Genomic DNA, 56,981 nt, shown 5'->3' with positions numbered 1-56,981 from the left:
TTCATGGCGCCATGTACGCCGGAGCAACGGGTGGCGATGCCGGCGTTGTGCACCGATGCCGATGGTGTTGACCGTGAGGACATTCACCGCAACCTGATTTCCGAAGCCGGGCGTTTCTTCGCCCAAACCCTGAGCAAGCCAAGTCGGGCCGGGATGCAGACGGCTGACCAGACTTTGCCGTAGACGCCAGGATCTTACGACGGGCTGAGTGCTGAGCGACGTTTCAGGAGCAGCGTCAGCCCCAGTCCGGTGATCGACAGCAGCGCCGCACAGAAGAAAATCCACGAGTACCCCAGATTCAGCGCCACCGCGCCCATCAATGGCCCGGCAATCGCCAGCGCCAGATCGAAAAACACCGCGTAGGCACTCAAACCGGCGCCTCGACTGGTACTTGGCACTTGCTTGATCGCCTCGACACCCAATGCTGGATAAACCAGCGACAGACCGAACCCGGTCAGCCCCGCACCAATCAACGCCACTGCCGTCGTAGGTGCCAGCCACAACAGGCCCAGCCCCAGGGTTTCGATGCTCATGCAGGCGATCGCCGAGCTGAACCCCCCAAAACGGTTGATGCTGGAGATGAACAGCAGGCGCGCGAGGATGAAGCAGATGCCAAAGACCGTCAGGCACCAGGCCGCGCCGGTCCAACCGCGACTGATATAGAACAAGGTAATAAAGGTCGTCAGTGTGCCGTAGCCAATCGAGGCCAGGCTCAGGCTCGCGCCAAACGGCGCGATGCGCCCGAACACCGCCCAAAACGGCAATCGCTCACCACGAATGACCGGCACCGAAGGTTTGTTGCGAATCAGCAGCAATGCCGCCAGCGCCAACACCGAGAGCGCAATCCCAAGACTCACAAACCCCAACTCACCGACCATCACCACACCCAGTGGTGCGCCAATGGCAATCGCGCCATACGAGGCAATGCCGTTCCAGGAAATCGAGCGGGCGGTGTGCTCGGCACCCACCTGGCCCATACACCAACTGATGGTGCCGACACCGATCAAGCCTTGGGCGATCCCCAACAACAATCGACCGCCGATCAGAATCATCAGGCTCAGCAATGGCAGGTTCTGCAACAAGGTCGACAGCAACGTCAGCACGCCACTGAGCACGATCCCCAGCAAGCCATACACAATCGCCCGTTTGGTGCCGATGCTGTCAGACATACGGCCCGCCATAGGGCGGCTGAGCAGGGTGGCGAGGTACTGCGAACCGATGGTCAGGCCGGCAACGATGGCGCTGAAACCCAGTTGTTCATGCACATAGCCCGGCAATACTGCAATCGGCAGGCCGATGCAGAGGAAGGCAACAAAGGTATAAAAAACGATGGAGACGATCTGCAGGGTGATCGCCATGGAGCTGACGGGAGGCGTTTGTTGCGCAGACATGAGGGCTCGTTCGCGGGCGGGCGGCAGGAGAGCTGCATCATGGCGCGGGTCTGAAATAAAAGGAAGCAGGCTAACGGTTGTTTACAGGTGGTGGGCGCCCGTAAGACCGCCTTCGCGAGCAAGCTCGCTCCCACATGGGTTCTATGTTGATCACAACAGTGTGGTCAGACACAGATCCAGTGTGGGAGCGAGCTTGCTCGCGAAGGCGTCAGTTCAGGCAACGTTGAAACAACGGTTAATTCAGACCCAACTTGCCACGCAGGGTCGACAGGTCTTCAGCCAGGGTGTTGACCGGCCCGACCAATGCCTTGCGGTCGTTTTCCTTGACCTTGTCGTAGGTCTCGAAACCACCGTCGGCGGTTTTGTACTTGGCCAGAATCTTGTTCACGCTGGCGAAGTTCTTGTCGACTTTGGCAACGAAAACCTTGTCCTGCTTCTCAAGCTGCGGACGGAACAGGTCGACGATTTTCTTCGCACCGTCGATGTTGCCCTGGAAGTCATACAGGTCGGTGTGGCTGTAGCGGTCTTCCTCACCGGAGATCTTGGTGGCAGCGACTTCTTCGAGCAAGGTAGCGGCGCCACCGACAACTTTTTCTGGCGGGAAGGTCAGGCCGGCAACGCGGGTTTTCAGTTCTTTGACATTGTTATTCAGACCATCGGCCAGATCACCGAGGCCCTCGGTAGTCTTCTCGGAGAACAGCGTGTACTCAATGCGGTGGAAACCGGTGAAGTCTTCAGCCTTGACACCTTTTTCGTGGTCGTTGACGCGCGAGTCGATGGACGCATCCAGGTCACTGAACAGCTCGGCCATCGGCTCGATCGACTCGTAGTACACACGGGTCGGCGCATAAAGCTTCTGAGCGGTAGCCAGGTCGCCTTTTTTCACTGCGTCGGTGAATTGCTGGGTGTGGCTGGCAAACCCGTCGAGCTGTTCGGTGACGTAGATTTTGTAATCCGAAATCGGTCCCACCAGATCCAGCGGCGCTGTGGCAGCGAAAGCCGAAAGTGGGGGGTGGAGCAAGCCAAGGGCAACCAGCAAAGCGAGAGGCGACTTTTTCATGGGACGTTTCCGTGGGTTTGTTGTGATTAGGGGTCAAGCCGTGGTTTTCGGTTGAGTGGCATTGAGCAATGAACGACCGATGAAGTCCTTGTCGCCGGTAACACCTGGCAAGGTGAAGAAATAGCCGCCGCCGATAGGCTTGAGGTATTCCTCCAGCGGCTCGCCGTTGAGTCGGGTTTGCACGGTGATGAAACCGTTGTGCAGATCGGCCTGGTAGCAGATGAACAGCAAGCCCATTTCCAGCTGACCGTTTTTGCTCACGCCGTTGGAGTAGTTGAACGGTCGACGCAGGATCAGGTTGGCCTGGGTCGCGGCAGTGCGCGGGTTGGCCAGGCGGATGTGCGCGTCCATTTTGGTCAGCTTGCCGTGCGGATCCTTGGCGTAGTCCGGGACCTGGCTTTCATGGCTGCCGCCCATGGGCGCGCCGGTACTTTTGACCCGACCGAGAATGCTTTCCTGTTCTTGCAGCGGCGTGCGATCCCAGCGCTCGACAAGGTTGCGGATAATCCGCACCGCCTGATAACTGCCATTGGCCGCCCAGGCCGGCTCATCGCTGCCCGGTTGCACCCAGACAATCTGTTCCATGGTTTTGTTGTCGTTGGAATCGGGGTTGGCCGAGCCGTCACGAAAACCGAGGAAGTTGCGCGCGCTCTGCGCAGGTGTTCCAGGCTTGGCCGGCGCTTGCGGCGGCACGCTGCCTTCCTGTTTCCAGCGCACCAGCAGCAAGTCCGGCAGGTTCTTCACGATGTCGCGCAAGGCGTGAATATTGGTGTCCGCGGTGTTGGAGCAGAACTGCAGGCTCAGGTCGCCGTGGCAGAGCTCGGGTTGCAGCGCATCGTTGGGGAAGCCGACCATGCGGATCAACCGCTTGGGCTTGGCGCTGGCCAGGCCGAAACGCTCGTCGAACAGCGATTCACCCACCGACACGGTGATGGTCAGGTTGTCGGGTGTTACCACCGGGCCGAGAATCCCTGAGTCCATGGGTGGTAATTTCGGGTCGACTTGAGCCACCGGGCCGCCGGTCATCAGGAACGCAATGCGCTGGTTCAGCGTGCGAAACAACCGCTCCAGGTCTTCGCGATCGGTAGCCAGTACGTCGAACGACACCAACATGCCGCACGCCGGGCGCGGCGTGACGATGCCGGTCTGGTGCGGGCCATGGAAGTCATGGCGATCCTGGGTTTTGTCGCTGTTCGGTGCTTCAGTGACTTGTGCCGGGCTGGCGGCCATGGCCGGGCAGCTCAAGGTGCTGCCTGCCAACGCGACGCCGGCGGCGCCCATGCCCAATAAGACGCGGCGACGCTGGGCATTGATCTGATCTAAATCGTTCATCTGATTTTTTGTCTTCTGCTTACAGGCCGGAAAGGCCAAGGGCGGGATCGATTCCATCGAGTGCATCGGCCAGAGCCTTGGCCTTGTCGGCGAGTCGTGCGCGTTGATCGGCGCCGACGCTGTCGTAACTGCTGTAGCCGTCCTGCACTCGCAAGCCATTGAGTTCGGCATCGAGAGCGTGGGTGGCCGTGTCCAATCGGGTCAGCAATGCTGCGGCGGACTTGCTCAGTAACGGACGCAACAGATCGAGCACTTTGCGGGTGACCTCAAGGTTGCCGGCAAATCCGTTGAGGTCCGTGTGGCTGTAGCGTTCTTCTTCGCCGCTGTTGGCTCGAACATCGGCCATGTTGCGGATGTTGCGTGTGACGATGCTCACCAGTTGCTCCGGCGGCAGCGACTGAGCCAGCAGTTGTTGCTTGAGCTGGGTGACATCGGCCAGCAGGCGCTGAGCGATCGGCGCCAGACCTTCGATTTTTCGTTGCTGGAACAGCGCGTATTCGAGGCGATGGAAGCCGACGAAATCCGGATCCTGCTCGCGCTTTTCAAAGTAATCGGCGCGAGCATTGATGACCTTATCCAGTTCCGCCAGACGTTGAGCCGCCGGCGCGATACGTTGATAGGCAACGCGGGCCGGCACGTAGAGCGCCTGGGCCTGGCTCAGGTCACCGGCGTCGATAGCCTGTTGCAACGCGGTGACAGCGTTAATCAGTGCAGTGCCTTGACTGCTCAGGTAAACGCGAAACTCCGACAACGGGCCGATAAACGCCACCATCGACGGCCGTGCCTTGGCCGCAGCATCGGATGCCGCGGTGGGCGTGACGTGCAGGGTGCCGCGTGGGTTACTGAGCAGACCGCAGGTAATCGCGTAGTCTCCCGGCAACAGGTTGGCGGTGATCACCTGGCTCAGGCCGGGGGCGATGTTTTCCCGCTCTACAAGCACCAGCACGCCGTCGAGGACTTCCCATTCAACGGCACGATCCGAGCGGTTGACGATGCGGAAACTGCTGTGACCCGCCGGGACGCTCAGAGCATTTGGCTCGCAACTGTGCGGGTTAATAGTGACGGTGATCTCGTCGTGGTTGATCTGGCGCTTGGCCGCGGCCATTTGCGACGCGTAGTAGAACAACCCGCCAGCAGCGATCATCACGATCACCGAACCGGCCACCGCCCAACGCAGGGCGCGGGGAGGCGAGGTCTGAAGAGGGGCCTGGTTTGACATGAATGCCCTTAATGGCTGGAAACGGAAGAAGGTGGCGTGGTGGCCGGTTTGGCAGGCGCGCTACCCGGAAGGAAGAACATCACCAGCGCGACCACCAGATAAATCAGGTACGCGCCCAGGGTGCTGACGGTCGGTGCATCCTGATAACCGAACATGCCGGCCAGCACTGATCCGAGCGGGCCATCCATCGGCAGGGTTGCGCTGAAGTCGAACAAGACCGTTTGCAGGTGATTCCACAGTCCGGCTTCGTGCAGTGCCCGCACCGAGCTTGCGAGAATGCCGGCCGCCACTACCAGAATGAACAACCCGGTCCAGCGAAAGAACACGGCCAGGTTCAGGCGCATGCTGCCGCTGTAGATGAGGAAACCGATGACAATCGACAGCGCCAGGCCGAGCAGGGCACCGACAGGCGCTCCCGGACCTTCGCTTTGCTGGAATACCGCGAGCAGGAAGAACACGGTTTCCAGACTTTCCCGGGCGACGGCGAAGAACACCATGGCAATCAGTGCAGTGACCTGGTGTTTGGAACCGGCCATCGCGTGATCGAGTGAAGCGTGCAGCGAGTGTTTGATCGAGCGCGCCACTTTGCGCATCCAGAACACCATGGAGCTCAGAATACCGACCGCCAGCAGGCCGATCACGCCTTCGAAGAGTTCCTGTTGTTTTTGCGGGAACTCGGCGCTGACCAACTCCAAGCCACCACCCACCAGCAGGGCCAGCGCGACGGCGAGGAAAACTCCGATCCACATCGCAGGCATCCATTGGCCGCGTCCGGTTTGCTTGAGGTAACTGGCAATAATGCCGACGATTAACGCCGCTTCAACGCCTTCGCGCAGCATGATCAAAAAGGGAACCAGCATTCAGCACCGCGTTGGCTATAGAGTGGAAGCTAATTTGTAACATAATGATACTCATTACTAAATAGAGATGATTGGCATTTATCTGAACGGTGACTGAACAACATAAAAGATCGCAGCCCAACGTAGGAGCTGCCGCAGGCTGCGATCTTTTGATCTTAAGAAATCAACGCCTGCGCTAAGATGGCCGACCAACAAAAAAGGGTTCACCACGCTCAATGTCGGAAAAAGACACCATCTCCATTCACCTGGTGCGCGAAGCACTGTTGCAAAGCTGCGAGCCGGGCGTGGTCAGTGACGAGATCTTGCTCAAGGTCGGGATTGAGCCACGCTTGCTTGACGTGGCTGACGCTCGTGTTCCGGCCACGGCCTATGCACGGCTCTGGCGGTTACTGGCGCGACGCATGGACGACGAGTTCTTTGGCATGGACCCGCGCCAGCTGAAATCCGGCAGTCTGGAATTTCTTTGCCGTTGCGCCATCGCGCAGCCGACGCTGGCAGCAGGGTTGACGTCTGGTCTGGGGTTTCTGTCGTTGATGCTTGAACGCATGCCGGCGCAGTTGGTTCATCAGCAAAGCCTGGCGGAAATCGTCCTGCTCGAAGACGACCAGGACCCGCGTCGCGCCTTCACTTATTTCACCTACTGGATGATCGTCCATGGCGTTGCCTGCTGGCTGGCAGGGCGACGGATACCGATTCTGGCGATCGAACTGCGCTGCGCGGAACCGGACTTCTGTGATGACTATAAAGTGATGTTCTCCGAGAACCTGCGTTTCGACCGACCGCGCACCCGGATGATCTTCTCGGCGGAGTGCCTGGATCTGCCGATCAAGCGCAGCAGCGACGAGCTCAAGCGTTTTTTGGCCCATGCGCCAGCCAATATCCTGGTCAAGTACCGCGATCCGCAAAGCCTCGCCAGCCGGATCAAACACGACTTGCGGCAACTGCCCGCCGAACAGTGGCCGGAAACCGACAGCCTGGCGCAGCGCCTGTGCATGTCCGCATCGACATTGCGTCGACGGTTGGCGGAAGAAGGGCAGACCTATCAAGGCTTGAAGGACAGCGTGCGCAAGGAGCTGGCGATTGTCTGGCTGGCCGAACCTTCGATCAGCTTCGCCGAGATCGCCACGCGGCTCGGGTTCGCCGATGCCAGTTCGTTCTACAAGGCGTTTCGCAAATGGTCGGGGTCCAATCCCGGGCATTACCGCAGTTTGATCCTCAACGAAGCCCATTGATCCAGACCCTGCGTTGATACGGCCGGCCTCATCGCGAGCAAGCTCGCTCCCACAGGGGAACGCATTCCAAAGGTGGGAGCGAGCTTGCTCGCGATGAGGCCATCCCTGACGCTACATCTCCCAAATCTTGGCCAAACCAGTCACGCAACTTGAAAGCTTTGACCATTGTCCCGCGTCGCCCGCGGAGCGAGTATTTCCTGGATTTTTACGGTTCCCCCAACCCAATAAAAATACAGAGGGATTCTGGCAATGCGCGATTACCTGTCTGCGACTTCACAGTTCAACTATCAGCACACCGTCGAGGCGGCGCTCAAAGGCTCGTTGACGGCCCTCAACGCCTGCGTTGAATGCTGCGACCGCCATGCGTTGCCCGGGCGCATCGCCTTGTTCTGGGAGGGCCGCGACGGTGCCAGCGCCACATACACCTTCAGCGACTTGCAGGACAAAGCTGCGCGTTTTGCCAATTTCCTGCTGGCTCAAGGTGTGAAGAAGGGCGACAAGGTCGCGGGTCTGCTGCCACGCAATGTCGAATTGCTGATTGCGGTTTTCGCCACCTGGCGTATCGGCGCGGTCTACCAGCCGCTGTTTACCGCCTTCGGCCCGAAAGCCATCGAACACCGCCTCAACAGTTCCGGCGCCGCCGTGGTGGTGACCGATGCGGTCAATCGCCCAAAGCTCAGTGAAGTTGCCGACTGCCCGACCATCGTCACCGTTGGTGGCCCGAAAGGTCAGGGCATCGTGCGCGGTGATTTCAGTTTCTGGGCCGAACTGCCCAACTATTCCGCTCAGTGCGAACCGCTGCTGCTGAGCGGTGAAGACCCATTCCTGCTGATGTTCACTTCGGGCACCACCGGCCCGTCGAAAGCCCTGTCGGTGCCACTCAAGGCGATTGTCGCGTTCCAGAGCTACACCCGTGACGCGGTGGACCTGCGCCCTGAAGATGCTTTCTGGAACGTTGCCGATCCGGGTTGGGCTTATGGCATCTACTTTGGTGTGACCGGACCGTTGTCCATGGGCCATCCGATCACCTTTTACGATGGTCCGTTTACGCTCGAAAGCACCTGCCGGGTGATCAATAAGTACGGCATCACCAACCTCACCGGTTCACCGACCGCCTACCGTTTACTGATCGCTGGCGGCGATGAGTTCGCCCGTTCGATCAAAGGCAAACTGCGCATCGTCAGCAGCGCCGGCGAACCGTTGAACCCGGAAGTGATCCGCTGGTTCGCCGACAACCTCGACGTGGTGATCCACGACCACTACGGCCAGACCGAACTCGGCATGGTGCTGTGCAATCACCATGGCCTTGAGCATCCGGTGCATGTCGGTGCGGCCGGGTTTGCCTCGCCCGGTCACCGGATCGTGGTGCTGGATGAGGCCTGCAACGAATTGTCGGTCGGTCAGCCGGGGATCCTCGCCATCGACCGCACGCAATCGCCGATGTGCTGGTTTGCCGGTTACGAAGGCGCGCCAACCAAGGCCTTCGTCGGTAACTATTACCTGAGTGGCGATACCGTCGAACTGAACCCGGACGGCAGCATCAGCTTCGTTGGCCGCAGCGATGATGTGATTACCACTTCCGGCTACCGGGTTGGCCCGTTCGACGTGGAAAGTGCGTTGATCGAGCACCCGGCAGTCGTCGAGGCGGCCGTGATCGGCAAGCCGGATCCGGAGCGCACCGAGCTGGTGAAAGCCTTCGTCGTGCTCAGCGCGCAATACCGTGCTTCGCCCGAGCTTGTCGAGGAGCTGCGCCAGCATGTGCGCAAGCGCTTGGCGGCGCACTCATACCCGCGTGAAATCGAATTTGTCAGCGAGTTGCCGAAAACCCCAAGCGGCAAATTGCAGCGCTTTATCTTGCGCAACCAGGAAATCGCCAAGGCTCAAGAGGCCACGGCGAAGAACGTTTCAGCTTGAATCCAAGGAAACAATGATGCAGATCGAAAACAAGGTTTTTCTCGTCACCGGCGGTGCGTCGGGCCTGGGCGCGGCCACGGCTGAAATGCTGGTGGGCGCCGGTGCCAAAGTCATGCTGGTGGACTTGAACGCCGAAGCCGTCGCCGCTCAGGCAAAACGGCTCGGCGCGCATTGCGTCGTGGCGGACATCAGCCAGGAAGCGGCAGCAGAAGCGGCGGTGCAGGCAGCGGTTGCAGCCTTTGGCGGCCTGCACGGGCTGGTCAACTGCGCCGGTGTGGTCCGTGGCGAGAAGATCCTCGGCAAGAACGGCCCGCATGCGCTGGCCAGTTTCAGCCAGGTGATCAACGTCAACCTGATCGGCAGCTTCAACATGCTGCGCCTGGCGGCTGCGGCGATTGCCGAAACCGAAGCCAATGAAGACGGCGAGCGTGGAGTGATCATCAACACCGCCTCGGTGGCGGCTTTCGACGGCCAGATCGGCCAGGCTGCTTACGCGGCGTCCAAAGGCGCGATTGCCAGCCTGACCTTACCCGCCGCGCGTGAACTGGCGCGCCTCGGTATCCGCGTGATGACCATCGCTCCGGGCATCTTCGAGACACCGATGATGGCCGGTATGACCCAGGAAGTTCGCGACTCGCTGGCCGCTGGTGTGCCGTTCCCGCCGCGCCTTGGTAAACCGGTTGAGTACGCCGCGCTGGTCAGGCATATCATAGAAAATAGCATGCTCAACGGCGAGGTGATCCGTCTCGACGGTGCCTTGCGTATGGCCGCCAAATAAGGAGTATTTGTCATGACTATGTCCCACGATCCAATCGTTATTGTCAGCGCCGTCCGCACCCCGATGGGCGGTTTTCAAGGTGAACTGAAAAGCCTCAGCGCGCCACAACTCGGCGCTGCCGCGATTCGCGCTGCCGTCGAACGCGCCGGCGTGGCTGCCGATGCAGTAGAAGAAGTGCTGTTTGGTTGTGTGCTGTCTGCCGGCCTCGGTCAGGCCCCGGCACGCCAGGCTGCGCTGGGCGCCGGGTTGGACAAGTCGACCCGTTGCACCACCCTGAACAAAATGTGCGGCTCGGGCATGGAGGCCGCCATTCTGGCCCACGACATGCTGCTGGCCGGCAGCGCCGACGTGGTGGTCGCTGGCGGGATGGAAAGCATGTCCAACGCACCGTATCTGCTGGACCGCGCCCGCAGCGGTTACCGCATGGGCCATGGCAAAGTGCTCGACCACATGTTCCTCGACGGTCTGGAAGACGCCTACGACAAGGGCCGCCTGATGGGCACCTTCGCCGAAGACTGCGCCGAGGCCAACGGCTTCACGCGTGAAGCGCAGGATGAGTTCGCAATCGCTTCGACCACCCGCGCACAGCAGGCGATCAAGGACGGCAGTTTCAACGCCGAAATCGTCCCGTTGCAGGTCATGGTCGGCAAAGAGCAAAAGCTCATCACCGATGATGAACAACCACCGAAAGCCAAACTGGACAAGATCGCCAGCCTGAAACCGGCGTTCCGCGACGGCGGTACGGTGACGGCGGCCAACTCCAGTTCGATTTCCGACGGCGCGGCGGCATTGCTGCTGATGCGTCGTTCGGAGGCTGAAAAACGTGGCCTGAAACCGCTGGCGGTGATCCACGGTCACGCGGCCTTCGCTGATACGCCAGGACTGTTCCCGGTGGCACCGGTGGGCGCGATCAAGAAACTGCTGAAGAAAACCGGCTGGTCGCTGGATGAAGTCGAACTGTTCGAAGTCAACGAAGCCTTCGCGGTGGTCAGCCTGGTGACGATGACCAAGCTGGAAATCCCCCACAGCAAGGTCAACGTCCACGGCGGCGCCTGTGCGCTGGGCCACCCGATCGGTGCTTCTGGCGCGCGGATTCTGGTGACCTTGCTCTCGGCCTTGCGCCAGAAAGGCCTGAAACGCGGCGTTGCAGCCATCTGTATCGGCGGCGGTGAAGCCACGGCCATGGCCGTTGAATGCCTGTACTAAGGCCAACGCCAATCCCTGTGGGAGCGAGCTTGCTCGCGATGGCTGACTCACATTCAACATTCCTGCTGAATGACACACCGCCATCGCGAGCAAGCTCGCTCCCACAGGTTCTCGCATTCAGGTTTGATTTTTAAGGAATTGGCATGATTCCCAATGACGAACAACTACAGATCAGCGATGCGGCCCGGCAATTCGCCCAGGAGCGGCTCAAGCCGTTCGCCGCCGAGTGGGATCGCGAGCATCGCTTTCCCAAGGAGGCCATCGGCGAGATGGCCGAACTGGGCTTCTTCGGCATGCTGGTGCCGGAGCAGTGGGGCGGTTGCGACACCGGTTACCTGGCGTACGCCATGGCCCTGGAAGAAATCGCCGCCGGCGATGGCGCCTGCTCGACCATCATGAGCGTGCACAACTCGGTGGGTTGCGTGCCGATTCTCAAGTTCGGCAACGACGATCAGAAAGAGCGCTTCCTCAAACCCTTGGCCAGCGGTGCGATGCTCGGGGCGTTCGCGCTGACCGAGCCGCAGGCCGGTTCCGACGCCAGCAGCCTGAAAACCCGTGCCCGGCTGAACGGCGATCACTACGTGCTCAACGGCTGCAAGCAGTTCATCACTTCCGGGCAAAACGCCGGGGTGGTGATTGTCTTCGCGGTCACCGACCCGAGTGCCGGCAAACGCGGAATCAGCGCTTTCATCGTGCCCACCGATTCACCGGGCTACAAGGTTGCACGCGTTGAAGACAAGCTCGGCCAGCACGCCTCGGACACCTGCCAGATCCTTTTCGAGGACGTGAAGGTGCCAGTGGCCAATCGGCTGGGCGAGGAGGGCGAAGGCTACAAAATCGCCTTGGCCAACCTTGAAGGTGGACGTGTCGGAATTGCCTCGCAATCGGTCGGCATGGCCCGCGCCGCATTCGAAGCCGCTCGCGATTACGCCCGTGAGCGTGAGAGTTTCGGCAAAGCGATCATCGAGCATCAGGCAGTAGCCTTTCGACTGGCGGACATGGCCACGCAAATCGCCGTCGCCCGGCAGATGGTGCATTACGCTGCCGCCCTGCGTGACAGCGGCAAACCAGCGCTGGTGGAAGCCTCGATGGCCAAGCTGTTCGCCTCGGAAATGGCCGAAAAGGTCTGTTCGATGGCGTTGCAAACCCTCGGTGGTTACGGTTACCTGAGCGACTTCCCGCTGGAGCGCATCTACCGCGACGTGCGGGTTTGTCAGATCTATGAAGGCACCAGCGATATTCAGCGCATGGTCATTTCGCGCAATCTTTGAGAAGGAACGCTTGCATGAGCTACGAAACGATTTTGTTGGAAGTCCAGGGCCGCGTGGGGCTGATTACCCTCAACCGCCCACAAGCCCTGAATGCCTTGAACGCGCAGATCGTCAGCGAGTTGAACCATGCGCTGGACGGTCTGGAAGCCAATCCGGAAATCGGCTGCATCGTGCTGACTGGCTCGAAAAAAGCCTTTGCCGCTGGCGCCGACATCAAGGAAATGGCCGAGCTGACCTATCCGCAGATCTACCTCGACGACCTGTTCAGCGACAGCGATCGGGTTGCCAACCGACGTAAGCCGATCATTGCGGCTGTCGCCGGTTTTGCCCTGGGCGGCGGTTGTGAGCTGGCACTGATGTGCGATTTCATTCTGGCCGGTGATAACGCCAAATTCGGTCAACCGGAAATCAACCTCGGCGTGCTGCCGGGCATGGGCGGCACCCAGCGCCTGACCCGAGCGGTGGGCAAGGCCAAAGCCATGGAAATGTGCCTCAGTGGCCGCTTGATCGATGCGGTGGAAGCGGAGCGCTGCGGCATCGTTGCGCGCATCGTGCCGGTGGATGAGCTGTTGGATGAAGCGCTGAAGGTTGCAGCGCTGATCGCCAAAAAATCCTTGCCGATTGCGATGATGGTCAAGGAAAGCGTTAACCGCGCCTTTGAAGTCAGCCTGTCCGAAGGTGTGCGCTTTGAACGTCGGGTATTCCATGCGGCGTTCGCCACACAGGATCAGAAGGAAGGCATGGCGGCGTTTATTGCCAAGCGTGAGGCCGAGTTCGTCGGTAAGTAATGCAGCGTCCTCACTGACGTCATCGCGAGCAAGCTCGCTCCCACATTGGATCTCCGGTACTCAGAGGTCCTTGTGGGAGCGAGCTTGCTCGCGATGCTTTTAGGCTTTACACCAGATAGTTCTTCAACTCCCGCGCAATCACCATCCGCTGAATCTCGCTCGAGCCTTCGTAAATCTGCGTGATCCGCGCATCGCGGTAGTAGCGCTCCACCGGATAATCTTCCAGATAACCGTAGCCGCCGTGAATCTGTATGGCGGACGAGCAGACCTTCTCGGCCATCTCCGAGGCAAACAGCTTGGCCTGCGAGGCTTCCGACAGGCAGGGCTTGCCGGCGCTGCGCAACCGTGCGGCGTGGAGGATCAGCAAGCGCGCGGCGTTCAGTTGCATGTGCATGTCGGCCAGCATGTTGGCGATGCTTTGGTGTTCGATGATCGGCTTGTCGAACTGCACCCGGTCACGGGCGTAGGCCAGCGCTGCTTCGAAGGCTGCACGGGCGATGCCCAGTGCCTGCGCGGCGATGCCGATGCGACCGCCTTCGAGGTTGGACAAGGCAATCGCCAAACCCTTGCCGCGTTCCCCCAGCAGGTTGGCTTCGGGGATAGTGCAGTTGTTCAGCGTTACCGCGCAGGTGTCGGAAGCGCGGATGCCCATCTTGTGTTCGCTGCGGTCGACGATAAACCCCGGGGTGTTGGTCGGCACCAGAAACGCTGACAAACCTTTCTTGCCCAGGTCCGGGTCGGTCACCGCAAACACAATCGCCAGTTTCGCCCGTTTGCCGTTGCTGACGAACTGCTTGGCGCCATTGATCACCCACTGGCCGTCGCGCAGTTCGGCGCGGGTGCGCAGGTTGTGCGCTTCGGAACCGGCCTGCGGCTCGGTCAGGCAGAAACAGCCGATGGCCTGACCGCTGGCCAGATCCGCCAGCCAGGTCTGTTTCTGTTCTTCAGTGCCGTAGTTGAGGACCGGCCCGCAGCCCACCGAGTTGTGAATACTCATCAAGGCGCCGGTGGCGCCGTCGCCGGCAGAAATCTCTTCCACCGCCAGCGCGTAGGCCACGTAGTCGACGTAAGTACCGCCCCATTCTTCGGGGACCACCATGCCGAGCAAACCCAGCTCGCCCATTTTTGCCACCAGCGCGTCGTCGATCCAGCCGGCTTTTTCCCAGGTCTGGGCGTGGGGGGCGATTTCGCCGCGGGCAAAATCCCGGGCCATGTCGCGGATCATCACTTGTTCTTCGGTCAGTTCGATATCGTGCATGGCTCAGCTCCCGCTCTGGTCAAAACCGCTGAAGAAACTCGCAACCTGTCTGGCGTCCAGCGCCTGCACGGTCGGAGGATTCCAGCGTGGGCTCTTGTCTTTGTCGATCAGCAAGGCGCGGACGCCTTCGATCAGGTCGCCGCGTTCGAACCACTGTCGGTCCAGATGCAGTTCGAGGGCGAAGCAATTTTCCAGGCTCAGCTGACGACCGCGCCGCAACATCTCCAACGTTACACCCATGGCGAGCGGTGAACGACTGTCGAGCAGGTCGGCAGTGGTGATTGCCCAGTCGTGACTGTCGGCAATCGTAACGGTGCGCAGTTGCTCAACGATGCTCGGCACATCCGGCAGGGCGAAGAAGTGGTCGATGGCTGGTCGCAGTGCCTGCAAGGGGGCGTCGGGCAGTTGCTGTACCGCGAGTTTGGCCAGCAGACCTTGCAGGTCCTTGAGCGGGGTGTCGTGCCACTTGAGGCTGTCGAGGCGTTGATCCAGTTCGGCGAGTTTTTCGCTTTCCAGATACCAGTCGGCCAACCCGCAATACAGCGCATCGGCGGCGCGAATCTGCACACCACTGACGCCAAGGTAGATACCCAGCTCGCCGGGAATCCGTGGCAGGAAGTAGCTGCCACCGACGTCCGGGAAGTAACCGATGGCCACTTCCGGCATCGCCAGACGGCTGCGTTCGGTGACCACCCGCAGGTCTGCGCCTTGCACCAGGCCCATGCCGCCGCCGAGGACAAAACCGTCCATCAACGCCAGTACCGGTTTGCGGTAATGGTGGATCGCCAGGTCGAGGGCGTATTCCTCGACGAAGAAGTCTTCATGCAGGGTGCCGCCGCTTTTGAAACTGTCGTACAGCGAGCGGATATCGCCGCCGGCGCAGAAGGCTTTCTCGCCAGCACCGCGCAGCACCACGGCGTGGATGTGCGGGTCACGGGACCAGGCATCGAGCTGTTGGTGCAGGCTGCGGACCATGTCCAGGGTAATGGCATTGAGGCCGGCGGGGCGATTGAGGGTCAGGTGGCCAATGTGGTTGCGGACCTCGGCCAGCACTTCGTTGGCGGTGGCATCAATGCCTCGTGTCGCCTGGGATGAAACCTGAGCAGTCATCACTAACTCCCTGCTTTTATTGTTCTTTATAGAAGTGTTCGCGCGCGAACGATGCCGGATCGTAGCAGTGCAAATTTGCGATGTACAACCCGGATAGATGCAGGTCCGGTCTGCATTTTTGCAATACCCGCAGGCTCATCCATCGCATAAATACCCTAATAGGGCATTCACGACAGAATCGGCTGTGAAAATGCCGACATCAGCACAAGCGAGCTGTCTGCGACGGCCCTTTCGACACCTCGACACAATCGTCTGTTGGCATTCTGGCCTTCCATTCGAAGCCGTCTGCGCCAAGGGTTTCAGGGTGGGGTGTGGCCGGCCTTTGGCGGTGCACCGAACACAAACAATAAGAACGCTGCTGCGGCAGATGCCGCATCGACTCTCTGTTCCTGCCCATAAAGGCGTCCAGGCCTGCGTGCCCGGTCGCGATAATTCCAAACAAATCGGGACTTACGAAGATGAAAACCCAATGGCTGACTTTGCCTGTACTCGCGTTGCTGTTCTGCTCGGCCGGCGCTAGCGCCAAGGAGTGGACCGAGCTGCGCTTCGGCACCAACCCAAGCTACCCGCCGTTTGAGTCGACCACCGCCGACGGTGGCGTGCAAGGCTTTGGCGTGGACCTGGGCAACGCGATCTGCGCCGAACTGAAGCTCAAATGTGTGTGGGTCAGCAATGACTTCGACGGGCTGATTCCTGCGCTCAAGGCCGGCAAGTTCGACGCCATCGAGTCGTCGATGACCGTCACTGACGCACGCCGCAAGCAGATCGACTTCACCGACCGCCTGTACGCCGGGCCGACCGCCATCGTCACCCGCAAGGATTCCGGCCTTGAGCCGACCGCCGAGTCGCTCAAGGGCAAGACCATCGGCTTCATGCAAGGCACCATTCAGGAAACCTACGCCAGGGCCAAACTGGCGCCGGGCGGGGTGAAACTGCGCGCCTATCAGAACCAGGATCAGGTCTACGCCGACCTGGTTTACGGCCGCCTCGATGCTTCGATTCAGGACAAGCTGCAAGCGCAGATGAGCTTCCTTACATCGCCACAAGGCGCCGGGTTCAAGAACAGTGAAGGCATCAGTGATCCGCTGGTGCCGGCGGACATTGCCATCGGTGTGCGCAAGGACAACGACGAGCTCAAAGGCATGCTCAATACCGCCATCAAGGCCCTGCACGAGAAGGGCATCTACGCGCAGATCCAGAAGAAATACTTCGGCGATCTGGACCTTTACAACAACTGATCAGCGCACCTGAGGCATTGGGCCGTGGTTCACGACCCAATGCCTCGCTGTGGTGCTTCAAGACAGGTGACTTGCGTGAATACCTTCCTCAATGCTCTGGGTCTGGATTTCTCGGCCCTGCAAGGCTATGGCCCACTGTTGCTGCACGGTACCTGGGTGACCCTGAAACTCTCGGCGCTGTCGCTGGTGGTCAGCATGCTGCTGGGCCTGCTTGGTGCGGCGGCCAAGCTCTCGCCATTGCGGCTGCTGAACCTGCCGGCAACCTTTTACACCACGTTGATTCGCGGTGTACCGGACCTGGTGTTGATGCTGCTGATCTTCTACAGCCTGCAAGGCTGGCTGAGCAGCCTGACCGAATTCATGGGATGGCCGTACATGGAAATCGACCCGTTCGTGGCCGGTATCGTCACCCTCGGGTTCATCTACGGCGCTTATTTCACCGAGACCTTTCGTGGCGCGATCCTCAGTGTCCCTCGGGGACAACAGGAGGCCGGTGCGTCGTTTGGCCTGAGCCGCTGGCAGCGTTTTCGCTATGTGGTGTTCCCGCAAATGATGCGCTTCGCCTTGCCGAGCCTGGGCAACAACTGGCTGGTGCTGCTCAAGGCCACGGCGCTGGTGTCGATCATCGGCTTGTCGGACCTGGTCAAAGTTGCGCAGGAGGCCGGCAAAAGTACCTTCAATATGCTGGACTTTTTGTTACTGGCGGCAGCGCTGTACCTGCTGATCACCAGCGCCTCGAACTATGTTTTGCGCGTCCTTGAACGGCGCTACAACCAGGGCGTACGGGGGATGACGCGATGATTGAATTGATCTCTGAATACTGGAAACCGTTCCTGTTCAGCGATGGCTACACCTTCACCGGTTTGGCCATGACCTTATGGCTGCTGGTGGTGAGCATCGTGCTCGGGTTCTGTCTGTCGCTGCCGCTGGCGATCATGCGCACGTCCAGCTGGGGCCTGCTGCGCTGGCCGGTGCAGCTGTTCACTTATGTGTTTCGCGGTACGCCGCTGTATATCCAGTTGCTGATTTGCTACAGCGGGATCTACGGCATCGCGGTGGTCCGTTCGCAGCCGTTGCTGGAAGCGTTCTTTCGCGATGCGATGAATTGCACTTTGCTGGCGTTCACCCTCAATACCTGTGCCTACACCGTCGAGATCTTCGCCGGGGCGATTCGCAGTATTCCCTACGGTGAAATCGAGGCGGCCCATGCCTACGGCCTGAGTGGCTGGCGCTTGTATGTGCAGTTGATTCTGCCCTCGGCGTTGCGTCGGGCGCTGCCGTATTACAGCAACGAAGTGATCCTGATGCTGCACGCCACGTCCGTGGCCTTCACCGCGACCATTCCGGACATCCTCAAGGTCGCTCGGGACGCGAATGCCGCGACCTTCATGACCTTCCAGGCATTCGGTATCGCCGGGCTGCTGTACCTCGGGCTGTCATTCGGGCTGGTCGGCGCGTTTCGTCTCGCAGAGAAGCGTTGGCTGAATTTCCTCGGGCCGGCTCACTGAAATCTGGAGCCGGCTTTTTTCCTCCCTCTTTCTGTCCAGAACGCTGTCGCCAACGGCAGCGCTCCAGGAGTGTTCCATGTACAAGCTGACCGTTGAAAATCTGTATAAACGCTTTGGTGACAATGAAGTGCTCAAGGGCGTCTCGTTGAATGCCCGCGCCGGTGATGTGGTGAGCATGATTGGTGCCAGTGGCTCCGGCAAAAGCACTATGCTGCGGTGTATCAACTTCCTTGAGCGGGCGGATGATGGCGCCATCGAGCTGGACGGCGAGCGGATTGTCACCCGTCAGGCGGCCGGCGGCATGCGCGTTGCCAACCCGGCGCAGTTGCAGCGCTTGCGCACGCGGCTGGCGATGGTGTTTCAGCACTTCAACCTGTGGAGTCATCTGACGGTGCTGGAGAACATCACGCTCGCGCCGTGCAAGGTTCTGGGTGTCAGCCGCAAGGACGCTGAAGCCAGCGCCCGGGCCTACCTGGACAAGGTTGGTCTGCCGCAACGGGTGGCCGAGCAGTACCCGGCATTCCTGTCCGGCGGCCAGCAGCAACGAGTGGCAATTGCTCGGGCGTTGGCGGTGGAGCCACAGATTCTGTTGTTCGACGAGCCGACCTCGGCCCTCGACCCGGAACTGGTGGGTGAAGTATTGAAGGTGATTCAGGCCTTGGCCGAAGAGGGCCGGACCATGCTGATGGTGACCCACGAAATGGGCTTTGCCCGGCAGGTGTCCAGTCAGGTGCTGTTTCTGCATCAAGGCCGGGTCGAAGAGCAGGGCGATGCAACGATTCTCGACCAGCCAAAAAGCGAGCGTTTGCAGCAATTTTTATCGGGCCGTTTGAAGTGAGGCAAAACGTACATGGCGGACATCCGCGATATGTCGATCGTGCTTGATCGAATCGATCAGGCGATCATTGAGGTGCTGCGCCACGAAGGGCGCATCACCTATCAGAAGCTTTCCGAGCGCGTGCACCTGACGCCAAGGCCATGCCTTGAACGGGTGCGCAAACTCGAACAGCTCGGCGTCATTCGTGGCTACGGGGCGATTCTCGACGAGAAGAAACTGACCCCTGGCTTGTCGCTGCTGGTGCTGGTGGCGCTGTCGAACCAGAGCGGACGCGCCGCGCAGAAAGCTTTCGAAGCCAAAGTCCGCGCCTGCCCGCAGGTGCTGGAGTGCCAATTGATCAGCGGCGCCTTCGACTACAGCCTGCGGATGCGCTGTCGCGACATGGAACACTACCGGGTGCTGACCGAAGTCTGGTTCGACGACCCGGACCTGCACATCGACAAACTGGTCAGCCACCCTGAGCTGGCGATGGTCAAAACCTCCTCGTAATCACACAACTCTTCTCGTTCCCACGCAGACGGACATGATCGTTCCCACGCTCTGCGTGGGAATGCAGCCCGTGACGCTCCGCGTCACCTATCAAGGGCGGACGCAGAGCGTCCAATGAGGCGTTACCACGCAGAGCGTGGGAACGATCAATGTCCCACCAAATCGGCTGCAAGCCCCCTCGTTTTCAGCCATTTCCTGCACTGCCTCCCTCCTTATCAGCCGGGTTTTTCCGGCGCCGAATCAGACAATGAGCACCTCTCAACCCTCATTGATTCTGTGCCCATGCAAACCACCAATACCGTTTTGATGATTCGCCCGACACGTTTCTCCTTCAACCAGGACACGGCCGCCAACAACCGTTTCCAGCGTCCCGCGGCTGCGGCCGAAGACGTACAACTCAAGGCCCTGCAAGAGTTCGACGGCTACGTTGCGGCCCTGCGTGAGCATGGGATTGAAGTCATGGTGCATAACGACAGCGAAGCACCGCATACCCCGGATTCGATCTTTCCGAACAATTGGTGGAGCAGCCATCCCGACGGCACCCTGGTGCTGTACCCGATGCAAGGCCATAACCGCCGTCTTGAGCGCGACAAAGGCGTACTCGACTGGCTGCGCGATGCCTACCGGATCGAGCAATTGCTCGACCTCTCCGGCCTTGAGCAGCAGGAAGTGTTCCTCGAGGGCACCGGCAGCATGGTCCTCGATCGCGAACAGCGGATCTGTTACGCCGGCTACTCGACCCGTACCCATGCCAAAGCGCTGGATCAGTTGGTCGAGCACCTCGGCTATGAGCTCTGCGCATTCAACGCGGTGGACCGTCACGGCGTGGCGATCTATCACACCAACGTGATGATGAGCGTCGGCACGAAACTGGCGGTGGTCTGCCTGGAATCGCTCAGCGACCTGGACGAGCGCAATGCACTGCGCTCACGCCTGGAACGCAGCGGCAAGCAAGTCTTGACCCTGAGCTTCGATCAACTGGAGTCCTTCGCCGGCAACATGCTCGAAGTGCACAACCGTGCCGGCGAGCCCTTACTGGTGATGTCGCGCACGGCCTGGCGGTCGCTGCATGCCGACCAGCGCCGGATGGTCGAAGCGTATGCCAAACCTCTACCCGTAAACATCGACACCATCGAGCGAATTGGCGGCGGCAGCGCGCGCTGCATGCTCGCGGAAGTCTATCTGCCTAAACGCGTGAGCCCACAGGAGCACCATTGATGATCGTCCGTCCTGCAACGATGAATGACCTGCCGGCGCTGCTGGCACTGGCCCATAGCGCCGGCACCGGTTTGACCACCTTGCCGGCCGATCCCGGACGTTTGCGTCAGCGCCTGGAATGGGCCGAAAAAACCTTCGCCGGTGAAGCCGAACGGGCTGATGCCGATTACCTGTTTGTGCTGCAGGCGGACAACGGCGAAGCCGTCGGTATCTGCGCCCTGGCTGGCGCGGTTGGGCTGCGCGAACCTTGGTACAACTACCGGATGGGGCTGTTTGTCGCCGCCTCGAAAAATCTCGGGATCAACCAGCAATTGCCGACGCTGTTTCTCGGCAATGACATGACCGGTCAATCGGAACTCTGCTCGCTGTTTCTGCACGCCGGTCATCGCAGCGGTTTGAATGGTCGTTTGTTGTCCAAGGCGCGGTTTCTGTTTCTCGCCGAATTCCGTCAGTACTTTGGCGACAAGGTGATCGCCGAGATGCGCGGTTATTCGGATGAAGAGGGTGTCTCGCCGTTCTGGGAGGGGCTGGGCCGGCACTTTTTCAAGATGGATTTTGCCGACGCCGATTACCTCACCGGGCTGGGCAACAAGACCTTTATTGCCGAGCTGATGCCCAAGTTCCCGCTGCCGACCTGCTTGCTGCCCGAGGCTGCGCGGGCGACGATCGGCCGGGTTCATCCCAACACCGAACCGGCGCTGGGGATGCTCAAGGCTGAAGGTTTCGAGCACAAGGACTACATCGACATCTTTGACGGCGGCCCGTTGATCGAGTGCGCAACCGGCGACATCCGCGCCGTGCGCGACAGCCAGGTGTTGCAGTTGAGCATCGGTACGCCGGGAGAGCAGGCGGCGGTCTATCTGATTCACAACCGCCAGTTCGCCGATTGCCGGATCACCGCTGCACCGGCGCGGGTCGCCGCCGGGACCTTGATTGTCGATGCACAAACCGCCAAGGCACTGGGGTTGAGTGCCGGATCTTCGGTGCGGGCGGTGAGCCTGGCTGTGCCGGCACGGCAGCTGTCAGCAGCTTAGCGGCTGCCGAACACCTCACCGATGCTGCGACGCTTGGCGTGCAACTCGCTGGCGTGGATCAACTGCTCAAGGTCCTCGGGCGTGACGTCGAAGAACTCCTGCATATCGGCCAGGGCCAGCTTGAGGTCTTCGGCGGTAATCGCCAACGCGTCTGCGGGCGGATGGTCGGCGGGCACCGCCGAGACCGGTTCAATGTGGCCCTTGGGGTAACGGATTCGGGTCAGGTTGTTATAGGCCAGGGCGCTGAACAGCATGCACGTCGCAGCGAGCATCACCGGCCCGAGTTCGCGCCAGTCCATAGCGATGGTCGCCGGGTCCGCCAGCACCAGCAGTAACGCCAGCGCTCCGGCCGGCGGGTGCAGGCAACGCAGCCAGCACATCAGAATCAGCGCCATGCCGGCCGCCAGACAGGCGCTGCCCAACGTTCGCCCCAGCACATGGGCCACCAGCAGCGACACCACTGCCGCGCAGAGGTAGCCGCCGAGAATCGACCACGGCTGCGCCAGTGCGCCGGACGACACCGCAAACAGCAACACCGCCGATGCGCCCAACGGGCCGATCAAGTGTAAGGCCACGTCCATCCCGAATACTTGGCCGCAGACCCAGACACTCAGCAGTGTGCCCAGAGACATACCAATAGCGGCGCGGCTCCATTCGGATGGTCGGGTGTTGATGGCAGCGGGTATCCAGCGAGCGAGCATAACGAAAACGATCCAGTGGCAAAGAACAGGCAAAAAGAAGGGCTTGTCTGGATCACCAGAAAGCCCTTTAAGCGTTCCAACATTTGGGGGAGGAACCGGCACAGTGTGCCGATCTATCCGCCAGCTGACAAATTCATATTAATGCGGTTTGAATGCATTATTTTTGAAGTGTAGCGACGCGTCGGCCGCTCAGGAAACACAGCAGACCACCCATGGCCGTCATTGCACTGAGGGCATAGAACATCGTAGCCGGTGCGCTGTGGGTCAACAAAAAGCCGCAAATCACCGGACTCGCCGCGCCCCCCAGTGCCGCGAGGTTCTGCGCGCCGTAGTAACTGCCGCGCAACTCTTCCGGGGCCAGGGTGTCGACGAACAGGAACTCTGCCGGGTAGATGATCATTTCGCCGAGGGTGAAGACAAACATCGCCAGGCACCACTGCACCAGGTTCTGCGCGAAGCTGAAGCCGATCAGCCCGAGGATGAACAGGCTGCTGCCGATGACGATCCAGTAACGCAGTTGCTCGCGTTTGAGGAAGCGGCCGATCTGGTACTGCAAGAGAATCACGCTGATCGCGTTGCAGGCGAGGATCGCCGCCATGGTTTGCAGCGCAATGTGCTCGTTTTGCGTCACCAGCAGGTATTGCGACAGGTACAGGGTAAAACGCCCGTGAACCACGGTACTGAGCAGACAGCCGCAGGTGAACATGATCAGCGTGCGGTCGTTTTTCAGGGTCACCAGGGTTTTCAGAAAACTTTGCGGCTGGCCGAGCGCTGCGTCCTTGGCGGATCCGGGAACTCCTCTCATCAGGAAGGTGCTGAAAAAAGCGATGCCACCGGCAATCAGGAACGGTGCCAGTGGCTGCACGCCGGCGATCACCACCCCAAGCATCGGGCCGGTGGCGTAGCCGATATTGGTCAGGGTGTAACGCAGCGAAAACGCCTTGGCCCGCTGGCCCATCGGCAGGTTTTCACTGAGGATGGCTTTGGAGCCGATCAGAAACAGTGCCGAAGCGGTCTCGGTAATCACCAACGTCAGCGTGGTCAGGTAAAGGTTGTGGGCGAAGGTCAGCAGGACGAAGCCGACAGAACTGGAGAGCATCGCCAGAATCAGCAACCGGCGTTTTTCCAGGCGGTCGATGATGTAACCGCCATACAACGCGAGCAGGGTGGCGATGAATACCGCGACGCCCAGCAGCAGGCCGACGTCTTGTTGGTTCAGGCCCAATTTGTTGCTGAGGAACAGTGTCAGCAGCGGGCTGGTGATAGCGCGGCTGACGACGATGGTCAGCGAGCAGATCATCAGGCGGCGAATAACGAGCGAGTAAGTGGCCACGGTGGTGCGGATGTCCTTATTTTTTTGTGTTCGGATGATCGTTCCCACGCTCTGCGTGGGAATGCCTCACCGGACGCTCTGCGTCCGCTTTTGGGACGCAGAGCGTCCCTGGCTGCATTCCCACGCAGAGCGTGGGAACGATCAACTTACCGACCGATTGCAGTTTTTCCAGTTGCCACAACTGCTTCAGCAATCCAGTTGCCTGTTCCTCCGGCAGCACCCGCGTCGCCAGGCTGAGGAATTTCTCCTCCAGCGCTGCATCACTCAACGGATTCCCCGGCGCGCCCAACGGCACCTCGACACACAGGCTGACCTGGCGTCCATCGCGGCTGCGAATGCTCACGACCGGCTCGCCATCCTCTGACAGTTGCGGATCCACTACAAGGTGAATGCGCGACATCCAATGAGCGATTTCTGACGCGCTGCGTTGTTCGTCGTCGTAAGCCTCAAGCCGGCAGTGACCATGGACCAACCGCGCGGCCAGGGCATACGGCAGACTCATTTGCGCGGCAGCCAAACTGCCGACATCACGCCCGCCGCACATCTCGTTGAGAAAACCGCACAGCAACACCTGGACGTCTTCCAGCTGATCGGCCTCGATCTGCAATTGCTCAAGCAACAAGCCCAAGGCATCGATGGCCGAATGCGTGCCACGGCATGACGCGTAAGGTTTGATCGAGCAGCGGGCGAGTTTCCACACCACGCCAAGCTCCGCGTCCAGCGCCTCGGGCTGCGCGTGTTCAGCCGCGAGGGTCTTGAGAAAGCCGCCCCAAACGTCGTCGAACAACTTCGTTGGCCCGCTGATCCCTTGCTCGGCAAAGCGTGCCGCGAGCAGGCCACCTTCGGCAGCGCGGCCGCTGTGAAGCTTTTTGCTTTGCGAGCCATCGTGGATAAACGCCCAGAGACCGCCGCTGAAACTGCCGGCAATGCCCAGTGCAGCGAGCGTTTGTGCCTGATCAAGTCCGAGTATTCGCGCACTGGCCGCCGCTGCACCGAATACGCCGCAGGTGGCAGTCGAGTGCCAACCGGCGCCGTTGTGCGCCGAGTAACCGCCACAGGCCTCAAGCACGCGCCGACCGATTTCATAACCGATCACCACGGCGGTGATCAGCTCGCGACCGCTCACGGGTGCGGGACTCAGGCTGACCGCCGCCATCACTGCGGGCAGCACCACCGCGCCGGAGTGATCGCAGCCGCCGGTATCGTCCAGTTCCAGCGCATGGGCGGCAATGCCATTGAGCATTGCTGCCTGCGCCGCACCGACATGCTGCTCGGTGCCCCAGACCAGCGTTTTGCCGTTTTCATTGGCAAAGGTTTGCCGGGCGGCGACGGCAATTTCACTGGCGGCCCCGGCCAGGGTCGCGCCGACGGTATCAAGAATGTGTCGCCTGGCTTGTGCCACCAGTGCCGGCGGCAAGTCTTCGAAACGGGTCTCGACGCAGAATTGCGCCAGACGCTGCAATCGTTCGCTCATGGCAAGTACGCTCGATAATGCCGCTCATATACGGCTGACGGATGTTCTTCGTCCATCGGTGCGGCGCGCTCGGCCCACCACTGGGCGACTTCGCCCGCCGTGGCGATCCACACGTCGTCGTGTTGCTGGATACCCAGCAGCAACTCGCGCAGGACACCGATGCGCCCTGGGGTCGCGATGATTTCCGGGTGCAGGCGCAGCACGTAGCACAGGCCAAAGCGATGAAACCCGGCGAAGTCCATTTTCAGGTTGCCCAAGGTGTGGCTGTAAGAGGCAATCCGCGATTGCGCGGGAGGCACCGCCGGGCTCAGGTTGAACGCGAAGTACGGTTCGTCCTCCAGCTCATAGTGCAACGGCAGTTCGATCACCTCGGGCGCCGTCGGATGGGCGAACGGCAGGTCATCGCCGCGCCAGCACGACGACCAGCGAATACCTTGCTCGCGCAGCGCCTCGGTAAATCCCGGTGCCCAGTTGCCGGCGGGAATCCGGAAACCCGTTGGGCGCTGGCCGGTAATGGCCGCGAGTGCCTGGCAGCCGTGCTCAAGGGCGGCGGTCTGCTCAGCCAGGCTCAGGGTGTCGTAGTTCTGGTGGCGATAACCGGCGCAGGCAATTTCATGACCGGCCGCCTGGATCGAGCGGATATGTTCCGGGTTTTCTTCGGCAACGATGCCCGGTACGCACCAACTGCTGGAAACACCCAGCTCCTCGAACAGACCGAGCAAGCGTTCGACCCCACGTTGGGTGCCGTAGCGCCACACCGACAGGGTCTTGTCGCGACCGGCGACTTCCGGGGCCTGGGTCAGGATGCCGTGCACGTCGTTATAGTCGACGGTCAACACCACCGCGCAACGGTAGCCTTTGGGCCAGACAGTCGACTCAGCCATGTTGATGCTCCTTGAGCCACCAGTGGGCGACATCGCGGCAGGTGGCGAACCACACGTCATCACGCGTGCGCATGTGCTCGAAGAGTTTCTCCAGCAGCAGAATGCGCCCCGGTTTGCCGGTGATCTTGGGGTGGAAGAGGGTGGTCAGGCACAGCCCTTCATTCATTGCGCCGTCGTACTCGCGGCACCAATTGTCGAGGGTCAGCTCGTAGCTGGCGGTACGGTCCAGCCCCGAGGGAAAGTCCGGCGCACGGGTGTAGGCGATGGAGGCGTAATCGTCCATTTCCCAGCGGCCGGGAATTTCCACCAGCGGGGTTTCATAGCCCGGGACCTTCACCAGATACGGCCGATCATCGCCGCGCATGCTGCTGGAGTAAGTGACGCCGGCCTCTACCAGCATGGCCGGTGTCTCGGCCCGCCAGTCTCCGGACGGAGTGCGAAAGCCTTCTGCGCGGATGTTCAAATGCTGCCAGAACACCTCGCGGCATTTATTCATGACGTCCTTTTGCTGTTCCAGTGTCAGCGCATAGAAGGACTCGTGTTTGTAGCCGTGGTAAGCCACTTCATGCCCGCGCTCGATGATCGACTGGCACTGTTTCGGCCAGTTTTCCACGACCCAGGCCGGGACGAAGAAGGTGGTCGGGATGCGGAATTCGTCGAGCAGGTCGAGTATCCGTGGCAAGGCCCGATACGGTCCGTAACCGCCAAAACCGAAATACTCGGGCTTGTGCCAGATCGAACCGTTGAGCATTGCATCGCCGGTGGGGCCGTCGAGATCGAAGGCCAGGGCCAGGCAGGCGTTGTGGCCGTCGGGCCAAGTCGGTTGGGGCGAGGAGGACATCGTGGCGCTCCATTGATCTATGTGTACAACGCAAAACCTGTGGGAGCGAGCTTGCTCGCGATGACGGCAGCACATTCAAAATGGATGTGACTGAACGTCCGCTATCGCGAGCAAGCTCGCTCCCACAAAGGGCATCCCTCAGATGCTTACTTACCGGCGTTGATGGTCACGGTTTTAATCGCCCCCAACTCCAGATCCCATTTCTTCAAAATCGCCTGATAGCTGCCGTCATCAATCATGCTTTGCAACGCCACCTTCACTGCCTCACTCAACTCAGGCTTCTTCTTGCTGACGCCCAGCCCGCTGAACTGCACCGAGATCGGCGCCCCCACGGTCTTGTAGGTGTCTTTTTCCTGAGTCTTCAGGTACGACAACGTTTCGCTGCCCTGCATCGCCGCGTCAATGCGGCTCTGGCGCAGTTGCGCACGGGCGTCGGCGGAGCCTTCGGTGCCGATCACGTTGATCGCCGGTTTACCCTTCGCCTCGCAATTGGCCTTGCTCCACTCGGCGATTTCCGCCGGGAAGGTGGTGCGTCGGCTGGTCCCGACTTTCTTGCCGCACAGGTCGGCAATTTCGTTGGTGTCCTTGTTCTTTTGCAGGGTGTAGAACTGCGGCCCGCTGGTGAAGTAGTCAACGAAGGTCACGCTCTGCTGACGCTCGGCGGTGTCGGTCATGCCCGACAGCACCACGTCTACGCGATCGGTGGTCAAGGCATTGATCATTTGCTCGAAGCCGGTTTCCTGCCATTTGATCTTCACGCCCAGACGCTCGGCCAAGGCGTTACCCAGGTCGTAGTCCAGACCGGTGAGGGTGTTGGTGGCCGGGTCCTTGAAATCCATCGGCGGATAGTTGGGCATGATCGCCACGACGATTTCGCCCTTGGCCTTGATGCTCGCGGGCAAATCAGCTGCCCAGGTCACCGAAGAGGCCATCAGACCAGCCAGTACTGCAGGGATAAGAAGGTTTTTCATGGTCGTTCTCTTTTTGAGTTGTCGTTAGGTGCGAACGGCAGAAATGAAGCTTTGGGTGCGCGGGTTTTGTGGACTTATTAGTATTTCTTCGGGGCTTCCAGCCTCCACGATCTGCCCGCCGTCCATGAACACCATGCGATTGGAAACCTCGCGGGCGAAGCCCAGTTCATGGGTGACGACGATCATGGTCATGCCGGTCTGCGCCAGATCACGCATCACCGACAGCACCTCACCGACCAGTTCCGGGTCGAGTGCCGAAGTGGGTTCATCGAACAGCATCAGCTTGGGCCGCATGGCCAGCGCTCGGGCAATAGCTACCCGTTGTTGCTGACCACCCGAGAGTTCGATCGGGTAGCTGTTGCGCTTGTCGGCCAGGCCGACGCGGGCCAGCAGCTCCAGTGCATCTTCGTGCGCTTCCTTGGGCGAGCGCTTGAGCACCTGGCATGGGCCTTCGATGATGTTTTGCAGCACGGTCATGTGCGGAAACAGGTTGAAACGCTGGAACACCATGCCGGTGGCCAGGCGTTGGCGGGCAATCTGCGACTCGTTGAGCTCGTGCAGTTTGTTGCCGGCAATGCGGTAACCGACCAGTTCGCCGTCGACCCAGAGGCCGCCCTTGTCGATTTTTTCCAACTGATTGACGCAACGCAGCAAGGTGCTTTTGCCGGAGCCGGACGGCCCGATGATGCACAGCACTTCGCCCTGTTCGACTTCGATGTTGATGTCTTTGAGCGCGTGGTATTGGTCGTAGTACTTGTTCAGGCCAACGGCCTTGACGATGCTTCTCATGTTCAATTCTCCTGCGCGACTCACGAGCGCTTGCCGGCGCCACGAGCGAAACGACGCTCCAGACGGCTTTGACCAAAGGACAAGACGGTGACGGCGGCCAGGTACCAGATCCCGGCGACGATCAGCAGCTCCATCACGCGGGCGTTGGCGTAGTAGATGTTCTGGGCGTTGTAGAGCAGTTCCGAGTACTGGATCACACTGGCCAGCGAGGTCATCTTGACCATACCGATGAACTCGTTGCCGACCGGCGGAATGATGATGCGCATGGCCTGCGGCAGAATGATCCGGCGCAGCGCTTGCAGGCGCGGCATGCCGATCGACTTGGCGGCTTCGTACTGGCCGGTATCCACCGAGAGCAGGCCGGCGCGCACCACTTCAGCGGTATAGGCGCCCTGGTTGATGCTCAGGCCCAGCAGCGCGGCGACGAAGGGTGTCATCAGGCTGACGGTATCGAGCTGGATCACCCCGGGAATGCCGATGGTGGGGAAAATCAGCGCCAGGTTGAACCACAACAGCAGTTGCAGAATCAGTGGCGTACCACGGAACAGCCAGGTGTACGTCACCGCGACATAGCGCAGGATCGGGTTCGCCGACATGCGCATCACGGCGGTAATCACCCCGAAGACAATCCCCAACGCCATCGCCAGCACGGCCATGACGATGGTGTTGAGCAAGCCGAACAAAATCGCCTGGGAGGTCAGGAACTGGCCGATGTACGACCACTCGATCTTGCCCTCGGCAAAGGCCCTGACCAGGCCGACGATGGCGACGACGATCAGCGTGGCGAAGAAGATCCGCCCGTAATAGCGCCGCGGCACATGTTCGTACTGGGTGATGTCGAACTGGTTTTCGGCCTGTTTACGCTCCGCGAGGAGCTCTGCCTGAGTCTGGTTCATGGTGTTTCTCCGTACGCTGGTCTTGCAGATCAAGCCAAACACCTGTGGGAGCGAGCTTGCTCGCGATTTCGGTATCACATTCAACATCGATGTTGGCTGACCCACAGTTATCGCGAGCAAGCTCGCTCCCACAGGTTCTGTGCAGTGCTTCAGAGACGAAAGCCCTGATAGTCCGCCGCCCATTGCTGTTGTGCGGCGAGGGCGGTTTTCAAGCGACCGATCTGTTCACGGACCTGTTGCGGCGCGGTGCCGCCCCAGCCACTGCGCGCAGCGATGGCGGCTTCCAGAGTCAGACTGTCGCGGACTTCGGGCGTCAGTCGTACATCGATCTCGGCGAGCAGCGCGGGTGAGGCTTCCCAGAGTTCGATGTCGTGTTTTTCACAGGCCTGAACCAGAGCGCCGGTAATTTCGTGGGCTTCCTTGAACGGCACACCGCGCACCGCCAGCCAGTCGGCGACCTCGGTGGCGAGGGTGAAGCCCAGCGGCGCCTGACGCCGCAGTTCTTCGACGTTGACCTTCATGGTCGCGACCATCCCGGCCATGGCCGGCAGCACCAGCAGCAGGGTGTCGACGCTGTCGAGTACGCCGTTTTTGTCTTCGCTCAAGTCGCGGTTGTAGGACAACGGCAGGGATTTGAGGGTCGAGAGCAGACCGGTCAGGTTGCCGATCAAACGACCCGCCTTGCCACGAGCCAGTTCGGCGATGTCCGGGTTTTTCTTCTGCGGCATGATCGAACTGCCGGTGGCATAGGCATCGTCCAGCGCGACCCAACGAAATTGCCGTGAAGACCACAGGCAAAACTCTTCGGCCAACCGCGAAATATTGACACCTAGCATGCTCGCCACGAACAGGAACTCGGCGACGTGGTCGCGGCTGGCTACCGCGTCAATGGAGTTTTCGCAGACACCGCTGTAGCCCATTTCCTTGGCCGATTGCTGTGGCTGGCGGGCGATGGCGGAACCGGCCATGGCTGCCGCGCCCAACGGCGACAGCGAGGTGCGCACATCCCAATCGACCAGACGTTGCACGTCGCGGAGCATCGACTGGGAGTGGGCCAAGAGGTGGTGGGCGAACACAATCGGCTGCGCCTGTTGCAGGTGAGTAAAGCCAGGGCAAATGCTTTCAATGTGTTGCTCGGCCTGGTCGACCAGCGCCTGTTGCAGGGCCAACACTTCAGTGGTCAGGGTGCGAACGTGATCACGCAGAAACAGCCGTAGATCGTTGGCGGTCTGGTCGTTGCGCGAGCGTCCGGCGCGCAGCTTGCCGCCCAGTGCACCCAGGCGTTCGGTCAGCAGGCGCTCGATGAAGGTGTGGACGTCTTCGTCATCCAGCGTCGGGCTGACGAGACCTGCGCGGAAGTCTTCGCCGATGCGCTCCAGCGCATCGAGCATGGTTTGGGTTTCTTGCGCATCGAGCAGCCCGGCGCGGTGCAGTTCCCCTGCATGAGCCTTGGAACCGGCCAGGTCGTAAGGGGTGAGGCGGAAGTACCGTTCAGGGCAGCGGGACAGGGCTGCCAGGGCTTCGGACGGAGCACTTTTGAAACGCGCGCCCCACAAACGATCGGTTGCTTGAGTCATTGTTATTTTTCCTCGTCGGTAATACGAACTGATGTCGTTACGCAGAGCCTTGAACGCTCGCCGGGATCTTCCGGGCGTGGTTCGGCTCATGCAGTTTTCAAGAGGGCAGTTGCAAATGGCGAGAGCTGATCGAAGTGTCAGCTTTTAATAGTTTCGAATCAGCGACTTGGCGCTGACTGGGGGGAATTATTGGGAGTTGCCAAGCCTGGTTTTCTGTGTTCATTATTATTAGCCAGCGTTATTTTTGTTGTTGGACACAGGTTGTTGAATCGGGCGCCAGAGGTAAATAAGCATTATGGAAACCCCACTTTCCAATTCTGGAAACCCGCCGTTGAAAACGGCCCATCGAGCCCCTTTGGCCCTCAGCGGGCTGGACTTCAAACTGCTCAAAGTGTTCAAGGCGGTGGTCGAGGCCGGTGGGTTCAGCGCCGCTCAAAACGAGCTGAATGTGGGGCTTGCAGCCATCAGCAAACAGATCTCCGACCTCGAAATTCGCATCGGCATGCGCTTGTGTACACGGGGGCGAGAGGGGTTTTGCCTGACCGAAGAAGGGCGTCTTGTGTACCAGGCGTCGATCGATTTATTTGCCTCGGTCGATAACTTTCGAGACCGGCTTAGTTGCGCGCAGAATGAATTGATCGGGGACTTGGGGGTAGGGGTTATCGACAATACGATTACCGATGAAAATTCTCCGTTAGTTGCAGCGCTTAAACGAATAAATGAAGAGTCACCGAAGGTGAGATTTCAACTTCATGCCTCGCAACTGGATGAAGTGGAAAGAGGCGTTGTAGAGGGTCGGTTAGTCGCCGGCATAGTGCCGGTTTATCAGAAAAGAGAAGAATTCGATTACTTCGCGTTGTATGAAGAAAGGTCGGAAGCCTACTGTGCGGTGGGGCACCCGCTGTTCACTGTTCCGGACGAGGAGATGGGCGAAGATGTGCTCAAGCATCACGAGTTCATCAACCATCGCTACGCCATTCACCGCGACAAGCTGACGTTTGCCCGGTACGACAGTTTTTCCGCTTCGGCGTCGCAGGTCGAAGCGGTCGCCATGCTGATCAAAACCGGGCGTTTCCTGGGTTTTCTTCCGCAGCACTATGCGGCGTCACTGGTTGCACAAGGCACGTTCAGAGCCTTGCGGCCGGACCTGATCAGCTTCAATACAACGTTCAACCTGATCCTGCGGCACAACACGGTGCGCAGTCCTTTGGTCAAGGCGTTCGCCCGGGCGTTGGGGGTGGATCTGAAGTCCGGCGCCTGACATCAAGCGCGAATTTCTGCTTGGTTGATAGCCACTGATAGCACGGCGGAGTTGTCGCAGGGTTTGGCATTTATAGCCTCTGACAGGGTGCGTCGAACACTTCCTCAAGTGGTCGGTGGACAAGTAAAACAACCCATCTGTTTTGCCTGAAGTGTTGACTGATATCAATCTGAAATCTTTCAACGAAAGATGGGGCAATACGGTGAAAGTTCGGGGCGCGGGGCGACTGTTCCTGCACCCATTTTCTAACGATACAGTAGCCCTTATGGCTCGATGCAATAACGCATGGCACACCGTCGGGTACCCGGCAATCCATGGGAGATTTCTGCTTCCAGCACCGCTTTCAAGCGTTGATCGAGACTGGAAAACGGCAGTGTTTGAAAACCGAATCGCCGATAAAACGGCTCGTTCCATGGCAGTTCACGAAAGGTCGTCAGCGTCAGCGCGATCAATCCGCTATGGCGTGCGTGCTCAAGGGCGGTCTGCAACAACCTGCGTCCCAGGCCCTGACCCTGAAACCCGCTGCTGACGGACACTTCCTGGATATGCAGTTCGGTATCGACGGTATGGGCGCTGAGAAAGCCCACAATTGATCTATCAGTCGCCTCGGCAACCCAGACCAGTGAGGACTCGATGTCGCGCTGGTGCTGTTCGATGCTGGTCACGGGGGCGTCGGCGAGCCAGGTGAGTTCGGGATCGTGACGGAAGAGGGCGGCAGCTGAACGCTCTACGGCGGGCAGCGCGCTGGCATCGGCGAGTTGGGCACGGCGGAGGGAAGGAGTCATGGGCGCAAGCTTAAGCAAGCGCCCTGACGAAGTGCAACCGGTTCAGGGTTGCACGGGTACCAGATGCAGCAGGACGTAATCGTTCTTGTCGAAGGTCCCGTTAAGCACCGGCTGCAATGTCGCCAGCCGAGAGCCTTTCAGGGCCTCGTAGTCGCTTTTATCCATCACCAGCCAGGCAGGGCCTGTCAGGTTCTCCAGCTCTTGCACTGAAGAAGTGAAAACCGGGAGCAAGTCGTGATCGACGTTGACCATGAACTTGATGGCCTTGGCGTCTTTGCCCATGGCGTGCAACACCACGGGCGCCGGGTCTTTTTGAATCAGCTCAACGGCTGCGCGACTAAAGGTGCGTGTGTCGTAGAGCGAACGCTCCACCGGCTCGAACACCAGAATGTAGGTCGACCACAGCGCCAGCACCGCGGCGAACGCCAGGCCCACTGCACGCAGACGCGGTTTGAACAACAGCCCCAGTGCGATCACCTGCAACACGCCGAGAATCGCCATCACCGCCGTCATCGAGGTGAGATGCTCCGGAAAGCGTCGCTTGGCCACCACCAGCCCAATGATCAGCAAGCCAGGCATCAGCAACCACAGGCCCTGCATCAGGCCGCGTAACCACTGGAATACCCGACCCTGCGCACCCTGGAACGGATACGCCGCGACGATTGCCGCCATCGGCAGCATCGGCAGCATGTAGCGGGCTTTTTTCGCCATCGGAATCGACAGGCCAATCATCACGATCAGCCCGGCAGCCGTGCACAAAGTCAGCAGACGCAACGCCGGTCCACGGTCCTTGCGCCCGACCAGCAACACCGCGGCCAGCACCAATGCCGCCAAAGGGTACGCCAGTGCGTAGTTGCCCAAGGAACTACTGAAGTAATACAGCGCGCCACTCGCACCTTCTCGACCGTCCATGCGCCCCATGAACTGCATGCGGATCACGTCTTCTACGAAGGTCGGGCCACCACTGACGTGTGCCAGCCACAGCAACAGGCCGATACCGGCTGCCAGCAGCAACGCAGCCAGCAAGCCGACGCTGATCATCCGGCGCCATTGGCCATTGAGCAGGTAATAAGTGCACAACACACCGGTAGGTACCACTAAGCCGATCGGCCCACGAATGGCAAAGCCCAGTACCAGCAACACGAGTATCAACAACAGTCGTCGTGGTGCCTGGAAATGGTCAGTGGCATAGCCCAGATAGAACACAGCAAAAGTCACGGCCGCGACCATCTGGTCGAGGGACACGGCGCGAGTTTCGGTGATGAACATATTGCTGAGCAGCATCAGGGCGATGCTGATCAGCGCCCAGGTTCTGGAGTAGGGCGCTACCAGTCGGTACATCAGCGTGACAATCGTTGCCGAGGCAATGGCGCTGGGTAACCAGGCCGTCAACGCGTTTACCTGGCCAAAGGGCAACGAAAGCAGCCAGGTAAAAAACGTCGAAGTGGCCCAGTAATCAGCGTAAGGCTGGCCATAGGTGGTCGGGAAGAATCCCGGCCCATGGCGCAGCATTTCCTGGGCAAACAGTACAAACCGCGAGTCGAATCCGATCGCCGATTGCTGGTAGACCCCGGCGCAGAACAGCAGCAGCGCCAGTAGCCCCAGACCTAACGATTGTTGACGGATCCCTGTCGATGGATATGCGTGCACGCGGCCTCCTGGGCTTAAACGGAAGCAGCTGGCCACTGTTGCTGAGGGATTGGCAGATTGCGCGACTCGCCACGACCCATCGGGAAGTACTTGAAGCCTTTGCGTGCCAGGCGATCAGCGTCATACAGGTTACGCCCGTCGAAGATCACCGGAGCTTTGAGACGCTCTTCGATCAATTTGAAATCCGGCGCCTTGAACTGTTGCCATTCGGTGCAAACGATCAAGGCGTCTGCGCCTACCAGCGCGGATTCCGGGGTGCCCATCAGCGACAGGTTCGGTTGATCCGGGTACAGGTGTTGGGTTTCCTGCATGGCTTCAGGGTCGAAGGCCCGTACGTGTGCACCGGCAGCCCACAACGCTTCCATCAGCACCCGGCTTGGCGCATCGCGCATGTCGTCGGTGTTGGGTTTGAACGCCAGGCCCCAGAGAGCGAAGGTCTTGCCTTTCAGCTCACCTTTGTAGAACGCATTGATGCGTTCGAACAGCTTGTGTTTCTGCCGCTGGTTAATGGCCTCGACCGCTTGCAACAGGTCGCTGGAGCAATTGGCTTCCTGGGCGCTGTGGATCAACGCGCGCATATCTTTCGGGAAACACGAACCGCCATAGCCGCAGCCAGGGTAGATGAAGTGGTAGCCGATGCGCTGGTCTGCACCGATGCCCATGCGCACGGCTTCGATATCAGCACCCAGGTGTTCGGCCAGTTCGGCGATCTGGTTGATAAAGCTGATTTTGGTCGCAAGCATGCAGTTGGCTGCGTACTTGGTGAGTTCGGCGCTGCGCAGGTCCATGAACATGATGCGGTCATGGTTGCGGTTGAAGGGGGCGTAGAGGTCGCGCATCACTTCACGGACTTCTTCACGTTCGCAACCGATGACGATGCGGTCAGGGCGACGGCAGTCACTGACGGCCGAACCTTCCTTGAGGAATTCCGGGTTGGAGACGATATCGAACTCCAGGGTGCGCCCGGCTTTCTTCAGCACTTCTTCAATGTGCGCGCGCAGGGTGTCGCCGGTACCGACCGGAACAGTGGATTTTTCCACCAGAATCAGCGGCTCGACCCGATGGCGCGCGACGGCGTCGCCCACGGACAGAACATATTTCAGGTCGGCCGAGCCGTCCTCGTCCGACGGCGTACCGACCGCGATGAACAACACCTGGCCGTGCTCGATCGCCATCTTCTCGTCGCTGGTGAAGTGCAGGCGCCCGCTCTCCAGGTTCTCCTTGACCATGCTCTCCAGCCCTGGTTCAAAGATAGTGACGTGGCCTTTCTGCAGCATTTTGATCTTGTTCTGATCGACGTCCATGCACACGACATCATGACCGACTTCAGCCAGGACAGTCGCCTGCACCAGACCTACATAACCGCTACCAATTACACTGATTTTCATGAGGCATTCCTGACTTCTGGGGCGCTGGCAGTTCGAGAGTTAATAGTGATGACACCGAGGATGACCAAGGCCACCCCGAGTGTTTTGGAAAGACTGAAGTTTTCGTTGAACAGCGGCAGGCTGGCGGCCAACAGATACACCAGTGCATAGCTGATACTCAACAACGAGTAGGCCCGGCCCAGCGGCAGATCGCGCAGCGCGGCGAGCCAGCACAACATGGACAGGGCGTAAGCGCAGATCGAGGCAAGCACCACGCCGAGCGCGAGCAGGTCGATACTGCTGTTGCTCAGGGCCTGCAGCCACTGATCGGGCAGCGGTAAATGGCTCATGCTCCAGCGCATGCCCAATTGGGCTGCACTGACCAGCGCCACGCTGCCCATGGCAAAGCTGATTCCGCGACGAAGGCTCATGCGTGCCTCCCGAGTAGAACGACGCCGGCGATGATCAGCGCAACACCGATCCAGTGACGACGATCAATGGTTTCGTGGAAGACGAAGTGGGCGGCCAGGGTGATCAGCACAAAGTTGAGGCTCAACATCGGGTAGGCGACACCGACCTCCAGACGCTGCAACACCAATAGCCACACCAACAGGCCGAAGCCCAGGCTGGCCAGGGCCAGCCACAGCCACGGCGAGAGCAATTTCTCGCCCCAGCCGGAGTCTTTGCCGCGCCAGCTTTCGACGGCGTATTTCTGGGCGATCTGACCCAGACAGGTCAGCAGGCAGGCCGACAACAGCAGTATCAGGGTCATGGCGCGCTCTGCGGGATGATCAGAATAACCATGTTGCCTTGCTCGTAATGCTTGCCATCTTTAGGCAGCAGTTCGAGTTCGCGGATTTCGTCGTCACCCTTGACGCGCATGACCACGCCGACCGGGCCGGTCTTGCGGGCTTCGCTCATCCACTGCTGCACATGCTCGGTATCGACCCGACGTGCAGCGGCATCCGGATAATCCAGGCCGTATTTCACTTCGCCGATGGTGTTGTACAACGCCACTTCAGGACGTTGCAGACGCCAGGCGACTGCAGATGCGGCCCCCAGGTCATTGCTCAGCAGGCTTTTGGTCTGGCTGAGTTCGTCAATGTGCTGGAGGACAAACTGGTCGGGCATCTTGTTGTAGACCACCGAGTGCGGCAATGCGGCCGGCAGAATGGCGATCAGCAGCCAGCTGCCGATTGCCGGTGCAGCCCATGCGCTGAACGGTCGGAATACCAGCAGCAGGTTGGACAGGATCCAGCCCATGAGCACGATGAACACCAGCACCAGGTTGTGCATTTCATCGACATACACGGGGTTTTTCAGTTGCAGGTAAACCATCGCCAGCAGGGTGGTCAGACCGATGACCAGGTTCAGCAGGCCGTTGATCCTGAACAGTCGGCTTTGCCCCAGGTTCAGTCGGTCAATCAGTGCATTCCCCATCAACAGCGCCAGAGGCAACAGGCACGGCAGGATGTAGGCCGGCAACTTGCCTTTGCTGAGGCTGAAAAACGCCAACGGAAGGACCAGCCACAGCAACAGGAATCCGCTGCTGGCCTGACGCCTGGTTTGCCAGGCTTGTTTGAGCGCCGAAGGCAGGAACGCCACCCACGGCAAGCTGAACGCTACCAACATCGGCAGGTAGAACCACCAAGGGGAGGCGTGCTGCGCATCGTCACCGGCAAAGCGGCGGATGTGCTCGTGCCAGAAGAAGAAACGCCAGTAATCGGGCTCCTGCACATGCACGGCCAGGGCCCACGGCAGGCTGATGACAATCGCAACCACGATTGCCAGCGGGCCGTACACCAGCAGTTCACGCCAGCGTTTTTGCCAGATCATGTAGGGCAGGGCGATCAGTACCGGCAGCAACCAGGCCAGGAAACCCTTGGTCAGGAAGCCCATGCCGCAGGCCAGACCCAGGCTCGCCCAACTCATCAGTCGCGCATTGCGACTGTTGCTGTCCAGCGCAAACCACAAGGCCACCAGGCTCAGGTTGACCCAGAAAGTGAATTGCGGGTCGAGGTTGGCGTAGCCCCCTTGAATGGCGATTACTGCGAAACTCATGTACAGCAATGCGCTGGCGATGCTTTTACGCGGATCGTTCCAGAGCCTGCGTGCGATCAGGTAGGTCAGCACGATGCTCAAACCGGTCGAGAGTGCCGACGCAATGCGCACCCCGAACAGGTTGTCACCGAACAGGGCCTGGCCGATCGCGATCATCCAGTAACCGGCAATCGGCTTCTCGAAATAACGCAGGCCCATGAAGTGCGGCGACACCCAGTTGCCACTCAGGAGTATTTCCTGACTGACCTGGGCGTAGCGGGTTTCATCCGGAATCCACAGACCATGCGTGCCCAGCGGCAACAGATAGACCAGACCGAAAGCGATAAGCAGTAACGGCAAAGCCCAGCGTTTGCTCATGCGCCTTGCACTCCCAACCATCCTTCTCGGCCTTCAAGGGCGCCACGTATTACGCGGCCTTGAGGCAGGGTTGTCGGCTGGGCGGGCAACAAGTTACCCAAAGGCTGGAACTGGATGTCGCGCTGACGCGCGTCGACCAGTAGCTGACGGAAATCGTTTGCCATCAGAATCCCTTCTACCTCCGCATGTATCGTATATACGTTCAGCTTCGAGGGGCTGAATCGGTCAAGAATGTATGAGTTGAACTCATTGGCTGCTACGACGGGACCCACCACTTCATCGAAGGTTGGCAAGTCGACCGGAATTTGTGGCGTGCCGAGACTACCGTCTGCCAGCCGAGGCTGGAACAGGCTTTGTCCGCGACAGTCGCTGTTGTAACGAAAGCCAAAACGTTGCTTGGCTTCGATGACCCGCTCATCGGCGCGCCAACCGGCGGCCGCCGAACAGTCCACGCTCTGCCCGAGAATATCGCTGAGGGTGTCTACGCCCCGGCGAATCTGCTCGATCAGGTCAGCGTCGCTCCAGCGCCCTGCGTTGGCTTGCCAGCCGTGGTGATCCCAGGCGTGTAAACCGACTTCATGGCCAGCCGCGAGGGTCTGGCGCATCAGGTGCCCCAGGTCACGGCCGATGGGTTTGCCGGGCCAGGCAGTGCCGGCCAGCAAAATATCCCAGCCGTACAGACCCGCGGCATTGGAGCGGAGCATTTTCCAGAGAAACTGCGGACGGATGAGGCGCCATAAATGGCGCCCCATGTTGTCCGGACCAACGCTGAAAAAAAACGTCGCCTTGACTTGTGCTTCATCGAGCATCTCCAACAACCGGGGTACCCCCTCACGGGTACCTCGGTAGGTGTCGACATCGATCCGAAGACCTGCCTGCATCAGCGCTTGTCCGCGATTTCGAGCATGGCTTCGCGCAGGAAGAAGTCCAGCGTGTTACCGATGGTTTCGCTCATCTCGACGGTTGGCGTCCAGTCCAGCAGGCGCTTGGCGTTTTCGATGCTTGGCTTGCGGTGTTCCACGTCCTGGTAGCCAGCGCCGTAGAACGCCTTGCTCTCTACGTCGCGGAAACCGGCGAACGGAGGGAAGTTGGCGCGCAGCGGGTGAGCTTCGAACTGACGCAGCAGTTCTTCGCCCAGCTGACGGATGCTGGCTTCGTTGTCCGGGTTACCGATGTTGATGACCTGACCGTTGCACGCGTCATTTTCGTTATCAACGATACGCGCCAGAGCTTCGATACCGTCGGCAATGTCAGTGAAGCAACGCTTCTGCTCGCCGCCGTCGAACAGACGGATTGGCGTGCCTTCCACCAGGTTCAGGATCAGCTGGGTGATGGCGCGGGAGCTACCGATACGTGCCGAGTCCAGACGGTCCAGACGTGGGCCCATCCAGTTGAACGGACGGAACAGGGTGAAGTTCAGGCCCTTGGCGCCGTAAGCCCAGATCACGCGGTCCAGCAGTTGCTTGGAGACCGAGTAGATCCAGCGTTGCTTGTTGATCGGGCCAACGATCAGATTCGAGGTGTCTTCGTCGAAGTTCTTGTCCTGGCACATGCCGTAGACTTCGGAAGTCGACGGGAAGATCACGCGCTTGTTGTACTTCACGCAGTAGCGAACCAGTTTCAGGTTCTCTTCGAAGTCCAGTTCGAATACGCGCAGCGGGTTGCGGGTGTATTCGATTGGGGTGGCGATGGCCACCAGCGGCAGAACCACGTCGCACTTCTTGATGTGATATTCGATCCACTCGGAGTGAATGCTGATATCGCCTTCGACGAAGTGGAAGTTTGGATGGCTGCGCAGACGCTCGATAGCGTCGGAACCGATGTCCAGACCATAGACGTCGTACTTGTCGTCACGCAGCAGGCGCTCGGACAGGTGGTTACCGATGAAGCCGTTGACGCCAAGGATCAGTACGCGGGTGCGACGCGGGGCACGGCCCGATTCAGCGCCACGCAGTACGGAACCGTCGACCAGACCCAGTTCATTGGCCAGTTGCGGGCCGCTCAGGTACAGACCGTTTTCGTTACGCTGACCCGAAGTGACGACCAGGGAGTCTTCGCCGCAAGCGATACGCAGAGGGTCGACGCTGATCACGCGGCCTGGTGCCAGACCTTCGTTGCCCTTGACGACTTCAGCGCTCCAGACAATCAGTTTGTGCTCGCCCACGGCGCAGAAAGCACCCGGGTAAGGTTGGGTCACGGCGCGAACCAGGTTGAACAGCTCTTCAGCCGGTTTCTTCCAGACCAGCTTGCCGTCTGCCGCAGTACGACGACCGAAAACAGTGGCCTTGGATTCGTCCTGGGCGGTTTCGGTGATTTTGCCCTGAGCCAGCAATGGCAGGGTGTCACGCAGCAGGTTGGAAGCGGCTTCGCGCAGCTTGCCGTGCAGGGTCAGAGCGGTATCGGCACGCTCGATCGCAACGCGTTGCTGGGCGATGATCGCGCCAGCGTCGGCACGCTTGACCATGCGGTGCAGGGTCACGCCGGTTTCGGTTTCGCCGTTGACCAGTACCCAGTTCGCTGGAGCGCGGCCACGGTAGGTTGGCAGCAACGAGCCGTGCAGGTTGAACGCGCCTTTGCGGGCGGTAGCCAGCAGTTGCTCACCCAACAGGTTGCGGTAGTAGAACGAGAACAGGTAGTCCGGGTTCAGTTTGGCGATGCGCTCGATCCACAGTGGGTGGTTGGCGTCTTCCGGTGCGTGCACAGGAATGCCTTTACGGGCGCACAGTTGCGCGACCGAGCCGTAGAAGGTGTTTTCCTTCGGATCGTCGGCGTGGGTGAACACGGCAGCAATCTCGAAACCTGCGTTGAGCAGTGCTTCGATACCTGCACAGCCAATGTCGTGATAGGCGAAAACAACAGCTTTTGAACTCATGGCGAAACCTGATCAGTAGGGGTGGAAGGCAGACCGTCGACAGTGACAACGGGAGCAGGAGCAGCGGGTTGGTTACGTAGGATTTTTTCAATAAAGAAACGCGGTCGGGCGCGAACATCGCTGTACATGCGGCCCAGGTATTCACCCAGAAGGCCCATGCCGATGAACTGGCCACCCGTGAACACAAAGAGCACGGCGAACAGGACGAAGGTGCCGCCACCCGCCCAGCTGGCGCCGAAGATCAGGCGCAGGAAGATCAGCAGGAAGGCAAACAACATGCCCAGCGCCGCCAGGCTGAAGCCAATGATGCTTAGCAGGCGCAGTGGGGTAGTGGTCATGCAGGTCAGCAGATCGAACATCAGGCTGATCAGACGCATCGGGCTGTACTTCGACTCGCCGTGCTCGCGCTCGGCGTGCTGCACCAGAATCTCGGTGGTGTGGCGGGCGAAGCTGTTGGCCAGGATCGGGATGAAGGTGCTGCGTTCACGGCAGGCCAGCATGGCGTCGACGATGGTGCGGCGGTAGGCGCGCAGCATGCAGCCGTAGTCGCTCATGGCAACGCCGGTGGAGCGTTGCACCGCCAGGTTGATCAGCTTCGACGGCCAGCGGCGCAGGGCCGAGTCCTGGCGATTGTTGCGCACAGTGGCAACCACGTCGTAGCCCAGCTCGGCTTGTTCCACCAAACGGGGGATTTCTTCCGGCGGGTTCTGCAGGTCGGCGTCGAGGGTTATGACCACATCGCCTTTGCAATGCTCGAAACCAGCCATGATTGCCGCGTGCTGGCCGTAGTTGCGGTTAAGAATGACCGCAACCACTGAACTGCCTTCACGCTGAGCGGCGTCTTCGAGAATTTGAGCCGAGTTGTCGCGGCTACCGTCATCGACCAGTACGATCTCGTACTCGTGCTTGAGTTGCTGACAGGCCGCTTCGGTCCGGCGTAGCAGTTCACGCAAGCTTTCTTCTTCGTTGTAGACCGGGATAACGATCGACACGCAGTTAATTGGATATGGCTTCAAAGGCTTCAGTCCAGAATGTTTTCAATGGCGCCAACGACGCGTTCGACATCGTCGGTAGTCATGTCGGGGAACAGCGGGATCGAGCACAGCCGTGCCGAGTTCCACTCGGTGTTGGGCAGATGGATGTCCGGGAATCGCTGGCGGTAGTAAGTGTGCAGGTGGGTGGCCACAAAGTGAATACCCGTACCAATATTCTGTTCTTGCAAGGCTTTCATGAACGCCTCGCGGTCCATCCCGCAACGTTCAGCGTCGATGCGCAGTATAAACAGATGCCAGGCGTGTTGCTGCGGGTAAGTGGTCGGCACACTCAGTGGTTGTACCGGCAGGCCTCCCAGGCGTTGCAGATAGGTCTGCGCCAGCGCTGTACGCTTGGCGTTGATTTCGTCGAGACGCTGCAATTGCACCAGTGCAATGGCTGCGTTGATGTCGGCCAGGTTGTACTTGAATCCCGGCTCGATGACCATGGCCTGAGGTTTACGGCCATGGGTCAGGCGATCGTAAGCGTCTACACCGAGGCCATGAAACTTGAGCATGCGCACACGATCGGCCAGCGCTTGATTGTCGCTGACGAACATTGCGCCCTCGGCGCAGGTCATGTTCTTGATCGCGTGGAACGAGAAGATTGCGGTGCCCTGAGCGCCAATGGCGCGGCCACGGTAACGGGTACCGGCAGCGTGGGCGGCGTCTTCGATGACGGCGATACCGTGCTTGTCTGCCAGCGCATAGAGCGGATCGAGATCGAACGCGGCACCGGCGTAGTGCACCGGGATGATCGCTTTGGTGCGTGGGGTAATGGCGGCTTCGATGGCCTGGACGTCGGTCATCAGGGTGTCGCGGTCGACGTCGACAAACACCGGAGTGGCGCCCAACAGGCAGATCATGTTGGCGGTCGAGACCCAGGTCTGCGACGGCGTGATCACTTCATCGCCAGGGCCGATACCCAGCGCCAGCAGCGTGATGTGCATGCCGCCGGTGGCCGAAGACAGTGCTACGGCGTGCTTGCAACCTACGTACTGTGCGAATTGCTCCTCCAGTTCCTGGTTCTTCGGCCCGGTAGTGATCCAGCCGGAGCGTAAAACCTGCTCGACGGCGGCGATTTCTTCATCACCGATACTTGGGCGAGAGAAGGGGAGAAAAGCCTGATTCATGTGGACCTCGGGTTTGGAAGTGTCAACAGCCCTGGTAGGCGGTAAATCAGCGGTCACATGCTGCGAATCAGCTCGAAGCGGTGCTTCGAAGCGTCGTCCGTGACAGCGTAGACGTAAAAAACGAAAAGTATATCAATCAGTTAACCAATCTTTTGGGAAAAGTGCACTAATTGACTTATTTTTTGTCGGTCGGCAGTTTGAACGACCCAAAGGCATCGCTCCGGATGCGCAGAGGGTAATCTCGAAAATGTGAAAGGGACATGAAAAACCGGTATCGAGAATGTTTAACTGTAACCTTTACAGCAAATGTTCAGGGTTTTTCATAGCTTAAAGTCCTTTCTGACAGCTCTCGCCATTTTTTTGGCACTGCGAAAAAGCCCATCATATGGCCTGTGCATCGCCGATCCGTTACCCTGTTGATCTCCATTTTCCATCGTTCTCAACACAAATTTCGTACGTTGAGGGGCGCTCATTTAAGGCCGGTTCAGTTTGATTGATCTACCCGACACCGCATTGCCTCGCTGCGCCACCGCCCAGCCAGAAATGACAGCCATTCGGTCGGCCAAGCCCAACTCCCTGACGTTTTATCTGGCGCGTCTTGCCCCTTCAAGTCAGCTGACCATGCGCTATGTGTTACAGGATGCCGCAGATCGACTGGGCTTTGAAGAGCTGAACATCGAAGAAATCCCTTGGCACGAACTTCAACCCGAGCATGTTATCGCACTGGTCGCGACGCTGCGCAGTGACGGTTACGCCCCCAATACGTCCTCGCTGTACGTCAACGCTGTGCGCGGCGTGATGAACGAAGCCTGGCGCCTGAGCCTGATCAGTCACGAGCACCTGCTGAAGATGCGCTCGGTCAAAGGCATCGCCGGCACCCGGTTGTCTCAGGGGCGCAACCTCAAGCGCACGCTGATTCGCGACCTGATGGCGGTCTGCGCTGCCGACCCAAGGCCTCAGGGTCTGCGCGATGCCGCGATCATTGCGATTCTCTACGGTTCGGGGATGCGCAAGTCCGAGTCGGTGAACCTGGACCTTGCGCAAGTCGACTTTGCCGAACGCAGCCTGCGGGTCACGGCCAAAGGTAACAAGCAACTGATCAAATATGCGCCGAGCTGGGCGTTCGCCAAGCTGCAAGCGTGGCTTGATTTGCGTCGGTCGCTGTTGTCGCCAGGGCAGGAAGACGATGGGTTCCTGTTCAACCGGATTCGCCGCGGCAGCCACATCACCCGCGAGCGGATTACCAAGCACGCGATCTATTACATTGCACGACAGCGCGGTGCGCAGGTGGGGGTGAAGATCATGCCTCACGACTTTCGCCGTTCGTTCATCACCCGGGTGATCGAGGAGCATGACCTGTCGATCGCCCAGAAACTGGCCCATCACAGCAATATCCAGACGACCGCCAACTACGACGTGCGTGATGACAACGAGCGGCGCCGGGCGATTGATCGATTTGACCTCTGAGCGGGATCGATCAGGGCGCCGCAACTGCCTGTCGGCGAACGGGCTCAGTCAGTACGTGCGCATGACCCAAGGTCGAAATGTGCACCAGACTGCCCGCTTCCGGTGCGTGTACCCCGGAGCTTCGAACCAGTAACGAGCGGCTCGCTGACTCTCCGTTCTTCGCGGGTGAGGGCAGTTTCAGTTCCACCGTCAAGGTGCAGGTATTGCCGCCAAAGTCGCGATCGGTCACTACCCCGATACAGCCGTCAACCTGTTCCAGATCTGCGGCCTGACTGGAAATCTGCAATTGCTCGGGCCGCAACATGATCCGCGCCGCGCCGTTTTGCGAGGTGTTGGAGACATGAACCCGTCCCAGGTCGCAGGTCGCGTGGCCATTTTCGACCCATGCAGGCATGACCACGGCATCGCCGAGGAACAACGCCGTTTCTTCATCATGAGGGCGCAGGTACAGGTCCATCGGTTGTCCGGTCTGCACCAGCCGGCCTTGACGCATCACGGCCAGTTGATCGGCGAATGACAGCGCTTCGGACTGGTCGTGCGTAACCAGAATGGTGGTCACGCCGGTGTCTGACAGAAGCCTGGCAACCATCTTGCGCATGGACGCCCGCAGGCCGGTGTCCAGTGCAGAGAAGGGTTCATCCAGCAGCATCAGCCGCGGCCGTTGCGCCAGGGCGCGGGCCAGGGCTACCCGCTGTTGCTGGCCACCGGAAAGTTCGTGCGGCCAGCGTTGGCTCATGCGCGAATCCAGCGCCACCATGTCCATCAACTCGGCGACGCGAGCTTGCTTCAAGGCGGAGTCACCCGAGAGTCCAAAGGCGATGTTGCCGGCAACCGTCATGTGCGGAAACAACGCGCCGTCCTGCGGTACATAACCAATCATGCGCTGATGCGCGGGGACTTCGGTCGAACCGTCGACCAGTGTCTGGCCGTTGAGCGAGATGCTGCCCGAATCGGGAAACTCGAACCCGGCAATCATCCGCAGCAAGGTGGTCTTGCCCGAGCCGGAAGGGCCGACGATAGCCGTGCGGCTGCCCGCGGGTACCGACAGGCTGACGTTGTCGAGGGCGGGCAGGGCGCCGAAGGTTTTGTAGATGGAGTTCAGTTCGAGAGCGTTCATCGGCCTGCCGTGCGTTTGGATTGATGATAGAGAAGCGCGGTCAACGGAAGCGAAAGCAAAATCATGATCAGCGCGTAAGGTGCCGCTGCGGCGTAGTCGATTTCGCTGGTCATGGCCCAAAAACCGGTGGCCAGGGTGCGGGTGCCACTCGGCGAGAGCAACAGGGTCGCGGTCAGCTCATTAGTGATTGCCAGGAACACCAGCGCGGCACCGGCGGCTGCGCCCGGTGCGGCCAGGCGCATGGTAATCAGCCAGAGCGCCTTGCTCGGCGAGCGGCCCAGGCTGCGGGCGATGTTTTCCAGCTCTACCGGCGCCTGGGCAATGCCCGCACGCAAACTGACCAGCGCGCGTGGCAAGAACATCAGCAGGTACGCCAGCAGCACGGTGATGGTGGTCTGGTAAATCGGCCGGGCGAAGTTGATGGTAACTGTCACCAGTGCCAGCGCCACGACGATTCCAGGTAATGAACTGGTGATGTAGTTGCAGCTCTCCAGAATGCGATGCAGGCGTCCCGGTGAACGTATCGACAGCCAGGCCACCGGAACTGCCGCGCAGGTGGTGATGACCGCGCCAACGCTGGCCAGAACAAGGGTTTGCTTCAACGCAGGGAGGATTTCCGACATGCGCCAGACCTCCGCGCCACCGGCAATCAACCATTGGGCCAGGGTAATCAGCGGCACGCCGAGTGCCAGCACGCTGCTGATGATCGGCAGCAACAACATGACGGCTTTGGTGTTGCGTGTCAGACGCTGGGTACGTTGCAGGCGCGCGCTGCCGGAACCGACCCGGGCGTAACGGGCATGGCCACGGGAGGCTGATTCGGCGGTCAACATCAGCAGGCAGCACAGCGCCAGAACCCCGGCCAGCATGTTCGCCGCCGGGCCGTTGAAGGACGACTGGAACTGGTCAAAGATCGCCGTGGTGAAGGTGTCGAAGCGAATCATCGCGTACAGGCCGTATTCGGCCAGCAAGTGCAGCCCGACCAGCAAGGCGCCGCCACAGATGGCCAGGCGCAGTTGCGGCAGCACGACCCGGAAAAACACCGCCCAGGGTTTTAGCCCCAGTGATTCGGAGACATCTTCGATGGCCGGGTCGAGGCGCCGCAGGGTGGCGGCGATTGGCAGGTAGAGGAACGGGAAGTAGGCGATAACCGAAACCAGTACCCCGGCAAACAACCCGTGAATCGGTGGTACCAGGCTGACCCAGGCATAACTGTGCACAAACGCCGGCACCGCAATCGGTGCCGTTGCCAGTACCGACCAGAGGCGTCGGCCCGGCAGGTCGGTGCGTTCGGTCAACCAGGCGAGTGCCACGCCCAGCGCGATACATAAAGGAATCGTGATCACCACCAGTAGAACGGTGTTGATCAAAAGTTCGGCGACCCGAGGTCGCAAGACCAGCTCGGCGATCGTCGCCCAGCCGGTCTTGATGGAAATGCCGATGACAAACGCCAACGGCAGCAGCGCCAGCAACGACACCAGAATGGATATGGCCACCACCCACGAGCCGCTGCGCCTCCCGGAGGCGCGGCGAGGGTGTGGACGAGGGGTGGCCAGAGTCGTCAGATGGACGACTTCGGTAGCTTCTGGCAGCGCGACTGGCTTGGACATCGGATTACAACAGCCCCGCCTGAGTCATCAGCTCGACAACTTTTTTGCTGTTGAGCCTGGAGGCGTCGACGGCAGGCGCGTCAAGTTGCGCCAGCGGTACCAGTTTCGGGTTCGACTGAGCATCCTTGCCTACCGCGTACTCAAACGAGTTGCCGGTTTTCAGAACGGCCTGACCTTCTTTGCCAGTGATCCACTTCAGGAACGCCTGAGCTTCTTCCTGGTGTTTGCTGGAGGCCAGGACAGCGCCACCGGAGAGGCTGACAAACGCGCCCGGATCTTTGTGCTTGAAGTAGTGCAGCGAGGTGTTCTTGCTGTTTTCGCCGGTTTTGCTCTGATCGACGAAGCTGTAGTAGTGGTAGATCACGCCGCCTTCGATCTGGCCGGCGTTCACTGCCTTGAGCACAGCGCTGTTGCCGCGGTAGGCGGTAGCGTTGGCTTTCATGCCCTTGAGCCATTCCAGGGTAGCGGCTTCGCCTTTGAGTTCGAGGACGGCAGCGACGATGGCCTGGAAGTCGGCGCCGGCAGGCGAACCGGCCCAACGACCTTTCCAGCTTGGGGAAGCCAGGTCCATCAGAGACTTCGGCAGATCGGCTTCGGCCAGTTTGCTTTTGTTGTAGACAAACACGGTCGAACGAGCAGCGATGCCCACCCATTTGCCATGGGCCGGGCGATAGGCCGAACCGATTTGTTCAAGGGTCGAAGGGGCGACAGGGGTAAACAGCCCGGCGTTGTCCACCAGCACCATGGCTGGGGAGTTTTCGGTCAGGAACACGTCAGCCGGCGAGGCTGCACCTTCTTGCACCAGCTGATTGCCCATTTCGCTGTCATCGCCGTTGCGCAGCGTGACCTTGATTCCTGTTTCACGGGTAAAACCTTCGACCCAGGCCTTGGTCAGGGTCTCATGCTGAGCGTTGTAGACGACGATGCCGTCACTGCTTGGCGCAGCAAAGACATGGCCGGCACCCAATAGAGCGGTGGCGAGCAGCGCGGTTTTCAGAAACGAAGGAAGACGAGGATTCATTTTGTTAGCAGCTCCTGCAGTTTTTTTAAGAATCAGGTGGGCAAGCCTGTCAATCAGTTCCCGCGATCCCTGCAGCTTGCTCAAAACAATGCGAATCATTCGCATGCTTTTCGTGCGCCGGCAATTTAGTGTGGGATATGTGAAAAAAACGTCAAATAAATTATTAATCAATGTCGTTTGTATTTAGATTGAGCAGCTCAGGCGGCAGTTTGAACGGAAAAGCAGTTCGAGCTCAAACGATATCGTCGACGAGTATGTGGCTGATGGTTTTCGAACACTTCTCGATCCGTGCTTCAACGTTGTAGACATCGCGCAGCATTTGCACGGTGATCACGTCCTCGCAAGGGCCACTGCCGTGAGCGGTACCGTTCGCGATCACCAGCACTTGATCGGCAAAGCGCAATGCTTGATTAAGATCATGAATTGCAATAAATACAATGGCTTGGCGAGTCTTTGCGATAAAACGCATGAAGTTTAAAACCTGCACCTGACGGTGCATGTCGAGGGCGCTGGTCGGTTCATCCATGAGCAGGATTTCCGGTTCGCGCACCAGAGTTTGTGCGATCGACACCAGTTGCTGCTGTCCACCGCTAAGTTCGCCGAGGTTGCGAAAGGACAGTTCGGTGAGCCCCAGCGAACCGAGGATCTGATCAACCAGTGCCAGTTCATCGTCATGCACCGCCCAGCCAGGCGTCAGTTGCTTGTGCGCCAGCAGGACGGATTCGTAAACGGTCAGTCGGGCGCTGGCATTCAGGCCTTGAGGCATGTAGCAAATCCCTTGGGGACCTTTTTTCGAGTCCTGCAAGATCACCTGGCCTGGGCCGTCGATCACCCCGGCCATGCGTTTGAACAACGTCGACTTGCCGGCCGCGTTCGGCCCAACCACTGCAACAACCTGCCCGCCATAAAACGTCGAGGTGCTGACGCCCGAAATCACCGGGCGTTTGCCGTAGCCGGCACCCACGTTGTCGAGTTGTACCTTCACCATGAGTTTTTCTTCCCGCTGAGGATCAGAGATATGAAGAACGGCAGGCCGATCAGAGACGTCACTACGCCAATCGGGAAGATCGCACCGGGGATCAGGGTTTTACTCACCACCGAACTGACCGAGAGGATCAGCGCGCCGGTCAACAGCGAGGCCGGCAGGAAGAAGCGCTGGTCTTCGCCGATCAGCATCCGCGCGATGTGCGGTCCGACCAGCCCGATAAAACCGATGGTGCCGACGAAGGCCACTGGAAACGATGCGAGCAGGCTGACCATGATCAGTGTCTGAAAACGCAGGCTGCGCACATTGATGCCGAAGCTTGCGGCCTTGTCGTCACCCAGGCGCAGCGCGGTCATGGCCCAGGCGCGTTTGGCGAAGATCGGCAGGGTGATCAGAATCACCAGACAGATCACCCCAAGTTTGGGCCAGGTGGCTTTAGTCAGATTGCCCATGGTCCAGAACACCACGGTAGCGACGGCTTGCTCGGTGGCAAAAAACTGCACCAGCGCCAGCAGCGCGTTGAAAGTGAACACCAGGGCAATGCCCAGCAACACGATGGTTTCGGCGGTCACGCCACGGCGCATGCTCAGGAAGTGGATTAACAGTGCCGAGACCATCGCCATGATGAAGGCGTTGACTGGAACCATGTACTGCGCGGCCAGCGGAAACAACGCAACACCAAACGCCAGGCCCATGGCTGCACCGAAACTGGCGGCTGCGGAGATGCCCAGAGTGAAAGGGCTGGCCAGTGGATTGTTGAGGATGGTCTGCATCTGTGCCCCGGCCAGTGACAACGCAGCACCCACGGCCACCGCCATCAAGGCCACGGGCAAGCGGATTTCCCACATCACCACGCGTACCTGCGCCGGGGCCGTATCGGGTGAAAACAACGCTCCCAACACCTCGCCGAGGCTGTAACTGGCGGGACCCAGCGCCAGGTCCAGCAATACGCTCGATATCAGTAGAAATAGCAAAACACCGAGGATCAGGCGTTTGCGAAGGACCAATTGGCGGTACGTGTCGTGTTGGGCGATGTCCGCTGTACCTAATGAACTCATTGACTGACCTGCTCGGGTTTCAGGCTGACGAAGTAGCCCGGCTCGTAAGGCACGGGCAGAAAGCGTTCATGCAATTCGCGCAACGAAGCGTTGGGGTCGAGGTTGGCAAACAGTGTTGGGTGAAACCATTTGGCCAACTGCTGAATCGCCACGAACTGGTAGGGGCTGTTGTAGAACTGGTGCCAGACAGCATGAAATTCATGGCTGTCCTGAGCCTTGATCCCGGCATACGCCGGGCGTTGGGTGTACCACTGCAGTTTGCGTCGCGCCTCGTTCAGATCCGCGCCCGGCCCAACGCCGACCCAGTGACCTTTCGGGGCGAAGGCTTCCCAGTTGGCGCTGGTCACTACCACCTGGTCAGGGTTGGCGACGATCACCTGTTCCGGGTTCAGTTGTCCAAACGTGCTGGGGATGATGCCTTTGGCGATGTTGTCACCGCCGGCCATGTCGACGAAGCGGCCGAAGTTTTCGTCGCCAAAACTCAGGCAGCAATCGTCGGCGTAGCCGCCAAGGCGTTCGATGAATATTTTTGGCCGTGTTGGCTGGCTGGCCTTGATCACATCAGTGACGCGGCGGATCTGTTCGTTGCGAAAGGCAATGAATTCCTCGGCGCGGGCTTCCTTGCCGAAAAGTTGACCGAACAGGCGCATGGTCGGTTCGGTGTTTTGCATCGGGTTATTGCGAAAGTCGACGTAGACCACGGGAATGCCCAGCGCATCGAGCTTCTCGATGTAACGTGCATCTTCGGTGGCGTATTGGGCCTCGATGTTCAGGATGATCACATCCGGCTGTTGCGAGATCGCCTGTTCAATGTCGAAGGTACCGTCCTCGAAACCGCCGAAGGTCGGGATCGCAGCTATTTTCGGAAACTTGCGCAGGTAAGCACCGTAGGTGTCCGGGTCGGACTGGATCAGATCCTTGCGCCAGCCGACGATGCGCTGGATCGGGTTCTGCGTATCCAGCGCCGCCACCAGGTACAACTGACGACCTTCGCCGAGGATCACCCGCCGAGCCGGGACGTGAACCCGGACTTTGCGTCCGAGCAGATCGGTGACGCTGATGGCTGCCGGGTCCTGGTTGGCAGCAACCGCGCTGCGGGGGGAGATCGAGGTCAGAAAGGTCGCCCCCAGAACTGCCGCAAACAGGAGGGCGATAAGTGTGCTGCGTTGTCGAGATTGAGATGCCATGGTTGAAAACTCTACCGTGGGTCAGCAGGCGTGCAATGACCCGGGCCGTTGCACGCCGACAGAGGTTTTTAGAAATCGACAGTCGCCGACAGTTGCAGGGTGCGTGGCGAACCCTGAGAGAACGCGCCGTAAGACGCGACCCCACCAGTCTGGCCGGTGGAGCGCACGGAAGAATCAGAGCGCTTCAATGTTGCGCAGGTGATGGGTGTTGGCTGCGGACAAAGTATCGATCATAGACAGGTATTTATGAGAGTGAGAAGTATTCCCAATACTAATTTAGAGCGAGCCCGATACGCAAGGGGCGAACCGGGTCCTGTCATTCAGGAGAGTTGTGAGCTCAGACGCTCCAGGGCTTCGATGAAGGTGAGGATTGCCAGAGACCGCTGGTTTTGACAGTGCTCGTCGTCGATTTCACTGTCGGTGCTTTCTTCACGGGCGGCACATCCGGCAAGGTCAACGCCGCGACCACGGCGCACAAGGCCGAGGCGATGATGTTGATCCAGAAGAACGTGGACTGCCTCGGTTCTTAAGCTACGTTGAGTGCGGGAGCCGATTATCGTGGAAGAGTCCTGCGGCATCGTGATGGATGGCAATCATCGTTTGAATGCCGCACGGCAACTTGGACTCAAAAGACCACCCGGCACGTGTTTGACCCGGGACTGCCATCGATATCGGTGCCATTGGGCAGGTTGTATACCTGAAGGCTCGGCGGGCGAGGTGCAGCGACGGTCGAAAACCGCAGCTGCGCCTTGTTCCCTGTAGCGCTCACTGATTTCACGTGAGTAGTGCTGGAAAGGATCGAGAGGCCCACTGGGCCTCTCGATGCTTTTTCATTGGGCGGGGGCGTTGGGGATGAAGGCGACGCTGGCATCCGAGCGCGGATGCATCAGCCGCTCACCGTTGTCGGGTTGCGTGACGACGGCCTGATGGTCGACAGTCAGGTAGTTCAACGGCAGCTGATCGCCACGTTTGTAGTGCGCCACAATGATGGTGCGCTGCGGGTCCCACTGCTGACCGCTGGTCTTTTCCAGCCACGCCATGAACTGTGCGCTGTTGCCTTCACGAGGGAAGTCCTGGGTATCAGGCACGTAGTAGAACGGCGCACCGTCGTTTTGCAGGTAGATCGGGACTTTGTTGTCGACCTCGACCATCACCATCCGCCATTGATTCCACGGTGCGATCAGGCTGGCTTGAGCCTTGACGTCCTTGCCGAACTGCACGACGCCACCACCACCGTTGCTCCAGGGCACGATAATCCCGAGTATCAGCAATAGCAGGACGGTCGTGACGCCAAAGCCGATCTTCAGCCCGCGTCCTTCGACTTTGCCGGCAGCACGCCGTTGTTCCATGCGCCGGGTGACCCACCAGGCCGCCAGCAGTTGGGCAAATGGCACCAGTGGCAAGACGTAATAACTGCGTCGACTACCGCTGGCGGTGAAGAACAGGAACAGCAAGCCCAGACCCCAGATCAGCCAGCGGGCATTGGGTTCGAGCGTGCGCCAGTTGCGCGCCGCGACCCACAGCCCAAGCACCCAGAACGGTGCCCAGGGCAGGGTATAAACCGGCAAGTAAATCAGGTAGGTGTAAATCGGCCCGATGTGGTCGAACGGCTGGAAAAACCGCACCACGTTTTCCCGGAAGACCAGTCCCAGACCATTCTCGGCGGAGGTGGGTGCGCCGTAGATATTCGACAACACGAACGGTACTGCGTAGACCAGGCCGGCAACCAGCAGGGCGACGCACACGCGCAGGTTGAGGTGACGTTTCCAGCGGCCGTCTTGCAGCAGATGGGGCAGTAGCACCAGCCCCGGCAGGATGAAACCGATCAGGCCTTTGAACAGCGACGTCACGGACAGCAGCAGGAAGAACACGCAGTAGCGACTGAGTCGCGTGTCGTCCGGTCCGCGCCAATACCACCAGACTGCCGCCAGCACGCCGCACACGGTCAGAATGTCAGCCGTCGCGACCCGCGCCCAAAAGACGAAGTAGAAGGTGGTTGCCAGCATCCAGCCGGCGATCAGGCCGGTGCCTTTGCGAAACAGCTGCTCGCCGATCAGGTAGACCAGCCAGACACTCAGCCAGGCTGAAATCACCGACGTCAGGCGCAAGGACCAGTGGCCAAGGCCGCCGGTGAACCAGGTGGTGGCGGTAATCAGCCAGTAGGAGGGCAGTGGCTTGTCGTAATAGGAGCCGCCCATGAGGTACGGATCGAAGTAGTTACCGCTTTGCAGCATCTGCAACGTGATGTTTGCCCAACGGGTTTCCGGGCCCCAGAGTTCCCGTGTGCCCAGTCCCAATAACAGGAGAAGCGCTGAAACCCCAAGCAGGATCAGCAGCGCGCGTGTTTCCGTTTCCCGCGACTTCATGTGGTATTTCCCTAGGTCTCGACCGCCAGCCGCAGGATTGCTCCGTGCCTATGGACGCCGCGACCTGCGCGCCAGGGTCAGAAAATGCAAATCATCTACTTGCCGGGTGACGATATGGATATCGTCACCCGGCAATCCAGCGCATCAGGAATCTTCAGGGCAGTTTCGGGAAAATCAGGATCTCCAGTTCGCCCCGCTTGTAGTGCTTGCCATCGATCGGCAGCAGCAAGACTTCCTGCTCTTCCAGGGCGTTTTTCACCCGCATGACCACGCCCACCGAACCCTTTTTACGGGCTTCGGTCATCCACTGCTGGACACCGTTCATATCAATTTTGCGGTGTTCCGCCTCTGGGTAAGCCGCGCCATACTGCAGTTCGCCGACAGTGTTGTACAGGTCGACTTGCGGGCGTTTCAGGCGCCAGGACAATGCCGAGGCCGCGCCCAGATCGTTACTCAACAGCGACGTGGTCTCGCTCAACTCCTGAACATGCTCGGCGATGAACTGGTCAGGCATTTTGCTGTTGACGATTGTGCTTGGCATCGCGGCAGGCAACAAGGCGACCAGTAGCCAGATCCCCAGCGCCGGGGTGGCCCAATAGACCAGCGGCCGAAGGGCTTGCAGGGCGTTGGCAATGATCCAGCCGGCCAGCACGATGAAGCCCAGCGACATAGGGAACATTTCGGTGTTATCGAAGATCTGCCTGGTGATCTGCAGATAGATCAGGACAATCAGGGCAATCGTCGCGATCGCCGCGTTGAGCAAACCGTTGATGCGAATCGACCGGCCACGGGCCTCGTTCACCAGATCGATCAAGGTATTGGCCATCAGCAAGGCCAGCGGCAACAGGCACGGCATGATGTAGGTTGGCAGCTTGCCCTTGCTCAGGCTGAAAAATACCAACGGCAGGAGCATCCACAGCAGCAGGAAGCCGGTGCTGTTCTGAGTCTTGTTTTTCCAGGCCTGGGCCAGCGTCGAGGGCAGCAGGGCCGCCCACGGCAGGCTCGAAACCACCATGATCGGCAGGAAGAACCACCACGGCCGGGTGTGTTGGGCATCTTCGGCGGCGAACCGGCGAATGTGCTCGTGCCAGAAGAAGAACCGCCAGAAATCGGGTTCCTCGTTATGGATCGCCAGTACCCACGGCAGGCTGATAACTATGGCGACAACCATCGCTACCGGGCCATAGCGCAGCAACTCACTAAAGCGCTTTTGCCAGATCATGTAAGGCACGGCAATCAACACCGGCAACAGCCAGGCGAGAAAGCCCTTGGTCAGGAAACCCATGCCACAGGCGAGGCCGAGCAAGGCCCAGGCACCGAGTTTGCCGCGTGGGGTTTGGTTATCCAGGGCAAACCACAGGGCAACCAGGCTCAGGTTGACCCAGAAGGTGAATTGCGGATCGAGGTTGGAGTAGCCAGCCTGACCTGCGATCAGGCCGAAGCTCATGTAGAGCAGGGCTGCAGCAAAGCTCTTGCGCGGATCGTTCCACATCCGACGGGCGATCAGATAAGCCAGCCATACACTCAGCCCGGTGCTGAGCGCCGAGGCAATGCGCACGCCAAACAGGTTCTCGCCAAAGATCGCCTGACCGATGGCGATCATCCAGTAACCGGCAATGGGTTTCTCGAAGTAGCGAAAGCCCATGAAGTGCGGGGACACCCAGTCACCGCTCAGCAACATCTCCTGGCTGATCTGCGCGTAACGGGGTTCGTCAGGGATCCATAACCCGTGGCCCATCATCGGCAACAGGTAGAACAGGCCGAAGGCCAACAACAGGAAGGGTAAAGCCCAGCGCTTGATCATTTGACTCGTGCTCCCTGCGACTTCATGCGACGGTTCGGATTGCTGCGTGGGCAATCAGTAAAGTGATGCGTGACGAGTATGATTTTTCGCTTCATGAGGCGGCCTTGATACCGGAAGACATTGCTCGGTTTTTAGTGTTTTGGTTATGACGTTCGGTGCCGTGCAGACCTGCTTCAACAGAGGCTCACGCAGGGACGCGGGCACGTATTGCTCAGCAAAAGAAAAAATCCTGGGCCTCCTGGCAACGGACTGAACGGGTGTAGGAAGGGTAACCCGCTGTAGGCGGGTACCGCATGCTACAAGTGGAATCACGAGTCTTCCATTCAGGATTGTCCCCCCGGCAGGCATTCAAGCCCCAAACCCAAGGATTTCCAGTAACACGCTGAAAAAAATAAAGTTATTCAACTTGTTTCAAGCGCACACAAACGCTGACGAACTGCCGTAGTTAGCACTTTTTGAGCTGGTTAACCGCGTCTGTGTGCGCTGACGGCTAGCACTATTTGCTGGCGAATCGTTTATCCAGCACGGCTGGCCAGTCCTGAGAGTTCACAATGCCGAGGATTTTCAACTGCCCATCAGCGGTAACCGAGACGAACAGGGCGCTGGTGTACTCACTGGTGGGGGCATGCTTGAAGCCGG

The 56,981-nt window shown here is 59.7% G+C and carries 51 protein-coding genes and 1 pseudogene (2 of these 52 running past the window's edge); 16 read left to right on the top strand and 36 right to left on the bottom strand.

Going from position 1 to position 56,981, the window contains the following annotated elements:
- On the top strand, window positions 1-183 hold the final stretch of the coding sequence (locus AC1RKH_RS04710) for an alpha/beta hydrolase family protein (protein ID WP_493061324.1). It extends 867 nt beyond the left edge of the window; the window shows 183 of its 1,050 coding nt (coding positions 868-1,050); the start codon falls outside the window, past its left edge; its stop codon occupies window positions 181-183.
- An 11-nt stretch (window positions 184-194) separates the two neighbouring features.
- Here the strand turns inward: AC1RKH_RS04710 and AC1RKH_RS04705 are convergent, their stop codons facing one another.
- The 5 genes from AC1RKH_RS04705 to efeU all read right to left on the bottom strand — a co-directional run bounded on the left by AC1RKH_RS04705 (window position 195) and on the right by efeU (window position 5,862).
- A complete protein-coding gene (locus tag AC1RKH_RS04705) occupies window positions 195-1,391 on the bottom strand; it encodes an MFS transporter (protein WP_493061323.1) in 1,197 nt (398 codons plus the stop codon).
- A gap of 235 nt (window positions 1,392-1,626) precedes the next feature.
- Window positions 1,627-2,451 carry an iron uptake system protein EfeO gene (efeO, locus tag AC1RKH_RS04700; RefSeq protein ID WP_493061322.1) on the bottom strand — a complete coding sequence of 275 codons (825 nt, stop codon included), beginning with the start codon at window positions 2,449-2,451 and terminating at the stop codon, window positions 1,627-1,629.
- A 33-nt stretch (window positions 2,452-2,484) separates the two neighbouring features.
- Complete coding sequence (efeB, locus tag AC1RKH_RS04695) at window positions 2,485-3,783, bottom strand: iron uptake transporter deferrochelatase/peroxidase subunit (RefSeq protein WP_493061321.1); 1,299 nt, start codon at window positions 3,781-3,783, stop codon at window positions 2,485-2,487.
- 19 nt (window positions 3,784-3,802) lie between these two features.
- Complete coding sequence (efeO, locus tag AC1RKH_RS04690; RefSeq protein ID WP_493061320.1) at window positions 3,803-5,002, bottom strand: iron uptake system protein EfeO; 1,200 nt, start codon at window positions 5,000-5,002, stop codon at window positions 3,803-3,805.
- 8 nt (window positions 5,003-5,010) lie between these two features.
- The gene (gene efeU, locus AC1RKH_RS04685) at window positions 5,011-5,862 is read right to left on the bottom strand and encodes an iron uptake transporter permease EfeU (protein ID WP_493061319.1); all 852 of its coding nucleotides are present in this window, start codon (window positions 5,860-5,862) and stop codon (window positions 5,011-5,013) included.
- A gap of 215 nt (window positions 5,863-6,077) precedes the next feature.
- Between efeU and AC1RKH_RS04680 the strand changes: the two genes are divergently transcribed.
- The 6 genes from AC1RKH_RS04680 to AC1RKH_RS04655 all read left to right on the top strand — a co-directional run bounded on the left by AC1RKH_RS04680 (window position 6,078) and on the right by AC1RKH_RS04655 (window position 13,051).
- Window positions 6,078-7,094 (top strand): AraC family transcriptional regulator, encoded by a 1,017-nt coding sequence (locus tag AC1RKH_RS04680; RefSeq protein ID WP_493061318.1) that lies wholly within the window; start codon window positions 6,078-6,080, stop codon window positions 7,092-7,094.
- Window positions 7,095-7,343: 249 nt separating this feature from the next.
- On the top strand, window positions 7,344-9,008 hold the full coding sequence (locus AC1RKH_RS04675) for an AMP-binding protein (protein ID WP_493061317.1): 1,665 nt from the start codon (window positions 7,344-7,346) through the stop codon (window positions 9,006-9,008).
- 16 nt (window positions 9,009-9,024) lie between these two features.
- Window positions 9,025-9,786, top strand: a complete 762-nt coding sequence (locus AC1RKH_RS04670) for an SDR family NAD(P)-dependent oxidoreductase (protein ID WP_493061316.1) — start codon at window positions 9,025-9,027, stop codon at window positions 9,784-9,786.
- Between the two features lie 12 nt (window positions 9,787-9,798).
- Window positions 9,799-10,992, top strand: coding sequence for an acetyl-CoA C-acyltransferase (locus AC1RKH_RS04665; protein ID WP_103316484.1), 1,194 nt, complete (start codon window positions 9,799-9,801; stop codon window positions 10,990-10,992).
- Window positions 10,993-11,135: 143 nt separating this feature from the next.
- The gene (locus AC1RKH_RS04660; protein WP_493061315.1) at window positions 11,136-12,263 is read left to right on the top strand and encodes an acyl-CoA dehydrogenase; all 1,128 of its coding nucleotides are present in this window, start codon (window positions 11,136-11,138) and stop codon (window positions 12,261-12,263) included.
- Between the two features lie 14 nt (window positions 12,264-12,277).
- Window positions 12,278-13,051 (top strand): enoyl-CoA hydratase, encoded by a 774-nt coding sequence (locus tag AC1RKH_RS04655; protein WP_071550222.1) that lies wholly within the window; start codon window positions 12,278-12,280, stop codon window positions 13,049-13,051.
- A gap of 106 nt (window positions 13,052-13,157) precedes the next feature.
- Here AC1RKH_RS04655 and AC1RKH_RS04650 read toward each other — a convergent pair whose 3' ends face one another.
- A complete protein-coding gene (locus tag AC1RKH_RS04650; RefSeq protein ID WP_493061314.1) occupies window positions 13,158-14,309 on the bottom strand; it encodes an acyl-CoA dehydrogenase family protein in 1,152 nt (383 codons plus the stop codon).
- A gap of 3 nt (window positions 14,310-14,312) precedes the next feature.
- Window positions 14,313-15,419, bottom strand: coding sequence for an enoyl-CoA hydratase/isomerase family protein (locus tag AC1RKH_RS04645; RefSeq protein ID WP_493061313.1), 1,107 nt, complete (start codon window positions 15,417-15,419; stop codon window positions 14,313-14,315).
- Window positions 15,420-15,877: 458 nt separating this feature from the next.
- On the opposite strand from AC1RKH_RS04645, the gene AC1RKH_RS04640 reads away from it, so the two are divergent.
- The 7 genes from AC1RKH_RS04640 (at window position 15,878) to astA (ending at window position 21,744) form a co-directional block, all read left to right on the top strand.
- A complete protein-coding gene (locus AC1RKH_RS04640; protein WP_493061312.1) occupies window positions 15,878-16,657 on the top strand; it encodes a transporter substrate-binding domain-containing protein in 780 nt (259 codons plus the stop codon).
- 39 nt (window positions 16,658-16,696) lie between these two features.
- Window positions 16,697-17,458 (top strand): ABC transporter permease, encoded by a 762-nt coding sequence (locus tag AC1RKH_RS04635; RefSeq protein ID WP_493061311.1) that lies wholly within the window; start codon window positions 16,697-16,699, stop codon window positions 17,456-17,458.
- Entirely contained in the window at window positions 17,455-18,165 is a 711-nt protein-coding gene (locus AC1RKH_RS04630; protein WP_493061310.1) for an ABC transporter permease, read from the top strand. Before AC1RKH_RS04635 ends, AC1RKH_RS04630 begins: the two co-directional genes overlap by 4 nt.
- Before the next feature lie 76 nt (window positions 18,166-18,241).
- Entirely contained in the window at window positions 18,242-19,003 is a 762-nt protein-coding gene (locus AC1RKH_RS04625) for an ABC transporter ATP-binding protein (RefSeq protein ID WP_493061309.1), read from the top strand.
- Window positions 19,004-19,015: 12 nt separating this feature from the next.
- Window positions 19,016-19,492 (top strand): Lrp/AsnC family transcriptional regulator, encoded by a 477-nt coding sequence (locus AC1RKH_RS04620; RefSeq protein WP_493061308.1) that lies wholly within the window; start codon window positions 19,016-19,018, stop codon window positions 19,490-19,492.
- Between the two features lie 282 nt (window positions 19,493-19,774).
- Window positions 19,775-20,710, top strand: a complete 936-nt coding sequence (ctlX, locus tag AC1RKH_RS04615; RefSeq protein WP_493061307.1) for a citrulline utilization hydrolase CtlX — start codon at window positions 19,775-19,777, stop codon at window positions 20,708-20,710.
- Window positions 20,710-21,744, top strand: coding sequence for an arginine N-succinyltransferase (gene astA / locus AC1RKH_RS04610; RefSeq protein ID WP_493061306.1), 1,035 nt, complete (start codon window positions 20,710-20,712; stop codon window positions 21,742-21,744). The genes ctlX and astA overlap by 1 nt, the downstream gene beginning before the upstream one ends.
- Here the strand turns inward: astA and AC1RKH_RS04605 are convergent.
- The 9 genes from AC1RKH_RS04605 to argH form a co-directional block, all read right to left on the bottom strand.
- Complete coding sequence (locus AC1RKH_RS04605) at window positions 21,741-22,445, bottom strand: HPP family protein (RefSeq protein ID WP_493061305.1); 705 nt, start codon at window positions 22,443-22,445, stop codon at window positions 21,741-21,743. The two genes, astA and AC1RKH_RS04605, sit on opposite strands and share 4 nt — an antisense overlap.
- 157 nt (window positions 22,446-22,602) lie before the next feature.
- The gene (locus tag AC1RKH_RS04600; protein ID WP_493061304.1) at window positions 22,603-23,778 is read right to left on the bottom strand and encodes an MFS transporter; all 1,176 of its coding nucleotides are present in this window, start codon (window positions 23,776-23,778) and stop codon (window positions 22,603-22,605) included.
- A gap of 16 nt (window positions 23,779-23,794) precedes the next feature.
- Window positions 23,795-25,252: an MmgE/PrpD family protein gene (locus tag AC1RKH_RS04595; protein WP_493061303.1), complete on the bottom strand. Its 1,458-nt coding sequence runs from the start codon at window positions 25,250-25,252 to the stop codon at window positions 23,795-23,797.
- Window positions 25,249-26,136 (bottom strand): polysaccharide deacetylase family protein, encoded by an 888-nt coding sequence (locus AC1RKH_RS04590; RefSeq protein ID WP_493061302.1) that lies wholly within the window; start codon window positions 26,134-26,136, stop codon window positions 25,249-25,251. The genes AC1RKH_RS04595 and AC1RKH_RS04590 overlap by 4 nt, the downstream gene beginning before the upstream one ends.
- A complete protein-coding gene (locus AC1RKH_RS04585; protein WP_493061301.1) occupies window positions 26,129-26,977 on the bottom strand; it encodes a polysaccharide deacetylase family protein in 849 nt (282 codons plus the stop codon). Before AC1RKH_RS04585 ends, AC1RKH_RS04590 begins: the two co-directional genes overlap by 8 nt.
- A gap of 146 nt (window positions 26,978-27,123) precedes the next feature.
- The gene (locus AC1RKH_RS04580; RefSeq protein WP_123424707.1) at window positions 27,124-27,948 is read right to left on the bottom strand and encodes an ABC transporter substrate-binding protein; all 825 of its coding nucleotides are present in this window, start codon (window positions 27,946-27,948) and stop codon (window positions 27,124-27,126) included.
- Window positions 27,949-27,972: 24 nt separating this feature from the next.
- Window positions 27,973-28,737, bottom strand: a complete 765-nt coding sequence (locus AC1RKH_RS04575) for an amino acid ABC transporter ATP-binding protein (RefSeq protein ID WP_401113709.1) — start codon at window positions 28,735-28,737, stop codon at window positions 27,973-27,975.
- Between the two features lie 20 nt (window positions 28,738-28,757).
- Complete coding sequence (locus AC1RKH_RS04570; RefSeq protein ID WP_123424705.1) at window positions 28,758-29,633, bottom strand: amino acid ABC transporter permease; 876 nt, start codon at window positions 29,631-29,633, stop codon at window positions 28,758-28,760.
- A gap of 149 nt (window positions 29,634-29,782) precedes the next feature.
- The gene (gene argH, locus AC1RKH_RS04565; protein ID WP_493061300.1) at window positions 29,783-31,210 is read right to left on the bottom strand and encodes an argininosuccinate lyase; all 1,428 of its coding nucleotides are present in this window, start codon (window positions 31,208-31,210) and stop codon (window positions 29,783-29,785) included.
- 295 nt (window positions 31,211-31,505) lie between these two features.
- On the opposite strand from argH, the gene AC1RKH_RS04560 reads away from it, so the two are divergent.
- The gene (locus tag AC1RKH_RS04560) at window positions 31,506-32,471 is read left to right on the top strand and encodes a LysR family transcriptional regulator (protein WP_493061299.1); all 966 of its coding nucleotides are present in this window, start codon (window positions 31,506-31,508) and stop codon (window positions 32,469-32,471) included.
- Between the two features lie 263 nt (window positions 32,472-32,734).
- On the opposite strand, the gene AC1RKH_RS04555 is transcribed toward AC1RKH_RS04560, so the two are convergent.
- From AC1RKH_RS04555 to arnB, 10 genes are read right to left on the bottom strand one after another with little or no spacing between them, the layout of a single operon-like run.
- A complete protein-coding gene (locus AC1RKH_RS04555) occupies window positions 32,735-33,256 on the bottom strand; it encodes a GNAT family N-acetyltransferase (RefSeq protein ID WP_493061298.1) in 522 nt (173 codons plus the stop codon).
- A gap of 42 nt (window positions 33,257-33,298) precedes the next feature.
- Window positions 33,299-34,906, bottom strand: a complete 1,608-nt coding sequence (locus AC1RKH_RS04550; RefSeq protein WP_493061297.1) for an ArnT family glycosyltransferase — start codon at window positions 34,904-34,906, stop codon at window positions 33,299-33,301.
- A 14-nt stretch (window positions 34,907-34,920) separates the two neighbouring features.
- Entirely contained in the window at window positions 34,921-36,294 is a 1,374-nt protein-coding gene (locus AC1RKH_RS04545) for a UDP-glucose dehydrogenase family protein (protein WP_493061296.1), read from the bottom strand.
- Window positions 36,291-36,704, bottom strand: a complete 414-nt coding sequence (gene arnF / locus AC1RKH_RS04540) for a 4-amino-4-deoxy-L-arabinose-phosphoundecaprenol flippase subunit ArnF (RefSeq protein ID WP_123424693.1) — start codon at window positions 36,702-36,704, stop codon at window positions 36,291-36,293. Before arnF ends, AC1RKH_RS04545 begins: the two co-directional genes overlap by 4 nt.
- Complete coding sequence (arnE, locus tag AC1RKH_RS04535) at window positions 36,701-37,045, bottom strand: 4-amino-4-deoxy-L-arabinose-phosphoundecaprenol flippase subunit ArnE (protein WP_123424692.1); 345 nt, start codon at window positions 37,043-37,045, stop codon at window positions 36,701-36,703. Before arnE ends, arnF begins: the two co-directional genes overlap by 4 nt.
- Window positions 37,042-38,691, bottom strand: a complete 1,650-nt coding sequence (gene arnT, locus AC1RKH_RS04530; RefSeq protein WP_493061295.1) for a lipid IV(A) 4-amino-4-deoxy-L-arabinosyltransferase — start codon at window positions 38,689-38,691, stop codon at window positions 37,042-37,044. The genes arnE and arnT (AC1RKH_RS04530) overlap by 4 nt, the downstream gene beginning before the upstream one ends.
- Window positions 38,688-39,572, bottom strand: coding sequence for a 4-deoxy-4-formamido-L-arabinose-phosphoundecaprenol deformylase (gene arnD, locus AC1RKH_RS04525; RefSeq protein ID WP_493061294.1), 885 nt, complete (start codon window positions 39,570-39,572; stop codon window positions 38,688-38,690). Before arnD ends, arnT (AC1RKH_RS04530) begins: the two co-directional genes overlap by 4 nt.
- On the bottom strand, window positions 39,572-41,563 hold the full coding sequence (gene arnA, locus AC1RKH_RS04520) for a bifunctional UDP-4-amino-4-deoxy-L-arabinose formyltransferase/UDP-glucuronic acid oxidase ArnA (RefSeq protein ID WP_123424689.1): 1,992 nt from the start codon (window positions 41,561-41,563) through the stop codon (window positions 39,572-39,574). Before arnA ends, arnD begins: the two co-directional genes overlap by 1 nt.
- Window positions 41,560-42,579: an undecaprenyl-phosphate 4-deoxy-4-formamido-L-arabinose transferase gene (arnC, locus tag AC1RKH_RS04515; protein ID WP_493061293.1), complete on the bottom strand. Its 1,020-nt coding sequence runs from the start codon at window positions 42,577-42,579 to the stop codon at window positions 41,560-41,562. Before arnC ends, arnA begins: the two co-directional genes overlap by 4 nt.
- A gap of 5 nt (window positions 42,580-42,584) precedes the next feature.
- A complete protein-coding gene (gene arnB, locus AC1RKH_RS04510) occupies window positions 42,585-43,727 on the bottom strand; it encodes a UDP-4-amino-4-deoxy-L-arabinose aminotransferase (RefSeq protein WP_123424687.1) in 1,143 nt (380 codons plus the stop codon).
- A gap of 543 nt (window positions 43,728-44,270) precedes the next feature.
- Here arnB and AC1RKH_RS04505 point away from each other — a divergent pair.
- Window positions 44,271-45,194: a site-specific integrase gene (locus AC1RKH_RS04505; RefSeq protein ID WP_123424905.1), complete on the top strand. Its 924-nt coding sequence runs from the start codon at window positions 44,271-44,273 to the stop codon at window positions 45,192-45,194.
- 10 nt (window positions 45,195-45,204) lie between these two features.
- Here the strand turns inward: AC1RKH_RS04505 and AC1RKH_RS04500 are convergent, their stop codons facing one another.
- The 10 genes and pseudogenes from AC1RKH_RS04500 to pmrG form a co-directional block, all read right to left on the bottom strand.
- Window positions 45,205-46,311, bottom strand: coding sequence for an ABC transporter ATP-binding protein (locus tag AC1RKH_RS04500; protein WP_493061292.1), 1,107 nt, complete (start codon window positions 46,309-46,311; stop codon window positions 45,205-45,207).
- Window positions 46,308-47,903, bottom strand: coding sequence for an ABC transporter permease (locus AC1RKH_RS04495; protein WP_493061386.1), 1,596 nt, complete (start codon window positions 47,901-47,903; stop codon window positions 46,308-46,310). The genes AC1RKH_RS04500 and AC1RKH_RS04495 overlap by 4 nt, the downstream gene beginning before the upstream one ends.
- 22 nt (window positions 47,904-47,925) lie before the next feature.
- The gene (locus AC1RKH_RS04490) at window positions 47,926-48,942 is read right to left on the bottom strand and encodes an iron ABC transporter substrate-binding protein (protein WP_123424903.1); all 1,017 of its coding nucleotides are present in this window, start codon (window positions 48,940-48,942) and stop codon (window positions 47,926-47,928) included.
- Window positions 48,943-49,174: 232 nt separating this feature from the next.
- Window positions 49,175-49,930, bottom strand: a complete 756-nt coding sequence (locus tag AC1RKH_RS04485) for an ABC transporter ATP-binding protein (RefSeq protein ID WP_493061291.1) — start codon at window positions 49,928-49,930, stop codon at window positions 49,175-49,177.
- Window positions 49,924-50,985, bottom strand: coding sequence for a FecCD family ABC transporter permease (locus tag AC1RKH_RS04480; RefSeq protein ID WP_493061290.1), 1,062 nt, complete (start codon window positions 50,983-50,985; stop codon window positions 49,924-49,926). The genes AC1RKH_RS04485 and AC1RKH_RS04480 overlap by 7 nt, the downstream gene beginning before the upstream one ends.
- Entirely contained in the window at window positions 50,982-52,172 is a 1,191-nt protein-coding gene (locus AC1RKH_RS04475) for an ABC transporter substrate-binding protein (protein WP_493061289.1), read from the bottom strand. Before AC1RKH_RS04475 ends, AC1RKH_RS04480 begins: the two co-directional genes overlap by 4 nt.
- Window positions 52,173-52,533: 361 nt before the next feature.
- Window positions 52,534-52,686 (bottom strand): annotated as a pseudogene (locus AC1RKH_RS04470) (MFS transporter); the annotation flags it as partial.
- A gap of 316 nt (window positions 52,687-53,002) precedes the next feature.
- Window positions 53,003-54,538 carry an ArnT family glycosyltransferase gene (locus AC1RKH_RS04465; RefSeq protein WP_493061288.1) on the bottom strand — a complete coding sequence of 512 codons (1,536 nt, stop codon included), beginning with the start codon at window positions 54,536-54,538 and terminating at the stop codon, window positions 53,003-53,005.
- A gap of 154 nt (window positions 54,539-54,692) precedes the next feature.
- The gene (arnT, locus tag AC1RKH_RS04460; RefSeq protein WP_493061287.1) at window positions 54,693-56,342 is read right to left on the bottom strand and encodes a lipid IV(A) 4-amino-4-deoxy-L-arabinosyltransferase; all 1,650 of its coding nucleotides are present in this window, start codon (window positions 56,340-56,342) and stop codon (window positions 54,693-54,695) included.
- A gap of 496 nt (window positions 56,343-56,838) precedes the next feature.
- Window positions 56,839-56,981 carry the 3' end of a lipopolysaccharide core heptose(II)-phosphate phosphatase PmrG gene (gene pmrG, locus AC1RKH_RS04455; protein ID WP_493061286.1) on the bottom strand. It continues 538 nt past the right edge of the window, so only the last 143 of its 681 coding nucleotides appear in the window; its start codon lies off the right edge, out of view; it ends in the stop codon at window positions 56,839-56,841.

The organism is Pseudomonas sp. GW822-FHT06B12 (assembly GCF_058799675.1).
This window is presented reverse-complemented; position numbering and strand designations above follow the sequence as displayed.

What these genes read in the sequence shown, in the direction of transcription:
- AC1RKH_RS04705 (WP_493061323.1), bottom strand. Translation starts at nt 1,391, where the DNA reads ATGTCTGCGCAACAAACGCCTCCCGTCAGCTCCATGGCGATCACCCTG.
- efeO (WP_493061322.1), bottom strand. Translation starts at nt 2,451, where the DNA reads ATGAAAAAGTCGCCTCTCGCTTTGCTGGTTGCCCTTGGCTTGCTCCAC.
- efeB (WP_493061321.1), bottom strand. Translation starts at nt 3,783, where the DNA reads ATGAACGATTTAGATCAGATCAATGCCCAGCGTCGCCGCGTCTTATTG.
- efeO (WP_493061320.1), bottom strand. Translation starts at nt 5,002, where the DNA reads ATGTCAAACCAGGCCCCTCTTCAGACCTCGCCTCCCCGCGCCCTGCGT.
- efeU (WP_493061319.1), bottom strand. Translation starts at nt 5,862, where the DNA reads ATGCTGGTTCCCTTTTTGATCATGCTGCGCGAAGGCGTTGAAGCGGCG.
- AC1RKH_RS04680 (WP_493061318.1), top strand. Translation starts at nt 6,078, where the DNA reads ATGTCGGAAAAAGACACCATCTCCATTCACCTGGTGCGCGAAGCACTG.
- AC1RKH_RS04675 (WP_493061317.1), top strand. Translation starts at nt 7,344, where the DNA reads ATGCGCGATTACCTGTCTGCGACTTCACAGTTCAACTATCAGCACACC.
- AC1RKH_RS04670 (WP_493061316.1), top strand. Translation starts at nt 9,025, where the DNA reads ATGCAGATCGAAAACAAGGTTTTTCTCGTCACCGGCGGTGCGTCGGGC.
- AC1RKH_RS04665 (WP_103316484.1), top strand. Translation starts at nt 9,799, where the DNA reads ATGACTATGTCCCACGATCCAATCGTTATTGTCAGCGCCGTCCGCACC.
- AC1RKH_RS04660 (WP_493061315.1), top strand. Translation starts at nt 11,136, where the DNA reads ATGATTCCCAATGACGAACAACTACAGATCAGCGATGCGGCCCGGCAA.
- AC1RKH_RS04655 (WP_071550222.1), top strand. Translation starts at nt 12,278, where the DNA reads ATGAGCTACGAAACGATTTTGTTGGAAGTCCAGGGCCGCGTGGGGCTG.
- AC1RKH_RS04650 (WP_493061314.1), bottom strand. Translation starts at nt 14,309, where the DNA reads ATGCACGATATCGAACTGACCGAAGAACAAGTGATGATCCGCGACATG.
- AC1RKH_RS04645 (WP_493061313.1), bottom strand. Translation starts at nt 15,419, where the DNA reads ATGACTGCTCAGGTTTCATCCCAGGCGACACGAGGCATTGATGCCACC.
- AC1RKH_RS04640 (WP_493061312.1), top strand. Translation starts at nt 15,878, where the DNA reads ATGAAAACCCAATGGCTGACTTTGCCTGTACTCGCGTTGCTGTTCTGC.
- AC1RKH_RS04635 (WP_493061311.1), top strand. Translation starts at nt 16,697, where the DNA reads ATGCCTCGCTGTGGTGCTTCAAGACAGGTGACTTGCGTGAATACCTTC.
- AC1RKH_RS04630 (WP_493061310.1), top strand. Translation starts at nt 17,455, where the DNA reads ATGATTGAATTGATCTCTGAATACTGGAAACCGTTCCTGTTCAGCGAT.
- AC1RKH_RS04625 (WP_493061309.1), top strand. Translation starts at nt 18,242, where the DNA reads ATGTACAAGCTGACCGTTGAAAATCTGTATAAACGCTTTGGTGACAAT.
- AC1RKH_RS04620 (WP_493061308.1), top strand. Translation starts at nt 19,016, where the DNA reads ATGGCGGACATCCGCGATATGTCGATCGTGCTTGATCGAATCGATCAG.
- ctlX (WP_493061307.1), top strand. Translation starts at nt 19,775, where the DNA reads ATGCAAACCACCAATACCGTTTTGATGATTCGCCCGACACGTTTCTCC.
- astA (WP_493061306.1), top strand. Translation starts at nt 20,710, where the DNA reads ATGATCGTCCGTCCTGCAACGATGAATGACCTGCCGGCGCTGCTGGCA.
- AC1RKH_RS04605 (WP_493061305.1), bottom strand. Translation starts at nt 22,445, where the DNA reads ATGCTCGCTCGCTGGATACCCGCTGCCATCAACACCCGACCATCCGAA.
- AC1RKH_RS04595 (WP_493061303.1), bottom strand. Translation starts at nt 25,252, where the DNA reads ATGAGCGAACGATTGCAGCGTCTGGCGCAATTCTGCGTCGAGACCCGT.
- AC1RKH_RS04590 (WP_493061302.1), bottom strand. Translation starts at nt 26,136, where the DNA reads ATGGCTGAGTCGACTGTCTGGCCCAAAGGCTACCGTTGCGCGGTGGTG.
- AC1RKH_RS04585 (WP_493061301.1), bottom strand. Translation starts at nt 26,977, where the DNA reads ATGTCCTCCTCGCCCCAACCGACTTGGCCCGACGGCCACAACGCCTGC.
- AC1RKH_RS04580 (WP_123424707.1), bottom strand. Translation starts at nt 27,948, where the DNA reads ATGAAAAACCTTCTTATCCCTGCAGTACTGGCTGGTCTGATGGCCTCT.
- AC1RKH_RS04575 (WP_401113709.1), bottom strand. Translation starts at nt 28,737, where the DNA reads ATGAGAAGCATCGTCAAGGCCGTTGGCCTGAACAAGTACTACGACCAA.
- AC1RKH_RS04570 (WP_123424705.1), bottom strand. Translation starts at nt 29,633, where the DNA reads ATGAACCAGACTCAGGCAGAGCTCCTCGCGGAGCGTAAACAGGCCGAA.
- argH (WP_493061300.1), bottom strand. Translation starts at nt 31,210, where the DNA reads ATGACTCAAGCAACCGATCGTTTGTGGGGCGCGCGTTTCAAAAGTGCT.
- AC1RKH_RS04560 (WP_493061299.1), top strand. Translation starts at nt 31,506, where the DNA reads ATGGAAACCCCACTTTCCAATTCTGGAAACCCGCCGTTGAAAACGGCC.
- AC1RKH_RS04555 (WP_493061298.1), bottom strand. Translation starts at nt 33,256, where the DNA reads ATGACTCCTTCCCTCCGCCGTGCCCAACTCGCCGATGCCAGCGCGCTG.
- AC1RKH_RS04545 (WP_493061296.1), bottom strand. Translation starts at nt 36,294, where the DNA reads ATGAAAATCAGTGTAATTGGTAGCGGTTATGTAGGTCTGGTGCAGGCG.
- arnF (WP_123424693.1), bottom strand. Translation starts at nt 36,704, where the DNA reads ATGAGCCTTCGTCGCGGAATCAGCTTTGCCATGGGCAGCGTGGCGCTG.
- arnE (WP_123424692.1), bottom strand. Translation starts at nt 37,045, where the DNA reads ATGACCCTGATACTGCTGTTGTCGGCCTGCCTGCTGACCTGTCTGGGT.
- arnT (WP_493061295.1), bottom strand. Translation starts at nt 38,691, where the DNA reads ATGAGCAAACGCTGGGCTTTGCCGTTACTGCTTATCGCTTTCGGTCTG.
- arnD (WP_493061294.1), bottom strand. Translation starts at nt 39,572, where the DNA reads ATGCAGGCAGGTCTTCGGATCGATGTCGACACCTACCGAGGTACCCGT.
- arnA (WP_123424689.1), bottom strand. Translation starts at nt 41,563, where the DNA reads ATGAGTTCAAAAGCTGTTGTTTTCGCCTATCACGACATTGGCTGTGCA.
- arnB (WP_123424687.1), bottom strand. Translation starts at nt 43,727, where the DNA reads ATGAATCAGGCTTTTCTCCCCTTCTCTCGCCCAAGTATCGGTGATGAA.
- AC1RKH_RS04505 (WP_123424905.1), top strand. Translation starts at nt 44,271, where the DNA reads ATGACAGCCATTCGGTCGGCCAAGCCCAACTCCCTGACGTTTTATCTG.
- AC1RKH_RS04500 (WP_493061292.1), bottom strand. Translation starts at nt 46,311, where the DNA reads ATGAACGCTCTCGAACTGAACTCCATCTACAAAACCTTCGGCGCCCTG.
- AC1RKH_RS04490 (WP_123424903.1), bottom strand. Translation starts at nt 48,942, where the DNA reads ATGAATCCTCGTCTTCCTTCGTTTCTGAAAACCGCGCTGCTCGCCACC.
- AC1RKH_RS04485 (WP_493061291.1), bottom strand. Translation starts at nt 49,930, where the DNA reads ATGGTGAAGGTACAACTCGACAACGTGGGTGCCGGCTACGGCAAACGC.
- AC1RKH_RS04480 (WP_493061290.1), bottom strand. Translation starts at nt 50,985, where the DNA reads ATGAGTTCATTAGGTACAGCGGACATCGCCCAACACGACACGTACCGC.
- AC1RKH_RS04475 (WP_493061289.1), bottom strand. Translation starts at nt 52,172, where the DNA reads ATGGCATCTCAATCTCGACAACGCAGCACACTTATCGCCCTCCTGTTT.
- AC1RKH_RS04465 (WP_493061288.1), bottom strand. Translation starts at nt 54,538, where the DNA reads ATGAAGTCGCGGGAAACGGAAACACGCGCGCTGCTGATCCTGCTTGGG.
- arnT (WP_493061287.1), bottom strand. Translation starts at nt 56,342, where the DNA reads ATGATCAAGCGCTGGGCTTTACCCTTCCTGTTGTTGGCCTTCGGCCTG.